Origin of the sequence: Pseudoalteromonas sp. OANN1 (assembly GCF_024124685.1) — a bacterium.
GTDB classification, from domain to species: Bacteria; Pseudomonadota; Gammaproteobacteria; order Enterobacterales; family Alteromonadaceae; genus Pseudoalteromonas; species Pseudoalteromonas piscicida.
Genome location: NZ_JAMXSE010000010.1, coordinates 57,672 through 115,342, shown reverse-complemented (window position 1 = coordinate 115,342; position 57,671 = coordinate 57,672). Strand labels below are relative to the sequence as shown.

The 57,671-nt window shown below is 43.0% G+C and carries 41 protein-coding genes (2 of these 41 cut by a window edge); 19 read left to right on the top strand and 22 right to left on the bottom strand.

Annotated features, from left to right (window positions below; all coding sequences use genetic code 11):
• The 4 genes from NH462_RS10815 to aroQ all read right to left on the bottom strand — a co-directional run.
• A protein-coding gene (locus tag NH462_RS10815) for a PepSY-associated TM helix domain-containing protein (protein ID WP_253105679.1) crosses the window boundary here: on the bottom strand, window positions 1-1,068 show its 5' portion. 522 nt of this gene lie to the left of the window's left edge; the window shows 1,068 of its 1,590 coding nt (coding positions 1-1,068); its start codon is at window positions 1,066-1,068; the stop codon falls past the left edge of the window.
• Between the two features lie 3 nt (window positions 1,069-1,071).
• Window positions 1,072-1,326 (bottom strand): hypothetical protein, encoded by a 255-nt coding sequence (locus NH462_RS10810; protein WP_253105678.1) that lies wholly within the window; start codon window positions 1,324-1,326, stop codon window positions 1,072-1,074.
• A gap of 529 nt (window positions 1,327-1,855) precedes the next feature.
• Window positions 1,856-2,311, bottom strand: coding sequence for an azurin (gene azu, locus NH462_RS10805; RefSeq protein ID WP_010375320.1), 456 nt, complete (start codon window positions 2,309-2,311; stop codon window positions 1,856-1,858).
• 254 nt (window positions 2,312-2,565) lie between these two features.
• On the bottom strand, window positions 2,566-3,771 hold the full coding sequence (aroQ, locus tag NH462_RS10800; RefSeq protein WP_253105677.1) for a gamma subclass chorismate mutase AroQ: 1,206 nt from the start codon (window positions 3,769-3,771) through the stop codon (window positions 2,566-2,568).
• 285 nt (window positions 3,772-4,056) lie between these two features.
• Between aroQ and NH462_RS10795 the strand changes: the two genes are divergently transcribed.
• Entirely contained in the window at window positions 4,057-4,731 is a 675-nt protein-coding gene (locus NH462_RS10795; RefSeq protein WP_253105676.1) for a TorF family putative porin, read from the top strand.
• A 136-nt stretch (window positions 4,732-4,867) separates the two neighbouring features.
• Complete coding sequence (locus NH462_RS10790; RefSeq protein ID WP_019647446.1) at window positions 4,868-5,317, top strand: DUF4920 domain-containing protein; 450 nt, start codon at window positions 4,868-4,870, stop codon at window positions 5,315-5,317.
• On the opposite strand, the gene NH462_RS10785 is transcribed toward NH462_RS10790, so the two are convergent.
• The 4 genes from NH462_RS10785 to NH462_RS10770 all read right to left on the bottom strand — a co-directional run bounded on the left by NH462_RS10785 (window position 5,291) and on the right by NH462_RS10770 (window position 7,644).
• Complete coding sequence (locus NH462_RS10785; RefSeq protein ID WP_253105675.1) at window positions 5,291-5,590, bottom strand: AzlD domain-containing protein; 300 nt, start codon at window positions 5,588-5,590, stop codon at window positions 5,291-5,293. The genes NH462_RS10790 and NH462_RS10785 overlap by 27 nt on opposite strands.
• Complete coding sequence (locus NH462_RS10780; RefSeq protein ID WP_253105674.1) at window positions 5,587-6,270, bottom strand: AzlC family ABC transporter permease; 684 nt, start codon at window positions 6,268-6,270, stop codon at window positions 5,587-5,589. The genes NH462_RS10785 and NH462_RS10780 overlap by 4 nt, the downstream gene beginning before the upstream one ends.
• A gap of 1 nt (window position 6,271) precedes the next feature.
• The gene (locus NH462_RS10775; RefSeq protein ID WP_253105673.1) at window positions 6,272-7,072 is read right to left on the bottom strand and encodes an AraC family transcriptional regulator; all 801 of its coding nucleotides are present in this window, start codon (window positions 7,070-7,072) and stop codon (window positions 6,272-6,274) included.
• A gap of 98 nt (window positions 7,073-7,170) precedes the next feature.
• Window positions 7,171-7,644: a nuclear transport factor 2 family protein gene (locus NH462_RS10770; RefSeq protein ID WP_253105672.1), complete on the bottom strand. Its 474-nt coding sequence runs from the start codon at window positions 7,642-7,644 to the stop codon at window positions 7,171-7,173.
• Between the two features lie 468 nt (window positions 7,645-8,112).
• Here NH462_RS10770 and NH462_RS10765 point away from each other — a divergent pair, with 468 nt between their 5' ends.
• From NH462_RS10765 to NH462_RS10755, 3 genes are all read left to right on the top strand, one after another.
• Window positions 8,113-10,767: a glycoside hydrolase family 16 protein gene (locus NH462_RS10765; protein WP_253105671.1), complete on the top strand. Its 2,655-nt coding sequence runs from the start codon at window positions 8,113-8,115 to the stop codon at window positions 10,765-10,767.
• Between the two features lie 70 nt (window positions 10,768-10,837).
• Window positions 10,838-13,789 carry a TonB-dependent receptor gene (locus NH462_RS10760; protein WP_253105670.1) on the top strand — a complete coding sequence of 984 codons (2,952 nt, stop codon included), beginning with the start codon at window positions 10,838-10,840 and terminating at the stop codon, window positions 13,787-13,789.
• Between the two features lie 321 nt (window positions 13,790-14,110).
• Window positions 14,111-14,689 carry a LysE family translocator gene (locus tag NH462_RS10755; protein WP_253105669.1) on the top strand — a complete coding sequence of 193 codons (579 nt, stop codon included), beginning with the start codon at window positions 14,111-14,113 and terminating at the stop codon, window positions 14,687-14,689.
• Window positions 14,690-14,961: 272 nt separating this feature from the next.
• Here the strand turns inward: NH462_RS10755 and NH462_RS10750 are convergent, their stop codons facing one another.
• The 4 genes from NH462_RS10750 to NH462_RS10735 all read right to left on the bottom strand — a co-directional run bounded on the left by NH462_RS10750 (window position 14,962) and on the right by NH462_RS10735 (window position 20,214).
• Window positions 14,962-15,501, bottom strand: coding sequence for a YqcI/YcgG family protein (locus NH462_RS10750; RefSeq protein ID WP_253105668.1), 540 nt, complete (start codon window positions 15,499-15,501; stop codon window positions 14,962-14,964).
• A gap of 273 nt (window positions 15,502-15,774) precedes the next feature.
• Window positions 15,775-16,179, bottom strand: coding sequence for a DUF1801 domain-containing protein (locus NH462_RS10745; protein ID WP_253105667.1), 405 nt, complete (start codon window positions 16,177-16,179; stop codon window positions 15,775-15,777).
• 240 nt (window positions 16,180-16,419) lie between these two features.
• Entirely contained in the window at window positions 16,420-18,960 is a 2,541-nt protein-coding gene (locus NH462_RS10740) for an exo 1,3/1,4-beta-D-glucan glucohydrolase (RefSeq protein ID WP_253105666.1), read from the bottom strand.
• 3 nt (window positions 18,961-18,963) lie between these two features.
• Window positions 18,964-20,214 (bottom strand): sugar MFS transporter, encoded by a 1,251-nt coding sequence (locus tag NH462_RS10735; protein WP_253105665.1) that lies wholly within the window; start codon window positions 20,212-20,214, stop codon window positions 18,964-18,966.
• Window positions 20,215-20,399: 185 nt separating this feature from the next.
• Between NH462_RS10735 and NH462_RS10730 the strand changes: the two genes are divergently transcribed.
• From NH462_RS10730 to NH462_RS10705, 6 genes are all read left to right on the top strand, one after another.
• Window positions 20,400-21,743 carry a GH1 family beta-glucosidase gene (locus NH462_RS10730; protein WP_253105664.1) on the top strand — a complete coding sequence of 448 codons (1,344 nt, stop codon included), beginning with the start codon at window positions 20,400-20,402 and terminating at the stop codon, window positions 21,741-21,743.
• Window positions 21,744-21,812: 69 nt separating this feature from the next.
• Window positions 21,813-22,820: a LacI family DNA-binding transcriptional regulator gene (locus tag NH462_RS10725; protein WP_010375290.1), complete on the top strand. Its 1,008-nt coding sequence runs from the start codon at window positions 21,813-21,815 to the stop codon at window positions 22,818-22,820.
• 6 nt (window positions 22,821-22,826) lie between these two features.
• Window positions 22,827-24,413, top strand: a complete 1,587-nt coding sequence (locus NH462_RS10720) for a sugar porter family MFS transporter (protein WP_010375286.1) — start codon at window positions 22,827-22,829, stop codon at window positions 24,411-24,413.
• A 114-nt stretch (window positions 24,414-24,527) separates the two neighbouring features.
• Complete coding sequence (locus tag NH462_RS10715) at window positions 24,528-26,276, top strand: hemopexin repeat-containing protein (RefSeq protein WP_253105663.1); 1,749 nt, start codon at window positions 24,528-24,530, stop codon at window positions 26,274-26,276.
• Window positions 26,277-26,559: 283 nt separating this feature from the next.
• A complete protein-coding gene (gene ltaE / locus NH462_RS10710) occupies window positions 26,560-27,570 on the top strand; it encodes a low-specificity L-threonine aldolase (protein WP_253105662.1) in 1,011 nt (336 codons plus the stop codon).
• Window positions 27,571-27,657: 87 nt separating this feature from the next.
• On the top strand, window positions 27,658-28,164 hold the full coding sequence (locus NH462_RS10705) for a hypothetical protein (RefSeq protein WP_010375277.1): 507 nt from the start codon (window positions 27,658-27,660) through the stop codon (window positions 28,162-28,164).
• A 61-nt stretch (window positions 28,165-28,225) separates the two neighbouring features.
• Here the strand turns inward: NH462_RS10705 and NH462_RS10700 are convergent, their stop codons facing one another.
• From NH462_RS10700 to NH462_RS10690, 3 genes are all read right to left on the bottom strand, one after another.
• Window positions 28,226-30,388 carry a TonB-dependent siderophore receptor gene (locus tag NH462_RS10700; RefSeq protein ID WP_253105661.1) on the bottom strand — a complete coding sequence of 721 codons (2,163 nt, stop codon included), beginning with the start codon at window positions 30,386-30,388 and terminating at the stop codon, window positions 28,226-28,228.
• A gap of 105 nt (window positions 30,389-30,493) precedes the next feature.
• Window positions 30,494-30,655 carry a DUF2256 domain-containing protein gene (locus tag NH462_RS10695; protein WP_082086233.1) on the bottom strand — a complete coding sequence of 54 codons (162 nt, stop codon included), beginning with the start codon at window positions 30,653-30,655 and terminating at the stop codon, window positions 30,494-30,496.
• Between the two features lie 316 nt (window positions 30,656-30,971).
• Window positions 30,972-33,239, bottom strand: coding sequence for an aminotransferase class V-fold PLP-dependent enzyme (locus NH462_RS10690; RefSeq protein ID WP_253105660.1), 2,268 nt, complete (start codon window positions 33,237-33,239; stop codon window positions 30,972-30,974).
• Window positions 33,240-33,494: 255 nt separating this feature from the next.
• Between NH462_RS10690 and NH462_RS10685 the strand changes: the two genes are divergently transcribed.
• Together NH462_RS10685 and NH462_RS10680 are read left to right on the top strand one after the other, a co-directional pair.
• On the top strand, window positions 33,495-34,397 hold the full coding sequence (locus NH462_RS10685) for a sulfite exporter TauE/SafE family protein (RefSeq protein WP_010375269.1): 903 nt from the start codon (window positions 33,495-33,497) through the stop codon (window positions 34,395-34,397).
• Between the two features lie 535 nt (window positions 34,398-34,932).
• Window positions 34,933-37,344 (top strand): TonB-dependent receptor, encoded by a 2,412-nt coding sequence (locus tag NH462_RS10680; protein WP_010375263.1) that lies wholly within the window; start codon window positions 34,933-34,935, stop codon window positions 37,342-37,344.
• An 84-nt stretch (window positions 37,345-37,428) separates the two neighbouring features.
• Here NH462_RS10680 and NH462_RS10675 read toward each other — a convergent pair whose 3' ends face one another.
• The 4 genes from NH462_RS10675 to NH462_RS10660 form a co-directional block, all read right to left on the bottom strand.
• A complete protein-coding gene (locus NH462_RS10675; RefSeq protein ID WP_253105659.1) occupies window positions 37,429-38,304 on the bottom strand; it encodes an AraC family transcriptional regulator in 876 nt (291 codons plus the stop codon).
• 121 nt (window positions 38,305-38,425) lie between these two features.
• Window positions 38,426-39,628 (bottom strand): response regulator, encoded by a 1,203-nt coding sequence (locus NH462_RS10670; protein ID WP_253105658.1) that lies wholly within the window; start codon window positions 39,626-39,628, stop codon window positions 38,426-38,428.
• Window positions 39,629-39,674: 46 nt separating this feature from the next.
• Window positions 39,675-40,880 carry an EAL domain-containing response regulator gene (locus NH462_RS10665; RefSeq protein WP_010375255.1) on the bottom strand — a complete coding sequence of 402 codons (1,206 nt, stop codon included), beginning with the start codon at window positions 40,878-40,880 and terminating at the stop codon, window positions 39,675-39,677.
• A gap of 28 nt (window positions 40,881-40,908) precedes the next feature.
• Window positions 40,909-45,603: an ATP-binding protein gene (locus NH462_RS10660; RefSeq protein WP_253105657.1), complete on the bottom strand. Its 4,695-nt coding sequence runs from the start codon at window positions 45,601-45,603 to the stop codon at window positions 40,909-40,911.
• 70 nt (window positions 45,604-45,673) lie between these two features.
• On the opposite strand from NH462_RS10660, the gene NH462_RS10655 reads away from it, so the two are divergent.
• The 3 genes from NH462_RS10655 to NH462_RS10645 all read left to right on the top strand — a co-directional run bounded on the left by NH462_RS10655 (window position 45,674) and on the right by NH462_RS10645 (window position 50,507).
• On the top strand, window positions 45,674-46,159 hold the full coding sequence (locus NH462_RS10655) for a GAF domain-containing protein (protein WP_010375249.1): 486 nt from the start codon (window positions 45,674-45,676) through the stop codon (window positions 46,157-46,159).
• 556 nt (window positions 46,160-46,715) lie between these two features.
• Window positions 46,716-47,606 (top strand): cation diffusion facilitator family transporter, encoded by an 891-nt coding sequence (locus NH462_RS10650; protein WP_010375246.1) that lies wholly within the window; start codon window positions 46,716-46,718, stop codon window positions 47,604-47,606.
• Between the two features lie 117 nt (window positions 47,607-47,723).
• Complete coding sequence (locus tag NH462_RS10645; protein ID WP_253105656.1) at window positions 47,724-50,507, top strand: ATP-binding protein; 2,784 nt, start codon at window positions 47,724-47,726, stop codon at window positions 50,505-50,507.
• A gap of 28 nt (window positions 50,508-50,535) precedes the next feature.
• On the opposite strand, the gene NH462_RS10640 is transcribed toward NH462_RS10645, so the two are convergent.
• A complete protein-coding gene (locus NH462_RS10640) occupies window positions 50,536-55,023 on the bottom strand; it encodes an EAL domain-containing protein (protein ID WP_253105655.1) in 4,488 nt (1,495 codons plus the stop codon).
• 481 nt (window positions 55,024-55,504) lie between these two features.
• Here NH462_RS10640 and NH462_RS10635 point away from each other — a divergent pair, with 481 nt between their 5' ends.
• Window positions 55,505-55,699 carry a (2Fe-2S)-binding protein gene (locus tag NH462_RS10635; protein ID WP_010607506.1) on the top strand — a complete coding sequence of 65 codons (195 nt, stop codon included), beginning with the start codon at window positions 55,505-55,507 and terminating at the stop codon, window positions 55,697-55,699.
• A gap of 32 nt (window positions 55,700-55,731) precedes the next feature.
• On the opposite strand, the gene bfr (NH462_RS10630) is transcribed toward NH462_RS10635, so the two are convergent.
• Both bfr (NH462_RS10630) and bfr (NH462_RS10625) read right to left on the bottom strand, forming a co-directional pair.
• Window positions 55,732-56,196 carry a bacterioferritin gene (gene bfr / locus NH462_RS10630; RefSeq protein WP_010375235.1) on the bottom strand — a complete coding sequence of 155 codons (465 nt, stop codon included), beginning with the start codon at window positions 56,194-56,196 and terminating at the stop codon, window positions 55,732-55,734.
• A gap of 17 nt (window positions 56,197-56,213) precedes the next feature.
• On the bottom strand, window positions 56,214-56,681 hold the full coding sequence (gene bfr, locus NH462_RS10625; protein WP_010607507.1) for a bacterioferritin: 468 nt from the start codon (window positions 56,679-56,681) through the stop codon (window positions 56,214-56,216).
• 272 nt (window positions 56,682-56,953) lie between these two features.
• Between bfr (NH462_RS10625) and NH462_RS10620 the strand changes: the two genes are divergently transcribed.
• A complete protein-coding gene (locus NH462_RS10620; RefSeq protein WP_130127299.1) occupies window positions 56,954-57,280 on the top strand; it encodes a DUF2946 family protein in 327 nt (108 codons plus the stop codon).
• A 383-nt stretch (window positions 57,281-57,663) separates the two neighbouring features.
• A protein-coding gene (locus NH462_RS10615; protein WP_253105654.1) for an efflux RND transporter periplasmic adaptor subunit crosses the window boundary here: on the top strand, window positions 57,664-57,671 show its 5' portion. Its footprint extends 1,102 nt past the window's final position; only the first 8 of its 1,110 coding nucleotides appear in the window; it begins with the start codon at window positions 57,664-57,666; the stop codon falls past the right edge of the window.

Here is a 57,671-nt window from a genome sequence, read left to right as displayed (position 1 = left end):
AAGACTCAAAAATGCCAGCCGCATGCCATATCCAGCAAAATCTCCAAAGTGGAGACTCGCGATGGTAGAGAGCCCTGCGCGAACAGCGTTGTCGTAGTTGTTTTCAGTGAGATAAATTTGTGATTGGTCGTTTAGTGTGTATTGTACTTCTTTGTAATTTGAAAAAGCATCGTTACTTTTCGCGGTAAAACTCACTACTGCGTTTTTGTCGCCAAAGTGGGTGATTTCCACCGTTGTGAGCGATACATCCCCTAACGTATCTAGTGCCTTTACTCTTAGTTGATCGACGCCGCGCATTGGTTGTGGTTGCTCCAGTGCTTCGATATTTGGTTCATTAAATCCAGCGGCTTGGAGCAGAGCGGTTTGATTGCCACCGTAAAGTAATACGGCGTATGAAATCTGATAAATGATAACGAGATTAAATACTAATCCCGTGAAGGCATACATTAAGTGAAAAGGTAGGCCCATCGTGCCAATTAGATTATGAGCATCTAGCCATTTATCTTTTTTACCTTCGGCGCGATATTGGAAAAAGTTTTTGGCTATTTTGCGCCAGTGAATGATGATCCCGCTTAGTACAGCAACGAAGAAAAATAGGGTGATGATCCCAACAAAATAGAGTCCGGCGCGGCCAAGTCCTAAATCATAGTGCAACTCATAGAGAAAACTGGCAAATTCAAATCTGTCGGCATCAGCGAGGACTTCTCCCGTCTGTGGTGATAGCAGAAGGTGCTGGTCTTGATGATCTTCGCCCGTGATCGGCTCGTCTAAATGGGTTGCAAAGTAAACTTCAATAAAAGGGTTATGTGGCGTAGGCTCGCGCATAAAAAAGCCATGGTGTGTATCGACATCGTATTGCTGCGCAATTGATGTGATCGCTTTGTCGTAGGAAATAGCGCTAAGTGGCTCGTTAGACTGGGCGGCTAGGGAGGCACGTTCCCAGCCCGTGATGTTGTCTCTGAATAGACTCAAAGATCCCGCAATAAACACAATGAATAGTACCGTTGAAATAATGATCCCAATCCATGCATGTGCTTCGGTCAATGATTTTAGTGTTTGATTTTTCATTGTTTATCTTATTAACAGTAATGCTGTGTTTAGTAGCATAGAGGGAATAAAGATAGCAAACAAAGGTTTGCACGCGGCTTTAGCGCTTGAAAGTGCATAGCTCCAAACTAAGATCCCAGCCCATATCGGAAATGCCAGCACCAGACCTATCATCAGCTTTGTGGACTCTGAAAATGGCAGGAGCAAGTTGAGGTTTAGCACCAAAGAAATAGACAGTAACAGGCCTAAGAAAAACCCAACTAACGTTTTAGGCCACATAACTTAGTCCTCCAAAAAATAGAGATAGCAAAAAGATAAGTGTTGAGCATAGATAGAGGCGCTTTACTGAGTATCCACTTATTAGAGTCACCGACACCAAAGAAAACATAATTAAAACGAGACTGGCTAACATTGCAGAAATAATTGGGTACTGCAGAGTTAATATAATTACCCCAGACAAAACAAGGGCTACAGCCATACTGTATGCTATGGGTTTATGTATCGAAGAGGCCAAAAATCGTTGCTTAGGACTTGCTAAGTAGAGCAACACGGCGGCAAACCAAAACGGTATAATTGAGAAAAAGCTCATGATGGTGATAATCATTATTGTTTGCAATTGATTGTAATGATTATAGGTATGTTGTTCAAGGGGTAAGTAATAATTGCAGTGAGAGAGATAGCCTAACTGGAGTGGGGCGGCAGAATGCTTGAAAAAACCGCTTGTTCATCAAGGTATAAAGCTCCCCGAGTGGTAACTGTAAGAGCGGGTTTTTGAAAAGGCTCAGTATAAACTCCGCTCCGAAAATGGCTAACTAAGTGTAAAGGTGCCTTGCATAATGGCGAAATGGCCCGGGAAGGAGCAGAAGAACTTGTAGCTGTCACCTTGCTTTAACTGCTCAGTAGAGAAGGTCACTGTGGTTTGCTCGCCACCGCCAATCACCTTTGATACGGCTAAAACGCGGCTGTCGTTTGGCTTTACATAGCTATTATTTGCACCTGCCGACATGCCATCGGTTGCAACGGCTTGAACATCTGCAGCTTTGCTCAACACCCAGTTGTGACCCATGGTAGTGGCTGGCAGCTTGCCCGTATGCTTTAACGTGACTGAAATTTCTTTACAGCTAGATGGCGCGCTGAGTGATTTTTTAGAAAACTGCATCATGTCGTTGGCTTCGATGCTGAGCTCACATTCATTTGCTGATGCGGCATGAGAGAAGAGAAAGGCACCTAGACTAAGTAATGTGATGGAAAGAGAGGTCTTCATATCAACTCCTTAATTAAAAATCATTCTCATTATTGTCTTTGCCAAGATGAATGTAAATGGATGCAGATCAATAAAACGGGTCTTTGCGTGAAGTGACTGAAATTAAAGAGTGAAAAGCAAAATGAAAATTTAACAGGCCCATATGTTTCGGCCATCAATGCAAGGAAAAACCGCTGATGTCATTGGTGTAGCCCTAATCAGGCAAGACATCAGCTAATCCGACTTGTTGCTATCGCAACAAGTCGCTAATTTGTTTATGAAGCAGTGATAGTGCAGTTATCCACCCTACGCACCTTTTGCAGTGCTGAAAAGAGTCTAGTTTTGTCGTTTGCAAAGAGCTGTTCGGTGTTTATTATTTGGTTAAATAAGCCTGCCAGTTCATCTGTGAGGTTACCGTGCTTGGCAAGATGCTGGGTCAGTGTTTCAAGAATGGCTGCACCAAGCTGATTTAATGTGCTTCTTAGCTGAACCAAATTGGCGTCTTCGTTTGGTACGCCCTCAGCCAGCCATTGTGCCCGGTATCTGTATTGAATAGCCTTTGCTGCATCCATTTGTGCTTGGAAAAACGTCTCTACGCTTGCACTATCCAGACATTGCTGGCGGGCTTGCTCTAGCGCTTTTGAAAGCACAGTGGCTTCACGGGATAAGTCTTCAATTGGCCTGTGTTGTTGTGCTTTAAACAGTGCTACAGGCTGCATCTGAGCAAGGCGTTGGTTGATATGTGAGAATAACACCTCTGCAGAGTCTGTTCGCGTTTTGACCAATGTATTCGCCTTTTCAACGATCTGTGCCAGCGCGGCGCGAGCTTCATCTTCGCTTATCGGCTGAGACCGTTTTTCCACTTTCATCAGACCAAACAGCGTATGGTTATCCGCGTTATCCTGAACGCTTACTTCGCGTAGTGCCAGCTCTGGGTAAACCACTTTGAGTGCGCAGCTACCTACGGCAACGGTGTTTTGATCAAATTGTCCATTTGCAAGTAAGCGAGCCGCTTCGTTGGTGCCTTTGGGCACGGGCTTGGTTTGTACCTGATGAGCATTGAGCCAATGACCAATTTGGTTCAGAGCTGCTGGGTGGGATGCTACATGCGTAATTTTAGCTGTCTTGTTCAATCCAAAAACACACATTTCGATGGGCATATACACAGCGGCACTCAGCTCAGTTACCTTGTAGTTACGCATCGCATTGACAATGGCTGGGACCAGTTGTCCTTCAATAGTGGAGTTGGCCAGCGCGCTAAAGGCCCAGCTCTGCGCTTGTGCGGCATTGGCATAAGTATGCTCAGGGGTGCCCGAGTAAAAGCGCTCATAGTCCTGCGACTGGCGGTTGGCGAGTAGGTCAAGTGCGGCATGATTAAAACTCCCCGGCCCTGCTTGTATATAAACAGACGCGGCTTGAGTTGTCAGCGTAAATAGCAGTGTGGGTAACGCCAGTAAGCGAAATATAAATGACAATTTCAAGGGCTTTTCCAAAGGTTCTACAGGCAAAAAACGCATCCTAACAGAACCATTAGGTGCTGTCCTGCAAGCGGAGTGATTTATTGATAACTCACAGCGCACTTTATGTACCTGCTTACTCGCCTTTTAGCATCAATGAGTACTTTTTTATTACCGCCAGCCAGATGCTTATGAAACGGAAAAACAATCATGCCAAGCACGTTAAAAAGTGGATGAAACTGTGTCAGTGACAGGGTGGGAACTGCGGTCTATGCTTGAAATGACTGCAATTAAAGGGTGATTTCAAAGATGAAAAAATACTGGCTGCTGCCATTGTTGGTTACTCCACTATTCGTCAACGCGGCGACATCTTCTACTGTAACATTGGCTTCCGATTATTTATTTAATGGCGTGAGTCAAACTAAGGAAGACGAAGCGCTTCAAGTCAGTTTAGATTGGTTTGGAAAAAGTGGCTGGTATGCTGGAGGCTGGGTGTCTCAAGTAGATTTTGGCGATGGCACGGATTTAGAAGGAGATCTGTATGGTGGCTACAAATTTACGCTAACTGAAAAATTAAAGCTTGATGTTGGTCTCTCGCAATATACCTATCATGGTGATGATGTGAGTTCTGATTATAACTATGCAGAAGCCTATGCAAAGTTTAATTACGGCCAGACAAATTTAGACTTTTGGTATGCATGGGATTACTTTGGAACAGGGGCTGCTCACGGGATAGTGATGCTCACGCATAGTATCCCAATCACAGATCGGTGGTCTCTGACGCTCGGAGTTGATCATTCAATGAGCTTTGATAGTGATAAATACGAATGGGAGTCGGGTGATGATGACTATACCCACTGGCATCTAACTGGAACTTACTCGATTAGTACTTGGTCTTTTTCATTGGGCTATGAAAGCAATGATATTGATTCCTATGCAGATTCTACATTTGTGGCGTCAATTTCAAAAACATTTAATTTATAAATTTACCTTTTATTAACTTTTGTGTTGATTTTAGTTGCGAATTGTACTTTTATATAGCTATATGATTGATGCTCCATAACTTTTTATAGGAGTAAGCAATTGATGAGGTAATAGTGATAAAAGCTATGGAGTCGCAATGATGAAGGATACGATAAAACTAACAGCACTCTCTTTGGCGGTATTTTCTCGGTTTAGCTTTTCAAGCCCGCTAGAATTTGCCGGTGGTGCAGACATGTCTAAGTTAGTCGAGGCAGAGCACATATTGCCAAATCTCAATGACTACACAACAAACCTTGTGACCGTAAAAGGGGTGGTCACTCATGTTTGCAGAAAATTAGGTTGCTGGATGACGCTACGAGTAGCAAATGGCCTAGATGTAAATATCGAAGTTGAGCAAGGCGATATGGTATTTCCACTTGCTGCGATTGGCCGTGAAGCCCATGTGACAGGGCGCTTCGAAGCGCTAAACCAGCGCGCATTGGTTTGCGTGAGTAAAGCAGACAATGAAACGGCGCTCATGCGTTTGGGGTTTAATCCAACGGCCGTAACCATTTCGCATTTAGTACAGCAAGTAAAACACAGCTAGGCTCCCAAATGTGGTGACATAGAGGTTTTTAAAGCGAAACGCCAGTATTACCGCGACCGTTGCGGCGACCAAATAGGGGTTGCTTGGCGTAATGGCAAGGTTCTTGTCTTGAATAAATACAATAGGTACCCAAATGGCAGTCAGTACGCAAGGGGCGCTAAAACTTAAAAAGCGTTGTAGTTTAGGGCCGATAGTAAAAGGCAGTTGTTTTGCCAAAAATAAATACCGAGTTGCAAACGTGACACAAGCCATGGCTAAAATAGCGGTGATCATACATGCTCCTTTTTACTTTGTAGCACATATCCCACCGACATTCCGAGCAGTGCTGAGGCGATTAAACCAAATTCAAAATGGACCAGTTTGAACACTAAGATAGTTACGGCCGACGTTAAACAAGCGCATAACACGGGTAATGTGTTAATACTCGGGACCACGAGAGCAATAAATATTGCCGCAATCGCGAAGTCTAAGCCAAGATTGGTCAAGTCAGGTAAAAACTGACCTGCGACAATACCTATGAGCGTCCACAGATTCCATGCAACATAAAAGCTACCACCTGCGATGAGCGCATACACGAGCCGAAGTTTGCCTTGGTAGGCTCGGTGGTGATGGGAAAACGCAAACAATTCGTCAGTGAGAAAAAACGCAATGGGGCCACGCCATTTAAGGGGCTTATCTATCATTTTATTGCGGATAGCAAGGCCGTAGAGTAAATGTCTCGCGCTAATAATAAAGGTAGTCGCAAGCAAGGTGATAAGCGCTGTGTCTTTGGCAATAAGCTCTATTGCCACTAACTGCGCCGAGCCTGCAAAAACTAATAACGACATTAACTGTGCTTCGAGCGGCGTAAAGCCATTTTGCACGGCAAGGGAGCCACACAATATTCCCCAAGGAAGTACGGCGAGATTTAATGGCAACATATCCCAAAAGCCTTTGCATACTGCGACTTTCATATTAACAAGCCTTGCTATATTGACTGGGTGTGATCCCCATATTCTTTTTAAAATGACGGTTGAAGTGGCTTTGATCATAAAAGCCGACGCTTAATGCTGCATGGGAAACACTTTTGCCACTGCGCAGCAATGCCTTGGCATGATTAAGCCGGTGTTGTATTTGAAAGGCATGGGGAGTGAGGCCTGTGTGGGCCTTAAACACCCGAATAAAGTAAAAGGGACTCATGCCGACAAGGCTCGCTAAGGAGTCGAGTGATACATCTTCAAATAAATTATCCAAAAGAAAATGGCGTGCTGTGGTAATTCGTTGCTTAACCGAAGGGGTTTTTGTATCGAATGTGACTTTGCCTTGCTTATTGCTTAAATAAGATAGCAGAGTAATAAGTTGAGACTGCTTTTCAAGCACGCTGGTATCACATTCTAAGATGTTAAAAGTGGTGTTCATGAGTGCCGCAAGTACTCGGTCGTGTACCACTGCATCATGGAAAAAAGGAGCCATAGCCTTACCATCACCAAGAAACTGATTGAATAGTTCAGGCGTTGGGTAGAGTGAACGGTACGAAGACTTATCTTTTGACGCCTTTCTACAGTCGTGCACTTGCTCTGCATTTATCAAAATGACACTATGCTGACTAGCTAAGTGTTCACCGCCGCTGCGGTAGAATCGCTGTGCACCACTATCCACTATGGCAAGCGTATAGCCGCTGTGGCTATGTCTACCAAAGTCTTCCTGCTTATCAATGTTGTGTAGTACTTCTAGGCCACCGAGCTCACGATGAAAACTAAACTTTGAGTGTTGCATAATTCTCTCCCCCATTGATGAAAAGCGTATCTGTCTTCACTCAATAAGTCTTGTACAAAATTGCACAATGCCACAAACAATAACCGGGTCAATAACGCCTAATGCCAAGTCTCTTTTTTGATCACGTTAACAAGGCGGTGATTGATTAAGCATCGGCCATCGATTACTTTAAGCTCGTCTTCATACACGCCGTTAAATACGGTGATTGGGGCATCTGATTGAGATTTTGGCTGCTGATAAAGAACAAAATAGCTTTTAGCACTAAACTTATTTGCCGCGATCGGTTGAATATCGGCACTGGTTATCATGTGCATACTCTTTGTTGTTTTTATGGCTTGTTGCTGCCTTATTGTTATTTCTTCAGCACCAGTAATATTGATATTGAGTGCTGGGATACTAAATGTTGCATCCTGTGTAAAAACACTTTGGTATTCTTGTGCTGAACCCGAATCTCGATATTTTATGTAATTGTGCAGTGTCGTCTCACAGAGGCGCTGGTCACTGCTTGGGTTGGTGGTCGTGCAACCACTCATAACACCTGCCGCTGCAACTAAGAGGAAATATGATTTCATAAAGTGACCCTAATTTTTTGTTCTCAGCCTGAGGCTCAATAATCTCAGTGAGTTTAACGGTATTGTCAACCAAGCGAAAGCGCATGATTTATCCTGACGTAACGATTGCGTAAACACGTAAAGCCCCTTTACAGCTTTTTCTGCTGCGGTTTTATTAGGTGCAACTGATCTGTTTAGTCTGTATTTATAGCATGCAGATTTTCACCTTATGACAATTTAATATTGACGAATAAATTAACTTAGTTTACTTTTGTGAAAGCGCTTACATTTTGCGTGTGTTTTTTTAACTTCATTTGTAAGCGCTTACATTTGTTGCTGGGAACGCGCTGGGTATTCTTACAGCGTATAGCTAAATAACCTGTTCTGAGAAACGATGAGTTAATCGACTGCTTATCTAAGCCTCAGGTTAAATAATAAAGTTCTTAGTATTCAACCATTTGACAACGACGTTTTGCATCGGGGTAACTGATGAAAATTGCAGCAAGAAAATTAACAAGGCTATGTACCGCAATCTCTGTGGCTATCATAGCGGGATGTGGCGGAAGCGCCGAGACAGAAACTAATTATAAATCCGTTGATACCACAACGCCGGTTTCAGACTGGACGCTAGTGTGGAGCGATGAATTTGATAGCGATGCGATAGACACATCTAAGTGGACGCACGAGGTAAATTGCGACGGCGGTGGCAACAATGAAAAACAGTGTTACACCGACAGTGAACAGAACGCGTTTATTGCCGATGGCATGCTGAATATTGTCGCTACCCCTGCGCAAGCAGGCGCACAACTGCCGTATACCTCGGCAAGATTGAACACCAAATATAAAGCTGGTTTTAAGTATGGCAGATTCGAAATGCGGGCCAAGCTACCAAGCGGGCAAGGCAGCTGGCCGGCGTTTTGGATGTTGCCTACGGATGAGATTTACGGTGGCTGGCCCAAGTCTGGTGAAATAGACATCATGGAAGCGGTAAACCTCAAGGTCGCTAATGAAGACGGGTCGGTTGAATCTAACGTGCATGGCACGCTTCATTACGGCCGTGATTGGCCTAATAATGTTCACACCGGTAAAGCATACGCCTTACCTGATGGTGTAAATCCAGCCGATGACTTCCATACCTATGCTGTGGAGTGGCAAGAGGGTGAGATCCGTTGGTACGTTGATGGTTATCTCTATGCCACGCAACGTCAATCGGAGGTTCGTTACAACTCAAAGCAAGAAGCGGTTGGTTTAAAACACCGTGGATGGTTTGCTGAATACTACGAGCAAGGCTCTGGTGAGCTGGTTACTCATTGGGATAGTGCGCCTTTTGATCAGCAGTTTCACCTTATCTTAAACCTTGCCGTTGGCGGTGATTGGCCAGAAAACGTTAATAATAAAGGTATCGACTCGGACGCCTTTGTGAACGGACAATCGTTTGTGGTTGACTATGTCAGAGTGTATGAATGCGGCTCTAATCCTGAAACGGGCAAAGGATGTGAAACGGTGCGCCCAGGCTACGACGACCTTGAGGATGCGTTAGTCGAAGGCGAAGCACCTATTCCGTCGCCACCTTCTTCGGGTATCGCTAAAAACCTAACCATCTTTGATGATAATTTTAACGCTAACTGGCCTGCTTGGGATTGTTGTGGTGGCTCTATGCCTGCATTGGTTGCAGACGAAAGCCGTGGCAATGTTGTTGAGTTTGTAGTCGGTGAGACGCCAACCGTAAATGGCTTTACCAGCCGTGCCGAATTTATCACAGATCCAAGCGGTAAAGCCTCGCCATTTGATGCAACGAGTATGCTAGAAGCGGGCTATATTCGGTTCGATATGCAAGTGACACAAATGCCTTCAGACCCAAGCGCTGCATGGAAATTTAAAGTTGAAAGCCAAGGTGCTTCTAGCGCTGCTGAACTCGATCTTTTTGCAAGCGTTGAAGGACAATCACCAGCCGCAGGCTCGTGGCAAACTTATACCTTCCCACTACAGCAGTTGGCTGATGCGGGACTTGATGTGTCAGCCATTGATGTAGTGATGATCTTCCCAGCATGGGGAGCCGGAAATGGTGCTATCTATCGTGTTGATAAGGTTGAGATTGCACAGGATACAAACTTACCTTCGTTGACCTTATTTGAAAATGCTATTAACGCTGAGTGGCCGCTTTGGGATTGTTGTGGTGGCTCGACACCGACTGAAGTCTCTGACGATGCAACGCATGGTATTGTTGCTGAATTTACGATTGGTGACACACCAACGGTAATGGGGTTCTCGTCTCGAACAGAAGTGGGCGGAGCTGGAAAGCCGTTTGATGCAACTGCAATTTTAGCAGGTGGCGTAGTACAGTTTGAGATGAAAGTCATGAGCTTACCGTCAACGCCTGATGCCCCTTGGCTACTTAAAATTGAGTCTGACAATGCCGCGAGTGCGGTTGAGCTACCACTATCTGAATCACAAGAAGGTGTAGCACCACAGGCCGGTGAATGGCAAACCTATACTTTCTCAATTGAAGCTTTGGCTCAGGCAGGACTTGACCCAAGTGCAATTGATGTGGTGATGATTTTCCCAGCCTGGGGCTCAGGTAGCGGTGCGGTTTATCGTGTTGATAACGCAAAAATCTTTCATCCTGACGGTGGTAAGGCGAGTGGCGGTCTAAGCTTATTTAAAGATCAAGCTGCTGAGCAGTGGTCAATTTGGGATTGTTGTGGTGGCTCTACACCCACAATCGAAGTCGACGAAGATGCAGCCCATGGTCAAGTTGCGCAATTTGTTATTGGTGCAACCCCAACCGTGATGGGGTTTTTAGCGGATGATGATGTCTATTATGATGCTTCCCATTTACTAGAAACTGGCGTAGTTAAGTTTGATATGAAGGTGACTTCAACACCAGCAAATATCGACGCTCAATGGCTATTTAAAATTGAGTCAAATGATGCCAGTGCAGCGGTAGAGCTTGCTCTTAACCAAAGCGCTGAAGGTAAAGCTCCAGAAGTTGGCAAATGGCAAACGTATACGTTTCCACTTCAAGCTTTGTACGATGCTGGACTCGATATTAGTGCCATTGATGTCTTGATGGTATTCCCCAGCTGGGGAATGGGCGAAGGCGCCGTTTACCGCATAGACAATGTTGAAATCGTCAGTCAATAAGCCAGTGTGGATCGCCAATAGTGTTTTGAACTCGGTGATCCAGCAGCAAGAATAGAATCGCAGGGCAGTCATGAATAACAAACAATTCAATAAAAGTAAGCTTGCCGCTAAGTTGTCGCTAGCAATAGCGATGAATGCGGGAATGGTCAGCATAGCTCAAGCAGAAGAGCAACAAACAGCCGAAAAAGTCGAAGTGATCGAAGTGAAAGGGATCCGCGGAAGTTTGATCCGTTCAATGGATTTAAAGCGCTCCGCATCGGGGGTTATGGATGCCATTTCTGCAGAGGAAATGGGGAAATTTCCAGATACCAATCTAGCCGAGTCTTTACAACGGATCACTGGTGTTTCGGTCAGCCGTGCCAACGGCGAAGGCAGCCAAATTACCGTACGTGGCTTTGGGCCTGATTTTAACTTGGTGACATTAAATGGTCGCCAAATGCCGGGCACAGGTAATACTCGTTCGTATAACTTGGAAAACCTAGCCGCAGAAGGCGTGAGTGCGCTTGAGGTATATAAAACCGGACGTGCTGATGTACCCAGTGGCGGTTTAGGGGCTTTAGTCAACATTGTCACGGCTAAACCTCTACAACGCCCAGGGCAGCACTTTAGTGCTACAGCAAAGGCGATTGTTGATACCTCTAACGAAGCGGGAGATGATGTTACACCTGAGGTTTCCGCGGTTTACAGTAATACCTTTGCCGATGAAACCTTTGGTTTTGGGTTTTCCTTCTCCCATCAGCAACGTGACTTTCAAAAGCAGCAAGCCAACATTCAAGGCTGGCAGGCCAATGTTGATCTACCTGATTTAGACCCGTCTAAAATCATTGATGGCCGTGCTGAAGATGCCGAGGGTAATAAAGTCGGAAATTACTTTTTTCCAAAAGACATGAACTACGGCATTGAAGATCTAGAGCGAGAAAGAACAAACGGTCAAGTTACCTTTCAATATGCACCAACCAACGGTTTCATTGCTACCTTAGATTATACGGCAAGCCTTGCCGTAACTGGCTCTAATACGGTGGGGTGGGGTATTTGGAATGAGTTTGGCGGTAACATTAACGCCTATGAGTTAGATGCTAATGGCACCGCGGTTTATGCCGATATTGGCGGTAATGATGCGTCGTTCACTGCAAATAGAAATACGACGGAAGTTGAGGCGCGTTCACTTGGCTTAAATCTGGACTGGCAAATTAATGATAATTGGCATGTAGAGCTTGATTATCACGACTCAAAAAACGAAACCGATAACGGCGCAGATAAAGGCTTGGGTAGTGATGGTCAAATCATCTTAGGCTCAGATCAGTTGCACACTAAGATTTATGATTATCGGCAGGGCGAAGTGCCGCATGCAAATGTGCTTTGGAAAAATGGCACGAACGAACTCATGGCAAGTGAAATTGATTCTAACTTTAGCCAATTTATCCATTCTCCCGGAGAGGCGACAGTCGAGCAGTTACAACTTGACGCCACTTGGTTTAACGACAGTTTTGATATTGACCTAGTCAGTGTGCAGTTTGGTGCAGCTCGCACTGAACAGTCAACTGGGGGATATGAAGCGTGGAGTGGTCTACGAGGAGGACCGGGTTTTAACCCTTCGTTTAAAGAAATTTTCCCAGATAGCATGTTTACGCGCCATGAAACTGGCGATTTGCTAGATCAATTTGCAGGTGGTGGCAGTGACTTACAGCCTGGGTATTACTATACCTATGACTTTGATGAAGCTATTGCAAGGCAGCTTGCGTATCTTACAGAAGATGTGATCGGTGCCGACTACTACTCGGCGGACGCCTATTTTGATGGCATAGACAGCCAAAGTAGAGTTGATGAAACCACTGACAGCATCTACTTGCAATCCAAATGGGAGTTTGAATTTTCTGACTACTTTGTGCAGATCAACGCAGGCCTGCGTTATGAACAAACGGATGTGACAAGTGTGGTGCGTCAGCGTGTGGAAACGCAAGTGAATTGGGACAGTCCATCTGAATGGATTATGCAATACGCTGCGGGTGGTGATGACAACTTCTTAACGCAGGAAGGGGATTACGACATTCTATTGCCGATGATCGATGTGCGTTTTGATATCACCGAAGATTTAATTGCACGAGCGTCTTGGGGCAAAACAATGTCGCGTGCGCCGCTTAGTAATCTTGCGGGTGGCAGAAGTTTGTCAGGCAGCCCAAAACCGGGAGCGAGAACTGGCTCTCGAGGCAATACAAATCTATTACCGTTTGAGTCGACAAACCTAGATTTTTCACTTGAATATTATTACAACGAAGGAAGTTACGCGTCACTTGGCTACTTCAAAAAAGAGGTCGATAACTTTATTCAAACCACAATCACGCAAACCACCATTGAAGGTCTTTACGATATTTACAATGGTCCAAGGTATAAACAAGCGATTGCAGATATTGAAGCCCGTGGAGAGCAGGCAACCAGTGATGCCATTTTTGCGCAAATGCTCGCCAATGGTCACGGTAATGCCGAGGGTAAAATTGAACCAAGCAGTGACGATCCTTTGATGGTATGGAACATCAGCCAGCCACAAAATACCGATAGCAAATCGGTTGATGGTTTTGAAGTGGCGGTACAGCACTTATTTGGTGAAACGGGATTTGGCCTTGGTGTAAACGCAACTTTTGTTGATGGCGATGTTGAGTTCGATAGTGAAAGCCTAGTGCAGCAAGCACCGCTGACGGGGTTAAGTGACTCGGCTAACTTCCAAGCATTTTACGAAAAAGACGGGTTATCGGTGAAGTTAACCTACGCATGGCGTGACGCTTATCTGATCGGGGTAGGCCAAGCGCAAGGCTCGGCAGATGCACCACCGCAATATGCCAAGTCTTACGGTCAATGGGACGTGAGTGTGAATTACGATATTGATGAGCAGTTTACGGTGTTCTTTGAAGGTATTAACTTAAACAATGAAACCGAGCAAGGATATGGTCGTTATGAAGAGCAATTCTTATTTGCTCGTCAATACGGTCCGAGATACTCGGTTGGTGTGAGGTATACTTTTGAGTGATCCCTTGCGCATCCGTTCACTAATACCAATTTCACTTAATTAAGCAAATTGATATAAAAATGCAGACCGATGAGTCTGCATTTTTTTGGCCCTAATTCAGTAGGTGCCACTTCATGTCGCGCTCTCCAAGAAATATTGCATAGGGTAACGATGAGGCTGAGTTCGAAGAAAAGTATCAGTGATAAATTCAGTATGCCACTCCCACCTATCGCATATTACTTTGTAAATTCATGATTTAGTGTGATGATGCAGTGAGTGTGAATCGGACATGTTTGCGGGGTTGATGTTTTGGACAATTATTTGCTGTTTGTAGGTGTCGCTTTGGCGACAATTTTATTACCAGGGCCTGCGGTGATGCTGACTATCAATAACTCAATTCAAAGAGGCTTTGCCAAGTCTTTAGCTGGTATTTGTGGTGTCGCGCTCGGGATTTTGATTGTCGCCGCGGTATCGGCATCAAGTTTAGGTGTGATTTTAGCCAATTCGGTGTTGGCATTTACGGTCGTTAAATTTATTGGCGCTGCATATCTTTTCTATTTAGGCTACAAAATGTGGCGAACTAAAGGTGAAAGTAAAATAGGCAAGTCTATTGCTGCAAGTACGATGAAAAAGTGCTTTTTAGAAGGCTTTTTTGTTTCGATCACCAATCCTAAGGCTGTTATTTTCTTTATGTCTATCTTTCCGCAATTTATCAATGTGGAAAATGCCTTTATGCCGCAATTTATGTTGCTGGTTTTCACCTTTAGCCTGCTGGTGTTTATGGTACATATTTCTTATGCGGTGTTTTCTGGCCTTGCTAAGACTAAATTGTCGTCACCGAAGAGTATGACAATGATTAACAAAGTGAGCGGTGGCGTGTTTTTTGGGTTTGGCGCCGGTTTAGTTGCCGCCGGTAAGTAGTTTGAGTGGCTTAAAAATGTAAGCATACTCCCTTTTCCCGCGAGTAGTTAAAGGGAGCAAAGCTTGAATTCGGCATTGCTTAGCTCCGCACTGCAGCAGGCTTACTCGCCTTAGTGCGACTGGTTGGGCTACTTAGATTTGAATAAGCGCTTGAAGCACTCATTAAGCCAAAACAACCCAAAGTTGTTAATATGCCAATGACGACGTAAATAATAAAATCGATTACCATGATGTTGCTCATATCTAGTTCCTCTCCGTTGGTACAATGTGCATTAAATTCTGTGGGTTTCTACGTGTGATTCGACGACACGGAAACTCTGTGGGACCTCAAACTGAGGCATTAAGTTAAAAACAATCGCTGGGTACTTAAACTTTCTGTTTCTCGATGCGCTTGTAGGGCTTAAACAAGTGATATAAAGCGGCTCGCCATCCAAATTAAAATGAAAATTATTGCTGCAATCTGACGATTGAGAATGCGGCCCTCTAGGAGTGCTCTGCGAAACTAGGTTTTGCAATTCCTGCAGTTTACGCCAAACAGACTTATTAAAGTCGCTGTCATCTAAGTGTTGGCTCTGCTCAAAAATCGCCACAAACGCGGCACTTTTCATGCTGTCAAAATCTACCTTTTCGACAAAAGAATAGAGACTGGTTATCAAACTAAAGTTGTTGTGTCTTGAGGTGAGATCGCCAAAACCTAAAACCTCAACATGGTTAAACGCTAATTCGGCTCTATTACCACCACAAATGCATGGAAATTGCTGCTTGTTCACGAAATCAATAAAACTTTCTTGCAGCTCGGGTTGTGGTGTCATGTTTTATGCTCCTAATGTTGTTATTTGCGCTAGTTGGTTTTGGTGGTTTCCAATGCTGAATGGCGAAATGCATCTACACTGATTATCTATCATTAAGTAAGCAAGGCTTGAACCACAAATTAATAAATTTAACTCATTGAATTTTATTGGTTTTTGTTTTTTGTATTTTAAAGGGGTAATTTTTTCACGTTTTATTCAGGTAAGAAGTACACGGTTGTAAAAATTGGTAACGGTGGGTTTTTCGCTTCGGGCAAGGTTTACCTAGATTGGTTGTTACTGCTCGAGTAAAGGTAAGTTTTTGAGGTTTTTATAGTCCATTGCAATGGCAATACAACGGTAAAGTTGTGCTGTTGGCATGTCTTCTTCTAGTTTAAGGACAATCGCTCGGTTTCCTTCAAATTGTAACTCGTCGGAAAATAGTACTCTAAATGTATCAACTAGCTTCGTTTGGCAGTGAAAATAAAGGTGATAGTTAGTAGGCGTTCTGGCTTTCCAAGCCATACGAAAAGGGCTACCCGATTTAACACTAAAGCTTAACTCTCCCCACTTTATTGCCTCAATCACCGCGCCAAAGTTTTGCTCACTGGCAACCTGCATAACGAGACTACGCAGTGACCTGATTTTTGCTTGCGCAGCAGGTGGGTAGGTACTAATCACTTGTTCGGCTATGTTTGACACTCTGGCTCTTCCTTGGTGTTAGCTCATAAAGTAGAGTATTAAATTGAGCAGGTGAGGGCAAGTGTGCTCTTGGTGTGACTTTTTAAATCGCTTGTTTGTGCCCTGTAAAAAGAATAAACGCGCGCATCAGACAATTGGCTTATCTTAGATCTCTTAAATTCTAGTCCACATTAAAGTGGCTTCATTAGACACTAAAAAACGATGTGAACACGGCCTAGTGACCACATCGTGTTAAGGAGACTAATTGCAGCTTAGTGTTGGTGATGCTTCTGAAGAGATCTGTATCTCAGACAGTGTTACCTCCAGTATCCCGGCGGTTGAAAGCTCGAAAGGGACAACGGTTTTAGTGAAGTCCATGCCTTGGGCTGTAAAGCAATTGAGGTCAATGCTTAGTGATTGCCACTTGGCTAAAGGGATCGTTTGAAGTTGCTTAGCAATATCGATTTTTGCGGTGCATGAGCCGTTTGCATCCGCTTCGCCTTCACAACTCATCGCTACCCAAACCGGTTTATCTGGCGCAGCATCAACTTGTACTTTAAAGGTAAGGGCGCTGTCGGTTGGAATACTTGGGCTGATGTCTTCCCTAAAATAGCTTTCACTGGCGAGTCTAAAGCCGCTGCGTCGACTACCGTCAAAAAGTAGCTCAATGGCATCTTCTTGTACTTCTCTGTCCGTTGTGCGGTAGCTAATACCACCAAGCGTATGGGTGTTGGCATTTATCAGTTGATTTTCGCCACTGCTGTATAAATGACCTTGCCAAGGTTTATTGATCGACCTTACCAGTAAGTCTACACCGCTGGCGAGATTTGCCTGAGTTTGTATTTGCTCTGGTAAATTATCTGCGAGTACATTTTGGTCTGAATAACGTAAGCCAAAACCATAAGGTAAAAGTGGGTCGTAATTTTTATCCTGGTAATTTACGATTTGTGTCGGCGTTTTTGGCCAAGAGTAACTAAGCTTGCCAGTAAAATCATACTTAACTTGGCCGTTTTTGTCGGCGAGTAATACGTCGCTGATACCAATTCCTTCAGACCCCGGTAACCATGCCGCCACAAATGCATCTGATGCGTTGAGTTCAGGGTTTACCCACATTGGGCGACCACTGATGAACACCGCCACCGTAGGAATTCCTGCTTGTTTAAAGCGTTTGAGTAATGCAAGATCAGATTTATCAGACGGCTTGTATTCAAGTGTTGCTCTATCACCGTGGCCTTCTGCATAGGGATCTTCGCCAAATACCACAATAGCAACGTCAGGCTTATCTTCGAAATCACCGCTAGTACTTAATGTGACGGTGCCACCAGCCGCTTCTGCTTGCTGCTTTATACCATCATAAATAGAAGTACCGCCCGGGAAGTCGGCATTGGTGTTGTTGGTACCTTGCCAAGTAATACTCCAACCGCCGGATTGTTTGCCGATATTGTCGGCACCATCGCCTGCTAACAAAAAATGTTGGTTTGGTTGAAGTGGTAATAGCTGATCTTTGTTTTTGAGTAAAACCAGTGACTCACGTACGGCTTGGCGCGCGACTTTACGGTGCGACTCTGCGCCAATGATTTCTGAGTTGCCAGCCAATGGACGATTTGCAGGACTTGGTTTTTCAAAAAGTCCCGCACGGAGTTTAACTCTTAAAATACGGCTTACTGCATCATCAATGCGAGACTGCGCGATAACGCCGCTTTTTGCTTGCGCTAGCGTATTGTTGTACAAGGCTTTCCAGTCGTTCGGGGCCATGACAATATCAATGCCGGCATTGATGGCCTCTGCGCAGCTGTCGTTCGTACAACCTTCTATTTGGCCGTGACCATTCCAGTCGCTCACCACAAAACCATCAAAATTCATTCGCTCTTTGAGCACTTGGGTAAGCAAATAATGGCTGCCATGCACCTTTTCGCCATGCCAACTGTTAAACGATGCCATCACCGATTGTGCTCCGGCTTCAAGTCCACCTACGTAGCCTTGAGCGTGAAGTGCAATTAATGCTTTTTCAGAGGCGATATTGTCGCCTTGGTCGTCGCCATCAACCGTACCACCATCGCCAACAAAATGCTTTACTGTGCTGATCACGCGGTTCTTACCAAGAAAGTCCGCCTTAGGGTCGCCCTGTAAGCCTTTAACAATAGCGCTGGAATACGCTTTTACGATGTCGGGGTGCTCAGAGTACCCTTCATAGGTGCGTCCCCAGCGATCATCACGTACCACCGCGACCGTAGGGGCAAAGATCCAATCAATTCCGGTGGCTAACACTTCTTTTGCGGTAATGTGGGCGATTTTCTCGATGAGATCTGGATTATTTGCCGCGCCAAGGCCAATGTTATGTGGAAATAGCGTAGCGCCAATGACGTTATTGTGGCCATGAACCGCATCCGTTCCCCACATGGTAGGAATTGTGCTGCCATCTAGGCTATCGTCAATCGATGCCTGATAAAGCGCTTCGGCAAGTTTGACCCAATCTGCAGGCGTTGCATGTTTGTTGTTGTAAGGAAATGCGCCGCCGCCATTGAGATATGAGCCGAATCCGTACTCTCGCATTTCTGCGACGGTAATATTTCGAATCTCAGGCTGGATCATCTGCGCAATTTTTTGCTCCAGGGTCATCTTAGCGAGTATCGACCGAATTCTTTCTTCGAGATTGTTATCGGTTTTGATAGCAGGAGTCAGCGCTGGCCAGTTTTCCACTTGGCGAGCTGCATCAACACTGGTTTTATTTGGGCTTTCGCTACATCCTGTTAAGGTTGCGATAGCCATTGCAAGACTTAGCATGGTTATTTTCGTTTTCATGTCTTAATTACTCTTGAAACGCTGAGGAGTTGCGCCTTTTAATCCAAAGTAGGCGATGTAGATATAGCATAAAGCAGGCAGTAAGAATGACAGCTGCAGATTGATTCCGTCTGCTAGCATCCCTTGAAATAGCGGGATTACTGCACCGCCGACAATAGCAAGACAGAGAATACCAGAGCCTTGTGCCGTTTGCTTTCCAAGCCCATTCAACGATAAGCTAAAGATAGTCGGGAACATCACGGAGTTACAAAGCCCGACCGCCAAAATGCTCCAAAGGGCGAGCTGACCGCTGCTAAATACTGCGATAAGGACTAATGCAAATGCACAGGCTGCATTAAAGGCAAGCACGGTTCGACCCGATATTTTCTGCATTACTAACGCGCCAATAAAGCGTCCGACCATGGCTCCACCCCAATAATATGCGATGAGCTTTGCGGCTTGGGCTTCGGTCATGTTGCCAATGTCCGGTTGATGTAAGAAGCTAACGAGCGTTGATCCAATCGCTACTTCAGCCCCAACATAAACGAAAATACCGATTGCACCAAGCACCAAATGTCTATGCTGCCATGCCTTGATTTCACCTGTGGTGACTTCTTCAGTAGTACTACTTAGCTGGGGAAGTTTAATAAAGGCAAAGACCAAAGCCAATGACGCGAGCATGGCTGCCAACATCAAGTAAGGTAATTGGGTGGCACTGGCATTGCCAACTTCAACCGTGCTTCCCTCACTGAAGATGAGCATAGCGCCAAAAAATGGGGCGACAGTCGTACCGAGGGAGTTAAAGGCTTGGGTCATGGTGAGTCGTGCAGGGGCGGTTTCAGGGGAGCCTAGTACACTAACAAAAGGGTTGGCTGCAACTTGTAGCACTGTGATCCCTGCCGCTAGTACAAATAGCGCGAATAAAAACACGCCGTAGATACCACTTTCAGCCGCTGGGTAAAAAAGCACACAACCAACGCCTGCGGTAAGTAATCCAGTTACAATGCCTTTTTGATAGCCGATTTTTCCAACCAATTTGCCAGCTGGCACCGAAACAACAAAATAGGCGCTAAAAAAGCAAAATTGGATCAGCATAGCTTGAGTGTAATTAAGCTCAAACGCGCCTTTGAGGTATGGAATTAAAATATCATTCAAGCAAGTGATGAAACCCCACATAAAAAATAGTGAGGTGAGGGCCCCCAAAGCAAATCGGTACTGACCAGTATGGCCCGTGGCGATTGCTGCTGAAACCTGTGGTTGAGACGGTACGCTCACGACAAACTCCTAGTTGATTTTTTTTGGTAAAGCGCTTACATTTAAAAAAATGAAAGCGCTTACATTTTTAATGATGATTGCAGAAAGCGAACACGAATTCAAATAAAAAATGTTTTTGTCTTGCACTGTGACTAACACAACACGCTCGTACCTTGGCGTGAACACATAACTTGGAACGATTAACCATGAATAAAATTATCCTGCCAACACACTCGGCCATGTTGAAGGCAGACTATATTTTCGGCGTTGCGACTTCGTCATTTCAAATCGAAGGTGAGCGGCGTGGGCGTTGTGAGTCAATTTGGGATAGGTTTTGTGAACATGATGGCGCGATAAAGGATAGTAGTAACGGTGATATTGCCTGTGAGCATATATCCAGGTGGCAGCAAGATGTTGAGCTCATAACCAGTTTGGGGGTTGACGCCTATCGCCTTTCTATTTCTTGGCCACGAGTAATGAATGATGATGGTACGGTTAACTATGCTGGACTTTCATTTTACCAACAATTGGTCGATGGGTTGGTTGCTAAAGGCTTAAAAGTGTTTGTCACGCTCTATCACTGGGATTTGCCACAAGCGCTTGAGAATAAGGGTGGTTGGCTGAATCGAGAAACGGCTGTGGCGTTTGCACGGTATACCGAGGTGGTATGTAAAGCACTAGGCGATAAAGTGTATGCGTACACCACGTTAAATGAACCATTTTGTAGTGCACATTTGGGGTATGAATTAGGTATTCATGCACCGGGTTTGCGCTCCCAAGCGGCGGGACGACAAGCAGCTCATCACCTGCTTCTTGCTCATGGTTTAGCGATGCAAGTGTTAAGAGCGCATTGCCCAAATAGCCTCCATGGAGTCGTGTTGAATTTTGCCAATGCGGATCCTGTGTCTACAGCGCATTGTGACGTGGAAGCGGCAAAAATCGCGGATGATTACTGTAATCACTGGTATATCAAGCCTATTCTTGAAGGGCAGTACCCAGATTTACTTGCCCAGCTCCCAAGGGACGTACAACCAGATATCCTAGCTGGAGATTTAGAGATTATTGCTGCGCCCATTGATTATCTTGGCGTGAACTATTATACCCGAAATATTTATCAATCTGATGGTAATGGATGGTATGAACAAGTTGAGCCTAGTGCAGAAACGCTCACTACAATGGGCTGGGAAGTCGTGCCAGACTCTTTTTGTGCATTGCTTCGGGAGTTACATGCTGAATACCAGTTGCCACCACTTTATATCACAGAAAATGGTGCAGCCTTTGACGATAAAATGGAAAATGGCGAAGTATTAGACGTGCAAAGGCTGGCGTACTTCCAATCTCATCTGCTCGCAGTTAATCAAGCAATGGAGCAGGGCGTTGATATTCGTGGCTACTTTGCATGGAGTTTAATGGATAATTTCGAATGGGCAGAGGGGTATACGCAACGCTTTGGTATTGTGCACGTTGATTATCATACTCAGCAAAGAACCTTAAAGGCGAGTGCAAAAGCCTACCAAACGATGCTGTTTGAGCGTAAATCAAGTGTCTAAAACTATGCGCATTTTTAGCCAAAATTGGTATAGTGCGCAGATACAACTGATGGAATAAAAGTAATAGATATGGCAACGATTTACGAAGTCTCAAAAGCTGCAGGGGTATCATTAGCCACGGTGTCACGGGTGATGAATGGCAATGCAAAGGTGAGTGACAAAACCAAAGAGAAGGTGCTCGCGGCAATGTCAGAGTTAGGTTATAAACCTAACGCCATCGCGCAATCTTTGGCTTCTAACCGCAGTAACAGTGTGGGGCTTATGGTATCTGAGCTACACGGTTCTTTCTTTGGTGACATGATGAGCACCATAGAGAGTACGCTGAGAACGGCGGGTAAACATGCCATTATTGCTGCGGGTCACAGTGATGAAGAAAAAGAGCAACAAGCCATCGAATTTTTATTGGATAGGCGCTGCGATGCCTTAATTGTGCATGCAGAAGCAGTCAGTGATGAATATCTCATTGAGCTTGCGGGACGAGATGTAGAACTGGTGCTAGTGAACCGCCACATTCCAGAGTTGGCAGAGCGCTGTTTTTATACTGACAACGAACTGGGTGGATACTTAGCGACTGAGGCGCTATTGCAGCGCGGACATCGAGATATCGCGTATATCAGTGGACCGTTATTTAAGCTTGACGCCAAAGCGCGTTTGGCTGGTCATCAAAAAGCCTTAGCTGAATACAATGTGTCATTCGATCCTAAGCTCTCATTTGAAGGCGGTTATCATGAAATCGATGGCATCGCAGGATTTAATCATTTAATGCAAACAGGGCAGCGCTTTAGTGCCTTGGTTTGCGCAAACGATGAGATGGCATCAGGTGCGATGACTGCGGCCAGAGAAGCAGGACTTGATGTCCCATCAGCGCTTTCCGTTGTAGGCTTTGACGATGTGTTATTTACCAAATATCTTTATCCAAAACTTACCACCATAGATAACCCTATTCGTAAAATGGGCAATGCGGCCGCGCGTTGGGTACTTAAGCATGTGTATAAAGAGAAGCACCAACCCGATGTGGAAAATCTCTACCCACCAACCTTAATCTTGCGCGATTCTATCGCCGTAAAAGCAGAGTAATAAGCGATGACCAGCCTGTCGATATCCAATGCATTAAAGTACACCTTAATTGTATCGTTAGGCGGGTTTATTTTTGGCTTTGATGCGTCGGTGATTTCGGGTGCAATTGGGTTTATTAGCGAGGCCTTTAAGCTCACCCCATGGCAGCAAGGGATAGTCGTGAGTGCGCCTACCTTAGGAGGGTTGGTCGCAACTCTTATTGCAGGGCCGGTGGCCGATGCCATTGGCCGTAAGCAAACATTACTGATGACCGCGTGTTTGTATTTTGTCTCCGCGATTGGCTCGGCTTTTGCGACTTCGTTTGAAGCATTGGTGATTGCGCGTTTTATTGGCGGTATGGCATTTTGTTCCTTGATGGTGGCGCCTATGTATATTGCTGAGATCAGCTTAGCGGATCAGCGCGGGCGTTTGGTATCGGTTAACCAGCTCAATATCGTCGTTGGCCTATTTATCTCTTATTTCACTAATTATTTCTTACTTCAGCTCAGCCATAGCGATGCAATGTGGGTGTCTAGTTGGCAAATAGACAGTCAAACATGGCGTTGGATGCTTGGTGTTGAAGCTCTGCCAGCACTGGCTTGGGTTTTGTTGTTACTGTTATTACCGCGAAGCCCTCGATGGTTATTGATGAAGGATCAGCAGCTAGAGGCTAAACGTACATTGACGCGATTATTTGGTAGCAACAATGCACAACAGCAACTTGATGCTATTCAAGCCGCGTTACCTAAACTGCAACTGAGTAGTTTGTCGCTTGCACGCAAAATGGGCAGTTTGTTTAGTAAGCGACTTCGTGTCCCTTTGATGGTAGGCATTGTGCTTGCCGTCGCGCAGCAAGTCACCGGGATCAATGTGGTGTTTTTTTATGCTCCGACCATTTTTGAGCAAAGCGGTATTGGTACTGACGCTGCATTTATGCAAGCGATTTGGATTGGTCTGATCAATGTGGTTTTTACCATCGTTGCGCTACTGACCATAGATAAACTCGGACGGCGGCCATTGTTGCTCATTGGGTTAACTGGTATTTGCTTTAGTATGGCGCTGTGTAGTTGGGGCTTTAAACAAGCAACTTATCAGCTAAATACAGCGCATATTGCTGAAATTAAAACTGAAGTAGACGATTTTCCTGTGCATGCTTTAGCACCAATATTAGGCCAGACTTTCACCTCCGATGTTGCATTTAATGACGCAATCAAGCAGCGTTTAACTGCAGATGAGTACCGGCAATACAAGTCCGTGATTTTCGCTCACAGTATTAATATGCCAGCAAAACTGGTTCTGCTTGGGATTTCCCTTTTTGTGGCGTCGTTCGCGATGTCGCTGGGGCCAGTCATGTGGGTAATGTTTTCGGAGATATTTCCAAATGCAATTCGAGCCGTTGCGATTTCTGTTGTCGGTGTGATTAATAATGCTGCCAGTTTTACTGTACAACTAGTGTTTCCGTGGGAGCTTGAATATTTAGGGGCAAGCACCACCTTTTTATTGTACAGCCTGTTTTCATTGCTTTCGTTTGCGCTGGTATTTTTGTTTGTAGAAGAAACCAAAGGTAAGAGCTTGGAGCAGCTAAGCGAAAGTTTAGAAGCAAGAGCAGGTTAGCAAAACCCGCGATAAAATATTTTTCCATGTAACTTTTTTGTAAACGATTTTTCATGTTTGGGATTTATTATCTTCCTTGGACTAGTCCAGAAATTCACATTTAAAGGAAAGATAATGAAATTACCCGTGCTTAGTAGTGCATTACTTGCACTTTCATTTACCGCAAGTGTAGATGCACTTGAAAACAAAGTATTGCTCATTGGTATCGATGGCCTGCAATACGAAAAAATTGCTGCCAATAATACGCCGAATTTTGATCGCCTATATCTAACTCAAGCTTACACTGGCGGGATCGCAAAAACACAAACACAGCAAAAAACCAAAAGTGGCCCAGGTTGGGCGACAATTTTAACTGGGGTTTGGGTGAATAAGCATCAAGTGCCGAGCAACGACTCAGGTCTAGCAAACAAAGCCTATCCCAGCCTTTATCGTTACATCGCAGAACATGATGCTAACGCCAATATCTCAAGTTTTAGTACTTGGGGACCCATTCATACGCAATTCTTCAGTGACGATGTCGCCCTGATGGACAGGAGATCGGAGGGAGGTAGCGACGACGATAATTTAAATAAAGCGCTGGCAACATTAAATAACGGCTCACCTGATTTTGTCTTTTTACATTTAGATGAACCGGACGCCGTGGGTCACAGCTTATGCTTTGGTTCTGCCTACAATAAATCGGTAGAAGATGCGGACAAGCGACTGGGTAAACTGCTCGACGCGGTTGAAGCAAGAGAGCAAAACGGTGAGAACTGGTTGGTGATGGTCACCACCGATCATGGCCGTACACCGGTTGTCGGCTGTCATCACGGTGAGCAAACCGAGCCTGAGAAAACCATCTTTATCGCCACCAACAAAGTGCTGAATAAAGAATTTAGCTCAAAAGACGTTAATCCTGCTAATACCGACTTTTCTGGTTTATATGGCTATCCAGCACAAACAGCGATTGTACCGACGATTTTATCTTACATGGGCATTGAAACAAATGTGCAAGCGGGTTTTGAAAGCACGCCGATGTACGGTGACTTAGGAATTCGTAAACTCAATTATGCCAATAAACTATTTACGTGGCTAAATGGTGCGAATGCGCAAACGCGTGTTTATCGAAATAGCCAATTGGTTGAAACATTGCCTGCTGGTGTTACACAGTGGCAAGATCCGCAGCCCGAATCTGGCATCAATAACTATAGCTTTGAGCAACAGGGTGTGTATGTTGGCTATCGAGTTACCGAGCTGAAACTCAGTGCTGCGCATCAGTGGCACAATACTAAGAGCTACTTTTTCTCTGAAGACGCGCGCTACTGGCGTTACGATACGGTGTTAGATAAAACAGATGATGGCTATCCGGTATCGGTGACTAATGGCAACTGGCCGGGACTTGGCGATTATGCACAACAAATTCGAGCGAGTTTTTATAAAGACAGTGATACGGTGTACTACTTCCTATCGGATAGTCAATACCTGAGCTATGACGTACAGAGCGATAAGGTACGAGCAGGTTACCCTCAAGCAATTGATAACAATACTTGGCCAGGGCTTGCTGCCTACGCAAATAAAATAACCGCAACTCTTCGTTGGACGTCAGATAAGGTGTATTTCTTCCTAGATGATGGTCAATACTTACGCTATGACTTGGGAGATGACCGAGTGGACAGTGGGTATCCCAAGGCTATCAACGATAATACTTGGCCGGGACTTGGTGCCTACGCGACAAAGATAAGTGCAGCATTAAAGTGGAACGACACGCGTGCTTATTTCTTCTTAACTGACGGTCGCTATTTAAGATATAGCATTACTTTTGACAAAGTGGATGCGGGTTATCCTAAAGCCATTGATAATGGCACTTGGCCCGGGTTGCAGTAAACCCTGCAAAAGTATCGGATCTTGAAGGGAGTGAACAACTCCCTTTTTCATCTTGTTTTATACTTCAATGCGCGTTTTTCAGTTATACCAGTTGTATTAAGTAAATGATCTATCTTGAAGCGGGGAAATAGCTTTAGTAGCAAGGCAAAAATTTTGATATTTAGTTGTTCTAAATGAGAAATTTTTAACGAAGCTAATATGCTATTTCACCCTTCAAATTGATTAGAGAATTAATTCAATTGGTATTATGCTGTGTGCTCCTCTTTTGACAAGGATAATATTGATGGATTTTAGATCTGATACGGTTACGCAACCGACCCCCGCCATGAAACAAAGCATGTTTGATGCACCGCTTGGTGACGATGTTTATGGTGATGATCCAACAGTAAATGCACTTGAACAGTTTGCGGCTGAGCGTCATGGTTTTGAGGCTGCGCTATTTACCAGCTCAGGTACGCAAGCAAATCTGCTTGCACTGATGAGCCACTGTGAAAGAGGGGATGAATATCTTTGCGGCCAACAAGCGCACAATTATAAATTTGAGGCGGGTGGTGCGGCTGTGCTTGGGTCTATTCAACCGCAGCCACTAGAAAACGAGGCCGATGGCAGTATTTGCTTAGAAAGAATTAAACAAGCAATTAAACCTGATGATTTTCATTTTGCGAAAACTAAGCTGCTTAGTTTAGAAAACACCATTGGTGGCAAGGTATTAAGTCTAGAATATATCGCACAAGCCAGAGCGCTGTGTGATGAGCGTGGCTTAAAACTTCACCTTGACGGTGCAAGAGTCTATAACGCTGCAGTCGCGTTAAAGGTTGATATCACAGAAATCGTAAAGCATTTTGATTCATTTACTATTTGCTTATCTAAAGGACTTGGTGCGCCGGTTGGCTCTTTATTGCTTGGTGATAAGGCGTTGATAGACAAAGCGAGAAGGCTTAGAAAAATGCTTGGTGGCGGTATGCGTCAGGCGGGTATGCTCGCGGCGGCTGGTCTTTATGCTTTGCAACATAATGTAGAGCGTCTCGAGGAAGATCATCAAAACGCGCAATATTTAGCTGAAAAACTTGAGCAACTGCCTGGGTTTAAGCCATGCAAGCACTTGGTACAGACAAATATTATCTTCGCTGAAGTGGAAGCTGGCATTGATCTTTTTGCGGCAGCAAAGCAGTTAAAGGTTAAGGGCATTAATATCACTCCAGGATATCAAGGCATGCGATTTGTGACGCATATGGGGGTGAGCCGCGCCGATGTGGATAAGCTAATAACAGAACTCACTAATTTGTTGATGTGATAGATGTTACACGTCTTTACATCGAGTGTATTTCATTTGGGAACGATTACTGCTAGTTTTGTGCGAAAGTTAAACAAGGAAAATTTAATGTTCTCTTCGTTGATAAAGGCCACTTTTGGTATTTCTGCTTTGCTAATCAGCACCGCAAGTGTTGCCAATTCGGTCGATTTTTCTGCTGGTACTGGCTATCCATTTTTTGGTCAAATTGAACTGTCTCTTCCACAGGCCGATAGTAATAGTCGATGGTATGGAAATTATCTTATTGGTCTGGACGATGGGTTTTCTGTAGGCTATGAGAAAGCGGTGTCTGACAATAACAAACATGCGATAGGCGTGGTGTTAGGGGCTTTGGGAGCAAGAGATGCGGGCCCCGTATGTGAAGACGATGATAATATTACATGTGGTATTTTTGAGCCAATTATCGACCTCTTTGATAGTGAAACGACAAATGGTATCGGTGTAAGTTATAGCTACTATTTTACCAGTATCAATCAACCAGGTTGGCGGGTTAAATTGGTTGCAGGTTATGGTGAAAGTGATAGACATAACGTTGATCGCGCTGATGGCAGTTTAATTTTTAGCTATCAGTTTTAAGTCATCGCCCTATTACCATTGGTCTCGGTTCTAGGGCGATTTAGTTCTTATAATTTAATCGTTAAAACTTATACTTTACGTTAGCACTAATAGTTCTACGCTGTCCGTAGAAACAGTCTCCACGGAACAAACAGCTGGTAATAACCGTTTTATCGCTGACATTATCAACTTGCAAACTGAATTGATATTGTTCAATGTCATAGCCAATCATCATATCAACAAGCGTAAAGTTGTCGGTCACTAATTGCTGATGTAGTGTTTGTCCGTTTAGTTCAACTGTACGACTGCCATCGTAGGTTTCTCCCACATGTCTGATACCGGCACCAAATTTAAGCCCAGGAAGCCATTCGTCCGCGCGGTATGTCGCCCAAATTGAAGCTAAGTGCTTTGGTGTTGCTGAGAGCTGAGCATCATCTGTGATTAACGTAACCAAGTCCTGCGCTACATAGAGTTCTGTAGGTGACAGCGGAGAAACGTCTTGTTCCGTATCTGAATAAGAATATGCCGCATAAATATCAAGGTGCTGCCATTCAAGCTGGGCTTCAAGCTCGAATCCTTTTACCGCGATTTCACCGTCTTGTACTTCAAATTCGGGGGACACTTTTCGTATTTGATTTTTGTCTTTGATTTCAAATATAGATGCCGTGATAAGGTGTTCAGTACCTGTTGGCTGATATTTCAAGCCAAGTTCAACTTGCTCGCCCTCAAGCGGTTTATATGCGCCACCTTGTGGTTTTTGTCCAAATACAGCCTTAAATGATTCAGAATAGCTAGCATAGGGTGCTATGCCATTCTCAAACTGGTAAAGCACACCAATCCTACCTGTTGTGGCATTCTGACTATTCTTGATTGCACCTGCTGTTTGCACTTGATTTGAAACGTCATCATAGCGAAGTGCCGCATTGAGTACCCAGCTGTTTATTTCTGCAGTAACTTGTGCATAAGCACCAAGCTGCTTGTTATTTAGCGTATTTTCAGGGTTATCGACAACCGCAGTTGGTAACTCAGTGCTTTGTCCATACACTGGGTTATATAAGTCTAATGGTGCTGCAACGCCGCGGCCGCGATCAGAGTCAGTATCTGCATTTTGGTAATCAACACCTGAAACCATAGTGAGTTTAACCACATCCAGTTCCAAATATTTATGGAATTGAAGATCCATCGTCACACTACGTGCACTTGAATCGGTGAGGCTGGCGATACGCTTAACAGTGCGTTTGTCGGCTTCAAATTTTGGTGGCCAAGAATAAATGGTACGGTACTCGGATGAACTATCGCTGTAGCGACCGGAGAACTTAATATGTGTGTCTAAATCAAAGCTGTGCTCAACAATAGCGGTGATTGCTTGTTGCTCAGTATCATATTTATCCCAGCCTGGCTCGCTGACGAAACGCTCACTGGGAATTTGGCCATATTTTGCTGGTAGAATAGTGCCTTCATGCGGGAAGAATTGCGTTGAAGAGCCTGATTCATTTCTCTGAAGATTGGTAAGTAGGGTAATTTTAGTTTCATCTGAAGCAAGCCAGCTAAAGCTTGGTGCAAGCATCAGGGTGTTGTCATCAACATAATCGGTCTGCGTGCCGCTGTCTCGATACATGGCAACAGCACGTGCTTGATACTCTTGCAGCTCACCAAATGTGGTGTTGTAATCAAGTGCTAGTTGCTTACGGTCGTAGTTACCCACTTGTGCCCAGATCTCACCTTCAGTGTCTGCTTTTGGCAATTTTGATACTGCGTTGACGATACCACCTGTAGACCCTTGTCCGTAAAGTACTGATGAAGGGCCTTTTAAAATCTCGACGCTTTCAAGCGCATAAGGGTTAGTACGCGTGTTGTTGTAATTGCCAAACAGTTTTTGCAGGCCGTCAACATAGAGTAAGGGGTCGACGCCACGAATTTTAGACCAGTCGCCTCGAGTATCAACGCCATATGGCCCATTATAAACACCCGCAACATACCCAATCGCATCTTGCAGCGTTTCTGCACCTAAATCAGAAATACGTTGCGCTGTTAATACAGAAACTGAAACTGGCGTTTTGACGATAGGAATTGCTGTTTTTGACGCAGTAGCACTAACGTATGAAATCAGACCTCTTGGGCTAACTTCGATGATTTCAATGTCGTCTTTATCTTGTTTGGTTTGCTCTTGTGCAATTGCGGAGCAAGACAACGCCAGTGCAACACTGGCAATAAGGCTTGGATATTTGTATTTAAATGAGCGCATGATTAATCCCTATGATCTAAGTTTGCGCAAATGATATTGTAGATGAGAGTGATTATCAATATTATTGTTCTGTAATTTGCAAATATTACAAAGCTTTATTCTAGACTACGTATTGATGTGCCTTATATTTGAGCGGCGCTCGGCAGCACAGCGCTTTGAGCAGTACTTAACGTTTTCCCAATCTCTTTGCCATTTTTTCCGCCAATAAAACGGACGTTTGCAAATAGGGCATACTTTATAAGGTAGATTTGGTTTTTTATGAGCCATGTAAGGGTTATACCAATTAGTCTTAATACTTGCTCAATTTGACGGAGCAAATCTGACGCTAACTGCGTTAAAAATTTCTCATTTAGAACAACTAAATAGCAAAATTTTCGCCTTGCCTACACGGATGTAGGTACCTTGGCGATAGCAGGACGCGGTAGCGGGGTTATCGACAAGACTTTCTCGCCTCAAAATAGAGCACTTAATTAAGCCAATTGGTATTAGTCATTTTTAGTAGTCATACGGTAATGATGAAAAACGAGATCAAAAAAGCCCCATAGCAAGCGCTGTAGGGGCTTTAGAAAGGAAACGGTAAAGGTTATGCAGATGGAATGAGTGCATACCCTCCTTTTAAATGTCCGATATTATGAAAGCCAAGTCTCGCCAGCGCTTGTGCGGCAGCTTGTGAACGGCTGCCGCTGCGACACACCAACACCAACTCTTTCGACTTGTCTTGACTATGTTTGCAAATAAAGTCAGTAAGGCGGGTGAGGGGCACATTTTGATCAAATGCTCTGTCGTGGTTTAGGGCATATTCATGCGGTTCTCGTATATCAATTAACAGCACACTTTCGTTGTTTGCGATGTGGGCATTGAGCTCTTTTGTGGTGTACTCGTGCAATTCAAATTGGTTTTTAGTACAAACCGTTGCGCCACACATGATCTCGCTGCCAGCCTCATCAACAATGTTTTTGTCTATTTGTGCCTTTTTCTCGACAAATATATCAACAGCAATGTCATGTTGAAGCACACTATTTAATAGCAAATTACGATTACACTCTGCTGCTAGGGTGGTTGCAAACTCATTGTTGTAGTCGTGGCTTGGACATAACAAAGTATCGGATTCGATAAGTTGAGCAAGTAACTGAATGCTGTGCATCATCGCTTTTGATGAGCTGGTGGAGAAGTTGGTTCTACCTAGCGCCCCCATTAGGATTAGATCACCACAAAAAACGTATCTAATGGTGTACTCACCTTGCTGTTGCTCCAATAGCATAAAGGTGACGCTATCTTCCGTATGTCCAGGGGTGGCTAGTTTTGCAAGACGGTAGTGACCAATGGCTAGCGCTTCGAGTGACTGGCCTTTAAATTCAATTTGTGTAGTTTGAGTAGGCCAGCCTAAATGGTCGCATGTTTGTTTTGGTAAAGTCAGTGCGGTTCGACTCGATTCGTGATCTGCGTGACCATGTGTATCAAGCGCAGCGAGCAGTGTTAGCTGCTGGCATTCCAATATCGTATTAAGACGCTCTACCAGCTCAGGAAGTGGATCGATAATAATCGCCGTTTTTGACTGCTTATCAGCAAACAGCCAACAGCATGCACCACCCACTTTGAATTGTACTAGACCGTCAAGCGCTTCTTTATTGTTAACGCCATTCGCCGCTTGCATGAGACAGCTGTGACCGAGTGCCTGAGCACAATGGAGAATGCGCTCACACGCCGCGTCTATTTCAGTTTGGGTTGTGGCAGGACCAAAAGACAGTCGAATAGCCGACTCGCTTTGCCATGCAGGGAGTCCCATGGCATCTAGCACAAAACTGCGCGTTACCTTTGAACTGCACGCTGAGCCCGAGCTGACACGGATGTTTGCTGCGTCGAACAAATCCATGATTTCTTTTGAGCTAAATCCCGGAATTGCAAAGTTTAGTGTAGTTGGAACGCTATTACTGAATTGATTATTAAATACAATTGTCGGGAACGCATCTTTAAGCGTTTGTGTCAGTTGATTTCGAAAATTGTGTAGTTTATCTACGCTTGCAAATTGGCTGTCATTTTCTTTTAGCAGTTCGTCAAAAATCACACTCAGTGCGGCAAGGCCTGGCAAGTTTTCTGTTCCTGAGCGTAAACCGCTCTCTTGACCGCCTCCTGCAATAAATGGCGTAAACGGTGCGGTTTCTCGAATATAAACAAAACCGATGCCTTTTGGTGCATAGAGCTTATGGCCGCTAAAAGGTGCGTAGTCAATTGTTGTTCTTGCTAGGTTTAAGCTGCGTTTGCCCAGCGCCTGCACACAGTCAACCATCCAAAAAATATCTGAATTATGCTTTCTTATTACTTCTTCTAATTTGTTCAGGTCTTGATATACACCAGTTTCATTATTAACAGCCATAGTGCAAATCATTAGCGCATTAGGCACTTCATTTGCGATAAACGCTAAATCCAGATTACCTGCACCATCAACTGGAATAGCTTTGACATCGGCATTAATTTCTAAAATTTGATTCCAATGTTTGAGTGATTCAGGCACCGCTTTGTGTTCAGTTGCCCCGTAAAGTAGCGTATATTTTTTATTTGGCTGTATCTTCTTTTTTGCTTCACAAAGGGCTGATAGTATGCCGGTCTGGATGCCCTCGGTTGCGCCACTGGTGAAGATCACTCGACCATGACCAGAACCTAAAACAGCACGTGCTTTTTGACGAGTGTGCTCCATCAGTTGCTTCGCTTGAAGGCCTGTAATATGGCTGCTGCTGGGGTTGCCAAACATGGTTTTCATGGTAACCAATGCTGCGTCTGCTGCTTGCTCTAATACAGGGGTTGTTGCATTAGCATCTAGATATATTTGAGGTAACACCGTTTCTACTGTCATGACTGAGCCTTTGGGTATAAGCAAATTACCGATATAACAAAAAGTAATAAGTAATTATTTATAGTTATAATAAGGGAGATAGGCGTACGTTTCAACTATTGAGGATGTGTTTCTTGCAGACTAGATAGAGTGATGTTTAATGTAAAATTAATTTGAAAAAAATGTATTCATCATGTTTAATTGCGTTCGCTCAAAGGCAAGGCGAGCAAGGTAACCGAAATGGTAAGGAAAGGCTCTTAGAGTAATGGATGAATGATGTTGCAACGAATAACAAAACCGACAATGTGGCCGTTATTTTTTACACTGGGTGTGTACGCTACGTTGATCTGGGTACAAGGCTTTTATCAGGCGCTTGGCCAAATTATCAGTGAATCCCATATTGCGCTTACCATGGCGTTGGGATCGTTTGTGGCAGGTGGAACGGCATTAGGTGGTGGCGCTGTTGCATTTCCTGTGATGACTAAATTATTAGACATAGATCCTGCTACTGCCAAGGTATTTTCTCTGGCGATACAAAGCTTTGGTATGACCGCGGCGACCATTACCATTTTCTGTCGCCGAATTCCGGTATATAAAAATGTTATTTTAATGGCGTTGCCAATGGCTGCGCTTGGTGTAACGCTCAGCCTATTATATATCGCACCTCTAGCACCTAGGCTCCTCGTTAAGTCTATTTTTAGTTTTTTGTTGCTCTGCTTTGCACTAACACTGATTTTAAGGTGGTGGCGTAAGGCACATCATCAACCTAGCAGTGAGTTTATCCAACCTAAAATGCTACGCTTTATGGTTGTAGCATTAATTGGAGGTATAGCGAGTGGATTGGTAGGGTCGGGTGCAGATATCGCACTCTTTGCCTTGTTGGTGATTGCTTATAATGCAGATGTGAAAAAGGCGACTGCAACCTCTGTCGTGGTGATGACGTTTACCTCATTGATTGGAAGTAGCATCAATGCGTGGCATCTCAATACGATCACCAGTGAAATAAATGGCTATTTGCTAGCGGCAATACCGATTGTGGTCGTTGGTGCTCCCTTAGGCGCTTATGTTTGTTCAAAAGTAAAAGTAGGGCATTTGGTCAGTTTTCTTTTAGTCTTGATTGGGCTTGAAGTGAGCTTTACCTGTTATGAGTTATATCCGACGCTGCTAGGATTGTTTTAATCTAGGGCCTGTTTATCTTTCAAGTTTGTTTTTGCAGCAGTTTGATTGGTATTTATACAAGGCAGAGCCTGTGTAGCTATAGTTGTTCTATGTGAGTCAGGCGATAACACAGTAGAAATGCCAATCAAGCGCTGCCCTTTGGGTTCACCTGAGTGCGTTTTGTTCATTGTTGCTCAACTTTTGCCTAGATTACTAGGCGGCAAGTCGAGCGTCGCGACCAAAATACACTCAGGAGAACAAAAATCAAACAGCAAAGGTCAACAGGCCCTAATGCGGTTTGCAAAATTGGGTAAGCCGCGCAGCGAGGAAATAACGAAGTTAGATTACGCTCGCTAAATAAAAATATCCATCCGTTACACTTTATTATCATCTTTGCGTGTATTGCAAAAAACATTACAAATTTAAAATGTAAATGATAGTTGTTATCATTACCATTGTTTTGCTAAACTTCGCTCCCTCTCTGATAAATTATTTTCTGAAATAGGTATTCGTGGCTATTTCAAAAAGATCCAATTGCGTAGTTTGGAGTTAAAAAATGCAATACTCTCGCTCTTCTGTTCTTTCCGCCTCATGTGTTGCGGTTAAGCTAGCTTTACTAGGTACAAGCACAGCGGCTTTTGCTTCTGAAGACATAGAAAAAATCAGTGTCTACGGCAAACACAATAAAATTATTTTGCAATCTGGAACTGCAACTAAGTCTAATATGGATCTTATGCAGACCCCCGCAGCGGTTGTTGTTGTTGACAAAGAGCTACTAGATTCGCAAAGCGCAGCGACTTTACAAGAAGCACTACGCAACGTAAGTGGTTTATCTCAGGCAGGTAATAACTACGGCATTGGTGATTCGCTAATGGTTCGTGGCCTAGGCGTAAACTATACCTATGATGGTATGTATGGTGGTGCTGACTTAGGTAACAGCTTTAACCCAACACGCTCCTTAACCAACATCGAAAGTATTGAAGTGTTAAAAGGTCCTGCTACAGGCCTTTATGGTATTGGTGCAGCTGGTGGTGTAGTTAACTTAGTCGAGAAAAAGCCACAATTTGAACAAGCGCTTGCAATTAACGGTAAAGTGGGCGCATGGAATACTTATGGCTTGGGCGTTGATTTTACAGATGCAATTACTGACAAGCTTGCCTACCGTGTTGTTGCAAACCATGAGCGTAGCGACGGCTATCGAGATCTAGAATCTAATAGAGACGAAATCTATGCAAGCTTACGTTTCGACCCAAGCAGTGAGCACTCATTTTTACTTTCAACGGCTTATATTGATGATTCGCAACAAGTAGATTCAATTGGCGATCCTGTACGCATTATTAACTGGGATAGCATTACTGGGCAACCAGGACTGGTTACAGCTGATCGCTTGCCAAATGACCCACAATATGATGCTGAGAAAGGTAAGTGGTTAGGTGTACAACTGAATGATGAACAGCGCGCGCAACTTGCTGAGTCAATCCGTATTGGCGATGGCTTAAAGCCTTTCAATCTTGGCGATGGGAATCTTATTTCTCCTTTATCTCGTCCTAATGAAGGTGAAGAGTTACGGATAAAGCTTCGTCACGATTGGTACTTAAATCGCAGCTCAAAGCTAACCCAGCAGATATTATGGCGTAGTTACGATTCGGATTTTGTTCGCCAAACAGGTGCTTATAATTATGTTTATTGGGAGCGCAATGGTGTGATCAATGCAAACCCAAGAGCCCCGCTTGTGATTGATGATGTGCTATATCCTTATGCGGCTCGCCGTCAAGAGTATCGCCGTCAAGTTGCCAGCGAAAAAACGTGGCAGTACTTTGCTGATTTACAGTTAACTTGGGATATGGGTTCTTTGAGCGGTGAGCACCTAGTTAGCGTTAACTATGAAAATCGTGATATGCGCTTAAAAAGTTGGTCTGCATATGATGCAGATGGTAAAGGCTCAATTCCATATATCTTAGATATTCGCGAGCCAAACTGGCCGACAGGCGAATTTGAGGATTATAACCCATCGCTACGCAGTAACTACGATAAAACACTTACGGCGTATGGCATTAGTGCACAAGAAGTGGTGTATATCACTGATGCACTAACTGCTCGTGCTGGCCTTGCATATACTAGCGTTGAACAAAAATATCAGCATTTGGGCACTGAGCGTTCACCTGAAGAGAGTGAAGAGCTGGACACGGATGATGCTGGTATGACGTATAATATTGGTTTGAATTATCAAGTGACCTCTCAGCTTTCTGCTTTTGTAAATATGGCAAAAGGTCGTACTGCATACAGTGTACTGGGTAGCCTAGAAAATGAAGCTGATGCGAACCGTAAAAACAGACCTGACTCGGAATCTGAAACGTTAGATATTGGTGTGCGTTTTACTGCGTTTGACGAAGATTTATTGGGGTCATTAGTGTGGTTTGAAACTAAACGCACAAACCTAATGTATAACAACCCTGAGTATAACGAGCAGCCTGGTGAAGACTACAATGTGAGTGTTCCACGCTATTTCTTCGATGATGAAGACGAGTCAAAAGGTGTAGAACTTGACTTAAATTTAGCATTGAACGACCAGATTAGTGTGAATATGAACGCAACCTATCAAGATGCTGTTGAGATCCGTTTGAATGAGCGCTCAGGTCAAATGAAAGGCGTGCCGAAAAAGTTTGCCAGCACGTGGATTAAATATACTCAACCCGTGGATTGGTTTGAGGGGGCGTTAGAGTACAGTCTTGGCATTAACTATGAGAGTGAACGAACAATTAACTCTGTTTCTTTCGGTCTGCCTACGGCAACCATTGATGGTTATACCCGCTGGGATGCTGCGATTAAGTTCGATGCTGAACAGTTCGATATTCAGCTAAACCTTGAAAACCTAACTGATGAGCGCTATTACAGTAAAGCATTGTTCTTAGGCGGTACGCCTGGCAACGAGCGTAATGCTAAGTTGAGCTTTAACTATAGGTTCTAAGGTTCACAAAGAACAAGGAGGGAAGTCCCTCCTTTTCTTAGTCACGTTTAGATCAGTTAATCCCTGAACAGGATAAAAAATCAGTTATTTAATGTAACAAGTGATACGAGTGAGAAGCTCGTGTGGTGGTGTATCTCTGACATCATTTAAGTACTCTTCGATAACAGGCACATCGGCAGGTTCAAACTCACTGTTTGGTAACCATTGTCCAAACAGATACTCGTAAGGCGTTTCAAGAGAAGCATAGTCACCTTGGTAAAGTAGGCTAGCTGTTTTGCCCGATGGAATGGCGAATTCACAAAGCTCATCAGGGAGGGATGCCGTTGTCTTTGGCACCAAAATTGTTGCCATTGATTTCAGTTTGCTTTCCTCTACGGTTTTTGGGTCGTCAAAATACACCCCAAAGAAACGCGTATCTTCACCTAATAAGCCTTGTTGTTGCGCCAGTACGTTTAACTTCTCAAATGCTTGACCGATTTGCATGTAATCGCCACGGTGCTCAAGTCCGATTAACATCATTTGCTCATTACTGCCTATTTCTACATTAAACATATTCGAATCCTCATCTACCTTAATGATATAAAATTCGGCCGCACAGCCTTTTGCCTTGGCCTGTTCATGTTGGCGAAATAGGCTAGGTGGTTGCTTATATCGTTGAGAAAATGCTCGGCTAAACGCTTCTATACTTGCGTAGCCGGTTTGCTCAGCCACCTTTGCAATGGAGTCTTGGGTGCGAATTAACATACCTGCTGCAACATGTAGTCGCATTCTTCTCACGGTTGCATTGATGGTTTCCCCTGCGATTGAGCGATAAACACGGTGAAAGTGATAAGTCGACATATGGCATTGATCAGCAAGCGTGATCACATCAAGTTCGCGATTAATATTGTTATAGATGTAATCAATAACAGTATTTAAGCGAGTAGTGTAATGGCTCAGGGTCGTTGCTTTTTTAGTCATCGTTCACTTCGTTGTTGGTTTATGCGGCCAATTACAACTCCGAAACTTACGTCAGAGCTGATATGGCTTATCATGGCAGAACTCGATTTGATAATGTTTGCTGATTTGTACTTTACGCAACTTATTGGTTTTCCGTAAGTGCTTTTTCCACGGCTTTTAAAATAGATGATTTGGTAGACGGTTTGGTGATGTACCCTGTGAGCCCCAAAGACGCCCACTTTCTGATTATATCTTTGTTTTTATTGCTAGTTAGCGCAATGATAGGAAGTTTTTTACAATGTGGAATATTGCGAATATTTTTGGTTGTATTGTAGCCATCAAGCTCTGGCATAAATAAATCCATAAATACCATGGTGAATTTATGCTTTCTCAATGTTTTTATAGCGCCTAACCCACTGGTTTCACAGTCTACTTTATACCCCTCATCACGTAGGATCTTGGCTATCATTTCACGGTAGATTTCGTTGTCTTCCACCACCATTATTTTTATTTCTTCTTGTTTGGTTTCAAGCGCTTTTGGCTCACTGACATCGACTTCACCCGTATCACCTACTGGCAATACATTTTGCGCTAATTGCGCGCACTTAGAGTTGTCTTTTTCGCTCAGCAATGCAGTAAGCTCAGCGATAGAGAATTGTTTGTCTTTTAATCGCTTCGTTAATTCATGAACACTCTCGGCAAGCTGATGTTCTAATTCATCCAACAGTGGTGATAAATGTTTTTGTTTTAGTTCATTTAGTAAGTCATCTTGAACTTTATTAATCCCTTTTTCATTGTCGAGATTACGTCTTACCGTTTGTAGCGTCTCATCCGCTTTTTGATGGTACAAGGCTGCATCATCAATCAATTGCTTTAGTTTGTCATCTATGCGACCAAAATGTTCCTCTCTGATTTTGGCAACTTCAGATGTGCCTTCTGTGCGAACTAAGGCATTATGTAGGATCATACGAAATCGGTAGTTCTCATACATAGGTTTGTAGACAAAGTAATCGGTAAAAATACCTTTCATACAACACCGAAAGGCCACGCCAGACTCTTTGTTTTCACACAACAAAATGTTCTCATGAGCATAATTAAGCAAGCCGTGCTTGGCAAGCAAGCTATAGATTTCGACACTTTTTGCGACCGTTTTTCGAGCAATAACGATGACAACAGGTGGAGACTCAGTTAGCACCTCTGCTACTTCTTTATGACTAGTGAGAGTACGGTATTCATTGACTTGAGAAGCAACAATATCGACAACGCCAGTCATTTCAGCTGGATCGTCACAAATAATAATCACTTTTGGATGTCGTTGTGCGTGTTCAACGTCTTTTTTATGCATAGATTCCCTCTGACTATGAGAGTACAACACAGCCCATTAATTTTAATTATTTACTAGAATGAGACTTTTGCAATGCGGATTCTGAGACAGTTTGCAAAAACTCTGATGGCGTACACGGTGGATAGTAATAATAGCCTTGAACTGATTCTACTTCGTAGCTCTGTACAACGACGAGATCTTCAACCTCTTCGACACCCTCAGCGACGACCTCTAGTCCAAGTTGGTGAGCCATCTCACAGGTGCTCGCGATAATGACGCGTTTGTTGGGTTGCGTTGAACAGCCATCAACAAAGCATCTATCGATTTTGAGTTCATCAAACGGCAATTCGTTAAGTTGCTTAATCGAAGAATATCCAGTACCAAAATCGTCAATAGACAGCTTAAAGCCTTTAAGTTTTAAACGCAGCAACACATCAAGCGCGCGCTTGATGTTTTCCAACAAGTGACTTTCAGTTAGCTCTAAAGTGATTTGAGAGGTGGGTGTGCAATACTCTTCGCAAATGGACTCGAGTTTTTCTGGGAGTTTTATGTCTTCAAGCTCTTTTACGCTCAAATTAATACTGAATTGAAGCGCTTTAAGAATATCTCGATTATAGCTAAGCAAGGACAAAGTCTGTTTTAACAAACTATATGAAAGCAAATGAATAAGATTATGTTCTTCCATTGTCGCGATAAACTGTGAAGGTGGCACTGTGCCATCGGTATTATGATGCCACCTTGCAAGTACTTCTGCGCCAATAATTGCACCGGATGGACTGGCGACTTTTGGTTGGAAATAAGCACAAAACTCTTCTCGCAATAGCCCCTCATAGATCTCATCTTTACTATAGTTTTGTAGTGCGTGTTGGGACTTAGTGGATGTATTTTGAGACTGGAGCTGACTGTAAAGTTCTTTTAGTTTGGTTGCAGAGAGTGGCTTTTCTAAACTAGATATAATGGTGAGGCCATGAAGCTCAGCCAGTGCTGCAGTATTTTTGATGAATAGACCCTTTTCGCCACTTAGTAATGCGATAGGTGCTTGGATGCTTAGTTCGGCAAATTTTCGCAATATCTCTACACCATCCATTTGCGGCATGTTGATATCAAGCAAAATGAGGGAAGCTTGATGGAGCTCTTGACTTCCTAATGCAGACAGGCCGCTGTTAAACCCTTTAAAAGTGCATGGTGTCTGGTTAGAAATCAACAATTGCAATTGCGTAAGAATAAGCTCGCTATCATCAATCGCAATAATAAGGTGCTTTTCATTTATCATACATACTAGGCCTGAGTTTTAGCACGTGTTACGTTAGATCTTCCACATTAAGTATAGAAGCGATTTCAGCTTGTGCATTATCAAAAAGCATCAAACATTGATTCAATAAATTTTCAATTTTTATGTGCTTACCTTCACTTGCTGCATGCTCAAGTTCTGCCATTTTTTCAGAGAGTTGTGTTGCGCCGACTGCTTTTGCCGAGGTTTTCCCTTGATGTGCAATATTCTTGACACTTTCAGGATGTTCTAGGTCTACCCCTTGTAACAGTTTTTTTGTGTCGTCAACAAAGCTTCTTAAGAAAATACTCTGTAGCTCTTTATCTGTACCTACATATTCACTGAGTATCACCAAATCGATATGTCTGGTTGGCGCATCTAGTTCCTCTATCAGTGAGGGAGGATTCTCCGCTTCTTGGCTGTTTGTTGGAATGTTGCTTGAGAACCATTTTTTTAGCTTTTTGTTTAATTTTTGCAAGACAATGGGCTTTGCAATGTAATCGTCCATCCCGGCGTTAAAACAAATATCTTTCTCACCGTCTAACGCATTAGCCGTTGCTGCAATGATAGGAATGTGCTCTAGATTGCGTTCACGTTCATGCTCGCGACGCTGTTTTGTGAATTCATAGCCATCCATCACTGGCATATGGCAATCTGAAATAATAAGCGAAAAGTGATACTGTTCGAGTAGCTGCAAGGCAACTTTACCATTGTCGGCGATAATGCATTGATAGCCTAGCAGTGCCAGCTGTCTTTTGAATAAATCCTGATTATAAACATTGTCCTCAACGACTAAGATAAGCTTGTTAAGTGCTTGGGCATCACTAATTGTAGGCAATGTCTTAAATTTAGTATCGCTGTCGTCATTTGTTGATTCACTGTCGATTAGCCCTTCTAAGGTGGCGATGTGTGAAACGACTTTATACGCATAATAAGGATATAGTGCGAGGTTTGAGACGTTGATATTATTTGCATGCGGAAGCTTATCCTGATTATTGTCTAGCAAAATATACTTGCACTCGCTTTCCGCGATGAAAACTTCTTTTCCTTCTGTAGTGAGTTGTTGGAAGGCTTCTGCAGTGATAACGAGATAATCAAATTGTTGACTATCAATTAGTTGCGCATTAAACAGTTCTCGAGGGAATATTTCACATTGGGCTTCATAGATGCGTAGTTGATTTTGGAGGTCCTTTTCAAATTTGTCCTCGTCGCCCACTACGGCAATTTTTAGTCTGTCTAAGGTTAAGCTTATAGCGCTGGTTTGTTTTGGCACTTCACAGTATGGCAGAGTAACAATAAAGTTGCTGCCAAAGCCCTCTAGGCTTCTACAGTCAATTTCCCCCTCCATCATGGCAACAAGTTTGTGGGTAATGGAAAGGCCCAGTCCGGTACCGCCATATTGGCGTTGAATACTGCTATCTGCTTGAACAAATGGCTTAAAAAGGTTTTCTACTTGTTCTTCGGACATACCTTTACCATTGTCTTTCACGCTAATTTCCATATAACCATCATCGGGAGAGCGCCCAATAGTCACTTCTACAAAACCGGAGGCTGTGGCGGTAGTTTTGGTGAATTTTAACGCGTTACCGATTAGATTTAATAAAATTTGGCGCAGTCTAACCGGATCTCCTAATTGCCAATTTGGTAACTGTGGCGAAAGATAAAAGGCAAGCTTGAGCTTTTTAGAGTCCGCTTGATATGCAAGTAGCTCCGCGAGTTCTTTAATAATTTCTTGCCAGCTAAATGGTGTTGATTCAAGTTGCATTTTTCCAGCTTCGATTTTTGAAAAGTCTAATATGTCGTTAATTATTCGAAGTAGCACCAATGCTGAACTTTTTGCGACTTTAGTGAGGTGAGATTGCTCATGATCAAGGTTAGATTGGGCAAGAATATCCAGCATGCCTACCACGCCGTTCATCGGCGTTCTTATCTCATGACTCATTGTTGCTAGGAAACGAGACTTTGCTTCACTTGCTTGCTCTGCTTTTATGCGAGCTTGTTCAAGCTCTGCAGAAAAGTTGATACTTTTAGTGATATCATTCTGGTAGATGAGAGTGTATTTCCCTGAATCTGTGGTGATGTTTTTCACTAACACGTTGAACCAGTGCAGGATATCTTCACTGACATACTGGCACGTTGTTAGTGCTTGATATTGTTCTTTGTCTTTTGCCTCTTCTAACATGGACAGTAATTCGCTATTGTCTGTCATTGGAAGCTGGGTAATAAATGCTATAACGTCAGAGCCTTTGTTGAGAGAGCTTCCCATGAATTGGTATTCGTTGTGATCAGTTCTTTTGATGTGTTCGTTAAACTTATTCAGCATAGCTATATGCTGGTCTTCATCAATTAGCAGGATAAATGCTGGAAATGAATCAATGGCCTCTTGAAGCAGCTTTTCTGTCGACTTTTGGACTTTGAGTAAATGCTGCGCTGACATTCTTTCTACATCAGCTTCATGCATTTTTTCTAGGGCCTCTTTTCTCGCGGCGACGAGTTCCTTTTGTATTCTCTTTTGGCGATTGCTTTCATTAACTTGATTCGTTACATCTTTTACAACCCCGACAACAAACTGCGAATTTTCACTTGAGTAGTATTTTAAATTGAGAATGACATTTAGATATCTAGTTGAAGACTCGTCTCTTATTGTCAATTGAAGTTCACTAGATTGATCGTGAGTTAAGGAACGTAAGTTTGATTGCAACTTTTTCCTATTGTCACTATCGAGCAATTTTATAATTGGTTTTAAATTATGGTGCTCAAGTTCAGGAGATAAGTTAAATAAAGCTCTAAACCCTTCAGAGGTATGACCATAAAATTGGCCAGCCGATATTTCAAAACTGCCGATAGCGGCAAGCTTTTCAGATGAGTTCAATAAGGTTTGACGCTTTTGAATCGCGTCTTTTGCAGCTTGCCTGTCTAATTTGGCTTTTTGTTGGGCGCGATAGCTAACTGCTAAACCAAATAAGCAAAATGCACTTAATGACAACACCTGCCAGATAAACTTAATTTCTATAGTGTAGAAGAGATCTTGATTAAATGCGTCACGTGAATACGCATAAGTACCTACTTGAAGCTCCTGATCCCAGATTTTTGCACTTAGAAAATCGGCTTGATCAATATTATTAGTAAGCAGTAATTGGCTTAGTGGAGTGTGCGTGCCGCTAATTTTAATCGCTTCGACTTCCTGCTCAGTGTAGTAACCCGATGCGTTTTCTAGACGAGTATCAAGGCTGAGTTCTAGACTGCCAAGTAACACATCCAGTTGCGCTTCGTACCAATATAGTGTTTTCGTCAGCCCCTTATCGGACAGCCCAAGACCCGTCATAATCAATATACGATGACCATCATTACCCTTTATAATTTGTGTAACTATTCCTCCACGGTGCAAGCTTTCTTGATATTGAGAATAAAATGACGTGATCTGGCTTTTGTCTACATACTGAGTATTATTTAGATTATTAACGGCTAGTGTCTGTAACTGAGAAGGTATAACGAGACTTGCATCGGTGCTAATACTCGCATATCTAAGTTTTTCGATATGTGGCTTGTACCATAGCGTTTTAAGGTGGTTTATACGCTCCAATGATTGGTTATTTAGCTGCCTAAGTGTTTGCACTTCAGAGAGGTACAATAGCTGCTTTTGGCTTGCAAAATGTTCCACAAATAGCACGGCAAGTACTGACGAAAATATTACAATGAGCTGTGCAGTTTGTGTTCTAAGCGGTGCCGTTTTATATATTTTTAATTCGGTAAACGCTTTAATCAATAGGCAAATTAAAATGATATAAAGCAGTGCAATAGTTAAAGAGATAATGAGTGAGGTTTGAGCTCGCTCTTGTGACTTTTGCATGGATGCAGAAGCTGACTCTTTCATATATTTAAGTAGATTCAGACTGCCACTAGCGAGCAGGTTCAAATAGGCAGTACTGTTATCCCACCACACATAGTGTGGTAAGTTGGCTTCAGCTCCACGGCTAAAGCGGTTTAAGGCTGAGGTGACATAGTCATACTCTCTAGACGCCGTAGCAGCATTGTATAGCTGTACGGTATTTTGATTATCTTTGAGGCTGTCCATCAGTGTGACATGAGTGGCGTAGTATTGTAGCGCACTTCTCATTGCACTTAATCTAGTGGCCTCTTCATCTGCCGTTAGGTATCGGCTGATCTTCGCTCTGAGTCTGCCCCCTAACTCTATTGCTCTGATAAGTGTGTGAATATTCTGATATTGTGTTTTGTCATCATTGCTACCAAAATTATGGATGAAGGACTGCTCAGTTTGTATGGTTCGGACTGTATCGATTAAGTGATTTATCAAAATTGTGTAGCGAAGAAATAGTTGCTCGTGATTGATATTTGCTTGTCTATTGAGCTTTCTCAGTGTTTGTATATCGTCTTTTATGGTCAATTGAAACTGATCGAAGTTATTAATGCTCGTGAGTTTTTCAGCTGTGAGTCTTGTTATTTTTTCGTCTGTTTCCTGATAATATGCCAGTAGCCGCGCGTCGTGTTCTTCCTCGGACTTAAATCCCGTGGACATGCCGCGTTCACGTTGCAGACTAAAGATCACTTCAATTGCTTTATCTAGGGCGGAAAGGTTGTTGTAGTATAAAGTCAGACTCTGGTGAACCACACGATTTTTATTAAACTCGTTAATTTCGAGGTAAAAACCACTTAAGCAGACTAGGGAAAAAAAGGTTAGGGAGATTATTTTAAAATACTTGCTCACATTTGCCACCTGCGTTATCTCACAAAACAAACTATAGTAGAAATATAAACACTGTCTAATTAAGTAGATTATGAAAATCCCTGAGTTACCTGAAAACGAACATGCCAGATTACATGCGCTTAGGGAGCTTGCGATACTCGATACAAAACCAACACTTGAATTGGACCGAATTACTCAATTTACAGCCCATGTTTTTGATGCTCCAATTGCATTGGTGAGTCTTGTTGACAAGGACAGACAGTGGTTTAAATCCCGCTTTGGATTAGATGCTGAGCAAACGTCTCGCGACGTTTCATTTTGCGGCCATGCAATATTAGAAGACACGGTATTCGTAGTTTCCGATACGCTCGAAGATCCTCGCTTTATGGATAACCCTTTGGTGTTAAATGCCCCACATATTCGATTTTATGCTGGTGCGCCTATCATATTGTCCAGCGGCTTTCGTATTGGAACCGTGTGTGTTATCGACTTAGAGCCCCGAGAGTTGAGTGAAGCTGACTGTGAAATACTAAGGCAAATTGCAAACGACGTTGTGACTCAACTGGAGAAAATCTAATTGTACTTTTGCGTAAGTAAAAGCGATAAAGTTGCGCAAGTAAAAGCGATAAAGTTGCGCAAGTAAAAGCGATAAAGGCTAAAATTTTCCATAAAGTCGGCCGTTATAGTCGCAAATATTAGTGCATTTAGCTCGTGGAAACGTTACAATTGAGACTGTATATCATTGCCATTTAGGACAATGTTTAAACGATAACTAACCTGAGGTTTGGATAAGGAATGAGGTAACTCATTGCTTCTAAAGTAACATTAAATTACTTCTTTATCTAGCCAGAGAGTTTTGGTGATAACTAGGCGAATTTGCGCACTAATAGCTGGCTATTGGAAGTGAATTCAACGCAGTTAGCGCTAAAACTGGCTGCTAGAAAGGCATTAATTATCCTAAGCTCAGGTTAACTACGTATATTTCTAGATCTATTTCTGTATTTTTGAATCACGGCTTTTTCCTACACGGTATAAAAGATAAGATAAGGTGAGGTGCATTTAGTCAAATGGCTCCATCTTATGTTGTGGTTGTACGTAGCATCTTATATTTAATTAGGTACACGACTCATTTCATGACAGATATCACTACGCATCAAGCTTCTCGCCGGAGACTACTGATTGCGCTCGCAATCACTTGCTCTTTTATGATCATTCAAGTTATTGGTGCTTATTACGCTAATTCTCTCGCTGTGTTAGCTGATGCTGGACACTTGTTTGTGCACAATAGTTCTTTATTTATCGCGTTGATAGCGTCAAGTGTGGCAGTTTATCTTGCTAAAACATATAACGATGGTTACAAGCGTGCTGAATATACCGGTGGACTTATCAATGGCATTCTCTACCTTTCAATTGCGGTAATTATCTTGCTCGAAGGGAGTGAGCGATTGTCTCATCATGCGGGCGGTCATGACCTAGAGGTGAATAGCTATTTAATGTCTATGATTGCTGCAATTGGGTTTTTGTTTCATGGGGCCTCCGCTTGGGTGCTGTACAAAGGCCGTAAAGACAGTATTAACGTCTATGCTGTTTTCTTGCACTCATTTTTTGATTTACTGTCCACCATATCGACATTTATCGCAGGTGTGATTATACACCTCACAGGCTGGGAGGTGGTTGATATTCTCTCGAGCATGCTGATTTCTGTCTTTGTATTGTTCACAGGAATTAAGGTGATAATTGCTTGTCTTAAAGGACTTGCTACACCCCCAGAAGTTTTACCTACGGTTCAAGAGGTTGAGAGAACGATTGTGTCTACGGAGCATGTTGAAAGCGCCCATAATATTACGGTTAGCAAAATTGATGGGGCGGTTGTCGTTGGTGCACATGTGGTATTAAAGCATCACTGTACTATCGAATCTCATGATTCAGCGTGTCGCGTGGAAGTGGAAGAAGCGTTGAAAAAGTCCTTTAATGTGCTGAGTAGTGTGCTACAAATAGAGAGCCATGACTGCCCTCATCATTAGGGAAAATAAACCCAATGTGTGATATATTTTTTAGTTATTTGTTGCACTACCTTGGCAGGTTTTAAAATATTTTTTATTGTTATACATAGGCAGTATCAAAAACCGGTGGTGTAACATTTGAATCAAAAGCAAGCGCTCATCATAACTTTAGTCTTAGGTGTACTTGGCGGGCTGGCCAATCTGTTGCCAATTTGGTTTTTGGATAGTTCTGAATTCCTTTTTGGCCAGCTGTTTGTATTATTTATCCTGCTGCTATGCGGATGGCGCTATGCCATCATCGCTGTGATTATAGGTGCCGGTTTTATTTGGTATCGATGGGAGCATGCTTGGCCTTCTGTGGTTTTTTTCTTCGAAGTGTTGTGGCTTCACTTTGTCTGCGTCCGTTTCGCCAAGCCATTTTTTGTTCGGGGTATCGTTTATTGGATTTTGTTGGGGTTACCTGCATTATTTATTTTTGGCTATTTTGCCCTCGAACTGCCGTTACTCGTTATATTCACTGCACTGGCTAAGTACCTAATCAACGCTGGTATTTGCCTCGCTGTGGTCGACTTGCTGAGCTTTTTCTTTACTCGCAGCAAGTGGCAAGGGATGCCGCTCAATCAAATTCTGAATTCTACCGTCAACCTTGTTATCGTTTTAGTTGTATTAATGACAACCGTCGTGCTGACAAACAATTACTATAAAAGAATTGAAGCAGAGATAAAAACACAGCTTGAAGAAGCCTCCGGTTCTATAGTCGCTCAAATTGATGACTACCTTGATGCATACCGTCGCGCGATGGTGATATCCGCAACGGATGTATCCTTAGGGATTGATGCTGATTATGTTATTGAGCGGTTGCTAAAAACTCATGCTAATTTTAGAACCGCAATTGTTGCGGACAAAGATGCTAATGTTACCCACCTTTATCCGCAGCATTTTGCTGAGACGATGAAGGGAACAAACGCCAATGTGTCAGATAGAGACTATTTTATTAAAGCACCTGAACACCCTGAAGGATTTGTGTCGGGCATATTCCAAGGGCGTGGCTTTGATGAAGCGCCAATCGTGGCAATTTCAGCGCCAATCTTTATCGCTGAAGAGTTTAAAGGAATAGTGGAAGGGTCTTTAATATTTGGCTCATTTGAACGCTTTATTCCAAAAATTCTTGCTGAAGATGCTAATTTGATTGTGTTGGATAAACACAAAAGGGTTGTCTATAGCTCGTTAAAGACCGAATTTAAAACCCTAGATATGCCAAGTGATGTGGTGTTGCAAGTCCTATTTGATAAGGAATCCTCAACTTTTGAAGACTCGACTGAGCAGATTTTATTTAAACAAACTGCGGTATCTAAGCAATATGAATGGTCAGTTATCACTATGCTCGATCGTAAATATCTTAACCTAGTTGCTGCAGAAGCTTGGTCAGATGCATTGGGACTTGCGCTTGCGATTATTGTATTGAGTTCTATTTTTGTCCGTCAGCTCACTCGATTGTTGGTGCGTCCAATTGTGGCGCTCAGTCATGATATTCGTGCTTACGAACCTTCAACTTTAATCGAAAATTCGGCGAATGCAGATAGTAGCTTTTTAGAAATAATTGAGTTGCAGCAGCAGTTCAATCAGCTGGCTTTTAAGCTAACACTGAGTTTTACAAAACAAAACCAAGCTAGCCTAGAAAACGAAAGACTTAACCGTAAGCTTACCGACTTCAATCGTGAGTTAGAGCAACAAGTTGCTGAGAAAACGGAAGAGCTAACCAAAGCCGTAGAAGCCGCTAACGCTGCTAATCATTCCAAAAGCCGGTTCCTCGCCAATATGAGTCATGAAATTAGAACGCCGTTAAATGGAATTATCGGTATGTCGGATAGCTTGATCAGAGAGCAAAGTCTTAGCAATGAGATGGCAGACCAAATAACAATTATACGGCAGTCGGCAAAGAACCTGATGCTTATCCTCAATGATATTTTGGATTATTCTAAAATTGAGGCGGGGGCTTTGAAAATAGAACGCCGGGCAGTGAATTTACAAGAAATGCTCGACAGTCTGGTCAGCATTTTCAAAATTTCTAACGTCAGATATGGTGTTGAGTTTAAGTACGAGAAGGGGGCTGAACTCCCTACATACCTTGAGTTAGATGAACTACGCGTGTCACAAGTGGTAAATAATTTACTCAGCAATGCTGGAAAGTTTACCAACAAAGGCCACATAACACTTTCCGTCCATTATGAGAGTGGGATGTTAAAGTTTACTGTTGCTGACACTGGAATTGGCATTTCAAAAGCGCAACAGGAAACGTTGTTCCATGAGTTTACTCAGGCAGACCTTTCAACCACAAGAAAGTTTGGTGGTACCGGACTTGGCTTAGCTATTTCTAAAAAACTAGTCGAAGCGATGCATGGCGAGATAAGCATTCACAGTGAACTTGGGCTCGGTAGTAAATTCTATGTAGATATTCCAGCTTCAAAAGGGCAGGGGGTTAAGAGAGAGCAACAAGAAGTAGGGGCTCCTGATTTTAATGGCCTCGATGTTCTATTGGTAGAAGACAATAAAATTAACCAAGTGGTTGTTGGTAAGTTGCTAGAGAAAACGCACTGCTTGTTAGATAAAGTGGACGACGGAGTCGAAGCTTTAGTTGCGATGAAGGCGAAAAACTATGCCTTGGTTTTAATGGATTGCCAAATGCCGAATATGGACGGCTTTGCTTGTACCAAAGCAATCAGAAACGAGCCAAATATATACGGCAATCCACATATTATTGCGATAACAGCGAACGCCTACGAAGAAGATAAACAAAAATGTATCCAGGCAGGCATGGATGATTTTATTGCTAAACCCATTGATATTAACGAACTTTATCAAAAGCTTAGTGAATGGCAGCGCTCAGAACTGCCTGATAGTGAAACGCAGGATAAGGGCTAACGCTTAGGCTAGCCCACTCAACCCGCGATCAAGCTCGTGAGCGTTCATGCTGTTCGTAAAATGCGAGCAAATCGTCAATCGCCATAGGCTTTGCGAAGTGGTAGCCTTGCATATATTCACAGCCTACGTCTCTTAGATAATTAAGCTGAGATTCTGTCTCGACACCTTCTGCAATACACTTCATGTTTAAGCTTTGCGCCAATAAATAAATGGTTCTAATGATAGATTTATTCGCGGGTTTTGCGCTCATATTGCGTACAAACCCTTGGTCAATCTTTATAATATCAAGAGGGAACTCATTCAGATACGTGAGTGAAGAAAAGCCAGTGCCGAAGTCGTCGAGTAGCAATATAAAATCAGCCCGCTTCATTTCGTTGATAGTTGCTCGTGCCTTAACCATATCAGACATAAAAATTGACTCGGTGATTTCAAGTCTTAAGCAACGATTAGTAAGACCATGCGCTTTTAAAATCTCAGTGAACTGGTGTGCGATATCTGAGCGTAAAATATGTACCGCGCTTAAATTAAGAGATAAATAAAAGTCTGGTTCTTGTGTAAACAATGGACGCAATTCTATTAAGGCTCTGATAAGCGCTTGCTCAGTCAAGGTTTCGATCAAGCCGCTTTCTTCAGCGATTGGAATAAAATCGCATGGAGGAATTAGTATGTCATTATTGCGCCAACGCATGAGTAACTCAACGCCTGCAAGCTGCCCCGTTGTGGTATTGATGATAGGCTGATAGTGATTGAAAAACTCACCGTCTTTAACTGCCGTTTTCATTGCGGTTTCTAACCGAAGCTTTTTACTGATCTCTTCATTCATTGTCTCAGTAAAGAACTTGAATGCATTTCTTCCCGATTGCTTTGCATGGATCATGGCGATATCCGCGTTACGGATTAAGGATTCTGAGTCCGGTGCATCAAACGGGTAAACTGCAACGCCAATACTGGCAGATACACTCATGGTGATCCCATCAATTTCGATACGTTCGGGTATGTGCTTCACTAAGCGGGAGACTACCTCGCTCACATATTCGATGCTAGGGAAGGACTTAATTAGCACAAGAAACTCATCGCCACTCTGCCTTGCTAAGATACAATTATTGTTAATTTGCTCTTTGATCCGCTTAGTTATCGCGACCAGTAGTTTATCGCCAATATGATGTCCATAGGCATCATTAATTGGTTTAAATTTATCTAAGTCAATAAAGAGTAGGGCACAGCTTTGCTGTGTGTTGTTTGCGTTAAACAGCGCAAATTCAATGTGCTGTAGCATTAAGCTGCGATTCGGCAGCTCCGTCAAAGCGTCGAAATTGGCGAGATATCTAAGTTCATTCTCGGCTTTTTTCTGCTCAGTCAAATCGGTAACAACGACCACGAAGTATTGGAGATTCACATTGTCCTTGGAAACCGCGCTAATGCTTAGTTGAACTGGATGCACTTTATCCCAGCCGTCTGTAACTTGAACTTCCTGTCTTAGATATTGATTTGGTCCAAGAGATTTTAAATTTGCAATTAAACCGTGGAACTTCTTTTGCCCGATGGCATTAACAAAACGCTCAGTCGTTAAGTCGTTTAACGCTTCGTTTTCCTGCAGTTGAAATGCTCTACAGAAGCTACTATTGACCGAAATGGGCTGTAAGTTAGGGTCTAAGATCACAATCCAATCGTTCACTTGGCTGAAGGCCTCACCCAGCATATTTGCGCGCATCTGGTTCGCTTTTTGCGTGGTTACATTGGTATAAATACCGTGTAGTTCAGTGGCTTTGCCTTGTGCGTCAAACTCTGCGACTTGGCCAAAGTCGTGAAACCAGTGCCAATTATTGTCAGTGCAGCGCAGTCGATAAGATAGAGAAAGCTGCTCTTTGGTCGGGTTAGAAATAAATTTCTTCCAAGCACGCTCGACAACTTCTCTATCATCCGGATGAATGGCGTTATAGTGTTCTTGCAACGTCATAGTATCACTCTCAAAGCCAAGCGCTTCGGCGCGCTGCTGTGTGATTTGGCGTGCAACGACATCTGCTGACCAAACGCCGCTTTTGGTTGATTTCAACGCCAGCTTCGTTTGCCTTCCTGCATGCGTAACGGCTTTAAGTGCAGTTTCAAGCTGACGTTGTTTCTGTTTGTGCTTAATAACGACGAGCGATATTAGCGCGAATGCACTTAGACTGTATAAGATTAATGCAACAGGCGAGCGCCATGGAGAGTGAGCAACATGAAAGCGCAAGTTGAGTGCATTGCTCAGGTCATCACCGTCAAGCGAATGCGGTGCAACGATTAACTGATAATCACCAGGGAGTAATTGATTTAGAAATACTTTGTTTCGTTTTAAGCTTGAAAACGTAAGTGCACTTGGACCATGCAAAGAAGCTTGGTATTGAATATGATGATTGGCATTGAAGTCAAAATCAGAAAACAGTAGCTCAATGCCCATGTCATCAAACTTAAAATCAAATGCTTGCAATATTGCATCAGGTGCTAAGTAGGTTTGATCCCTGCTTAAAATATCCATTTGAGTGACCAGTAGTGGGCGGCGCTTAACCGCGCCATCTGAAAACTGTTCCGGATCGAAAGTGATAGAGCCGTTGACTGTACCGAACATCAGCTTGCCAGATTCAAGTGCTGCTGCTGCCCCTCCGTTAAACTCAAGCGTCGGCAGGCCTTGATTCGTTCCAAAGGTTTCCAATACTTTATTTATTGGATCAAATTTAAACATGCCGCGTTGACTGCTGGCCCAAATCATTCCATCTCTATCTAACTGGAGATTGTAGATAGCTTTACTCATCAAACCTTGTTCAGTCGTTAGCTTGTATTCTTCGGCGTAAGTATCTTTATTGATCCCGACTAGACCTTCGGTTGAGGTCGCCAACCATAGTGTTCCAGCTCTATCTACTACCCAACTATTAACGGCGGAGACCAAGTGCTTATCCGATTTGTTGTAAATTGTTGTTAGGGTATCTGTTGACTCATTATATTTGACCAAACTGATGTCCGTACTTATCCAATATTCATCGTTAGTCGTATCCAAAGGCGGTAGGATCAAAAAGCTCTGTGCCGCTGCCAGCTGCTTTGACAGTCCTTCTAATGCCCGCACTGTACTAGTGGCAGCATCATATTCATAAAACCCGTTGCTATTGATAAATGGAAACTTACTTTCTGAGTACTTAGCGATACCCCAGCTATATGGTTCAAGTTTGTCACCATTTTCAAGCGTAATTGGGTTTAGCTGTTTGGTGTCGGTGTTAAATAGTGCGGTCTCTTGAGTTGTTTGTATAAGAAATGTATTTTTGTCGAAATATGAAGAATTAAAAATAGAGAATACAGCATCTGCTCCGTACAGCGCTTTTGGGTCTCTATTTTGCAGGTAACTGGATTTCAATTGCTGGGTGCTCAAATCAAACTCATTAATGCCGTTATCCGTACCGAGGAGTACCGTGTTATTGTTGGTAGGGTGAATCGACCAGATATTGTTATTGGCAAACCTGTCTTGGGTGTTTATAAATGTTGTAAAGCGCAGCGAGCTTGAAGGCCATAAATATGCACCATCATTATACGTGCCCATCCATAGGTTATTGTTTCTATCTGCGTAAAGGTTAGTGATACTGGGGTTGGTGAGACGATATTGCCCCTCGGTTAAGGAAAGCACCTTTGAACTGGTTTTTTTTCTTCTATCAATAAGCAACAATCCATGTTCGGTAGCAATAAACTCGCCATAGGGAGTGATTTGATGTCCCCAAATATTTTTCTCAGGAACAAGCTCATAGCTTTTTGAAGCAACAAGTGTTTGATTACTGACTGGAATTACAAATAAGCCTTCTACAGTACCAACGAGTAACCCCAACGATGGGTCGCGTTTGAGTAATTTAACATCATGACTGAGTTCTGACTTTGAATCTGTGTAATTTATTTGCTCTACATTGCCGGTCGCAAGAGAATAGGTGAATAGACCTTCCGTTGTACCAATAATCACAAAATTACCGATAACGTTTATGGCGCGAATGTAGCTACTTGGTGCGAAGTGAGTGAGTAATTCTGACTTTAACGTATCGCGATCTAATGTGTAGAGGTCACTTTCAATGGAGAAGATGATATTTTCTCGATGAGCAATGGCTGTAGCGATGGGTTTTGGAGCTGCGTTGTTGTCTTGACGTTTACCGTCGTAGATTTGTTGAACTGTGTAGTCATCAACATTCAGTAAAAACGCACCGCTGATACCAGTAGAGATCAGTAACTCGTCATTCGAGATATTGAATAACCCAACTATTTCTTGCTCATCAAGACCCTGAGAGGCTGCAATACTAACGATTTGATTGCCGTCATAGCGGTTTAAGCCTTGAAGAGTACCGATCCAAATAAAGCCATGTTTATCTTGTGTGATGGCGGTGATTGCTGATTGACTTAACCCCTCCTCAACAGAGAAACGAGAAGTATATTGACCGAAGTTATGGGCGTGGCTAGGCGCGACTATGCAACACAAAGATAATAATATAAAAAAACACAATAGCGCTTGCTTCATTAAAAGACCTTTCTCTATCCAATCTCATTTAGTCCTTTAACAACATGTTACCAAATCAAACTAAGCTGATCCGCGCTAATAAAACTGTTAGCGGTGACGCGAAGTCTAGCGGAAATGCTAGATTGAAATCAACTTAAACCTTGGTTTTTATGCAATATATTTAACAATTTATACATGTTTAAGGTTTGTCATTTGTAGCAAACAAAACAATCTTCTTGGGTGAAAGTGCACCCAAACTCTCATGTTTAAAGTGAAACTCATCTGGTTAAGTTAAGCGTAGCAGTTTTACTGGATTTTTCTTAATTTTATAGAAATAAACGTCGGCTTGAGTACGACGTTTTACGAAGTGTGAATAACGAAGTCTTTGCTGCAGCTTACAAAGAAAAATAATTCGCATTTATAGCTAAGGTATGTGTTGATAATTGTTATCGTTTAGATTAAACTTGTTTTCAGTTAATGAGTTTGAGATTGGTTTTCATTTATGTACGTGTGCATTTGCCATGGTGTTACAGATAAAAAGATTGCAGAGACGATAGACGATGGTGCTCGTTCAATGCGTGATCTTAGCCAGACATTATCTGTTGGTAAGCAGTGTGGAAAGTGCTGTAACTGTGCGAAGAAAATTCTAAATGAAAAGCTGATTGCGATTGTTGATGTCACTGATCAGGTTGCGTAACAGTACATTATCACGCAACCTCAATTAAATACTTATAGTTGAGACTGTAAGTAGTTTTCTATTCCCATCACCTTAATTAGATGTTGCTGAGTTTCAAGCCAGTCAATTTGCTCTTCTTGCTCGTTTTGGATTTTATCTAACGCTTCACGGCTGATGTAATCTTGCTTTTCTTCACACAATTTAATTGCTGCTTGGAGGTCGACCAAAGACGCTTGCTCAAATGCCATATTGCAATCAATCATCTCAGCGCTGTTTTCACCAATTTTTAAACGACCTAAATCTTGTAAGTTAGGAAGGCCTTCCAAGAACAAAATTCGCTCGATAAGGCGGTCAGCGTTTTTCATTTTTTGTATTGAGACTTTATAATCCGCTTTGTCTAACTGGCTAAAACCGAAGTCTTTAAACATACGTGCGTGCAAAAAGTATTGGTTGATACCTACCAACTCATTGGCCAAAACTTTATTAAGCGCTACGATTACTTCTCTATCACCTTTCATTTGTCGAGTCCTTAATATTAAAGCTGAGATTGGATATAATTCGGAGCACCGATAAGATCAATCAGGCGAATTTGCTGCTCTAGCCAGTAAACATGATCTTCTTCTGTATCAAACAACAGCTTTTCAAGCGTTTCTCGAGATTGGTAATCTTGCTCTTCTTCACAGATTTTGATTGCTTCTTTAACGCATTCGACAACTTCAAGCTCTAGTTTTAGGTCGTTTTCCATCATGGACTTAACATCTTGGCCGATGAGTAGATCACGACGTTTTGTCATGTTAGGTACTCCTTCCAAGAAAAGAATGCGTTTGATCAACCAATCTGCATGCGTCGTTTCTTCTTCACGTTCGTGCTCAAGGCGTTGGTATAGTTTGCTCAAACCCCAATCTTCGTACATACGTGAATGGATGAAATATTGATCGATAGCTGCAAGCTCATTGGCTAATAGCTTATTGAATGCGTCGATGACTTTTTGTTTACCTTGCATGCTGTTACCTCAAACTGTGAATATGCGGCTAGTCTAACGGATTTATGTGATGTGTCAATGAAAAATCTTTATAAAACATAGTGTTATATATTGATTATAATTCGCATTTAAGTTGATGTTTTGGCCTAACAATGCAAATTATTGTTATTTCATTTTGAGTAGGATCAGTAATGACAGGAAAAAATAAGACTTAAAGCTTAGCGCTACTATTGACAGGACAAGTGCAGGTGGTAAATTGACATCGATCTTTTGTGTTAAAGAGAAGTGTAGATTTGAATAAGCTAATCCTGATTTTTGTGATGCTTCTACTTGCGGTGCAATCCGTAAGTGTATTTGCGTCTGAATCTAGCTTCCATCAAATCGAAGTGTCTCACCTCCAACATACTCACGACCATGCTGAAGATGTGCAAGCAGACTCCAGCGGACATCATACAAAAGATTGCCACCACTGTGGTCATTGCAGTGGGACGCATTTGAATTTAGTGATTTTAAAATCTTTACTCCCCTTTGAAATGCGACCAAATAGCGAAATTTATCCTCAATCAGATACCAAAGTGCGCGCTTTTGTAGAGCAAGCACATCGTCCACCGATCGCTTAAGTAGCGGTTATCATTGAAGGTGTGATCTCAATTTAACTTAACTAACCTGAGTTTAGGTTGATGAGTAAATTGATAAATCCAACTTAGCGCAAATTCGTGCTTGTGAGTAAACAACTAGGCCTGTTTTCCATGCTTATGTGTCCTGCTTTCAGTGGTACTGCCTACTCCGTTTATACCAATTGTATTAAGTCAATGAGCTACGTTAACACTAATTGGTATTACTCCTTCTTAGCTGATGGCGTTGATTACAGATAAATCACGTCTGCTTGAGAAGCGCATTCTTGTTTACGAATTGGCACTGTAAAAGCACTGCTTGGTGCAATTCGTTAAACAAGCTAACGGTTTTGAACGTCAACTTACGTTCTTGAGTAAAAGAGTATCGAATGACAAA

Bases quoted from the DNA above. Each gene is read 5' to 3' on its own strand.
- NH462_RS10715 (WP_253105663.1), top strand. From the start codon at position 24,528: ATGAAATTACCCGTGCTTAGTAGTGCATTACTTGCACTTTCATTTACC.
- NH462_RS10760 (WP_253105670.1), top strand. From the start codon at position 10,838: ATGAATAACAAACAATTCAATAAAAGTAAGCTTGCCGCTAAGTTGTCG.
- azu (WP_010375320.1), bottom strand. From the start codon at position 2,311: ATGAAGACCTCTCTTTCCATCACATTACTTAGTCTAGGTGCCTTTCTC.
- NH462_RS10640 (WP_253105655.1), bottom strand. From the start codon at position 55,023: ATGAAGCAAGCGCTATTGTGTTTTTTTATATTATTATCTTTGTGTTGC.
- NH462_RS10670 (WP_253105658.1), bottom strand. From the start codon at position 39,628: ATGCATAAAAAAGACGTTGAACACGCACAACGACATCCAAAAGTGATT.
- NH462_RS10725 (WP_010375290.1), top strand. From the start codon at position 21,813: ATGGCAACGATTTACGAAGTCTCAAAAGCTGCAGGGGTATCATTAGCC.
- NH462_RS10780 (WP_253105674.1), bottom strand. From the start codon at position 6,270: ATGAAAGTCGCAGTATGCAAAGGCTTTTGGGATATGTTGCCATTAAAT.
- NH462_RS10695 (WP_082086233.1), bottom strand. From the start codon at position 30,655: ATGGCTCATAAAAAACCAAATCTACCTTATAAAGTATGCCCTATTTGC.
- NH462_RS10775 (WP_253105673.1), bottom strand. From the start codon at position 7,072: ATGCAACACTCAAAGTTTAGTTTTCATCGTGAGCTCGGTGGCCTAGAA.
- bfr (WP_010607507.1), bottom strand. From the start codon at position 56,681: ATGCAAGGTAAACAAAAAGTCATCGACGCATTCAATAAGCTATTAGCC.
- NH462_RS10650 (WP_010375246.1), top strand. From the start codon at position 46,716: ATGACAGATATCACTACGCATCAAGCTTCTCGCCGGAGACTACTGATT.
- NH462_RS10740 (WP_253105666.1), bottom strand. From the start codon at position 18,960: ATGAAAACGAAAATAACCATGCTAAGTCTTGCAATGGCTATCGCAACC.
- NH462_RS10675 (WP_253105659.1), bottom strand. From the start codon at position 38,304: ATGACTAAAAAAGCAACGACCCTGAGCCATTACACTACTCGCTTAAAT.
- NH462_RS10685 (WP_010375269.1), top strand. From the start codon at position 33,495: ATGTTGCAACGAATAACAAAACCGACAATGTGGCCGTTATTTTTTACA.
- NH462_RS10690 (WP_253105660.1), bottom strand. From the start codon at position 33,239: ATGACAGTAGAAACGGTGTTACCTCAAATATATCTAGATGCTAATGCA.
- NH462_RS10790 (WP_019647446.1), top strand. From the start codon at position 4,868: ATGATGAAGGATACGATAAAACTAACAGCACTCTCTTTGGCGGTATTT.
- NH462_RS10785 (WP_253105675.1), bottom strand. From the start codon at position 5,590: ATGATCACCGCTATTTTAGCCATGGCTTGTGTCACGTTTGCAACTCGG.
- ltaE (WP_253105662.1), top strand. From the start codon at position 26,560: ATGGATTTTAGATCTGATACGGTTACGCAACCGACCCCCGCCATGAAA.
- NH462_RS10730 (WP_253105664.1), top strand. From the start codon at position 20,400: ATGAATAAAATTATCCTGCCAACACACTCGGCCATGTTGAAGGCAGAC.
- NH462_RS10720 (WP_010375286.1), top strand. From the start codon at position 22,827: ATGACCAGCCTGTCGATATCCAATGCATTAAAGTACACCTTAATTGTA.
- NH462_RS10635 (WP_010607506.1), top strand. From the start codon at position 55,505: ATGTACGTGTGCATTTGCCATGGTGTTACAGATAAAAAGATTGCAGAG.
- bfr (WP_010375235.1), bottom strand. From the start codon at position 56,196: ATGAAAGGTGATAGAGAAGTAATCGTAGCGCTTAATAAAGTTTTGGCC.
- NH462_RS10750 (WP_253105668.1), bottom strand. From the start codon at position 15,501: ATGACACCACAACCCGAGCTGCAAGAAAGTTTTATTGATTTCGTGAAC.
- NH462_RS10810 (WP_253105678.1), bottom strand. From the start codon at position 1,326: ATGTGGCCTAAAACGTTAGTTGGGTTTTTCTTAGGCCTGTTACTGTCT.
- NH462_RS10770 (WP_253105672.1), bottom strand. From the start codon at position 7,644: ATGAAATCATATTTCCTCTTAGTTGCAGCGGCAGGTGTTATGAGTGGT.
- NH462_RS10665 (WP_010375255.1), bottom strand. From the start codon at position 40,880: ATGATAAATGAAAAGCACCTTATTATTGCGATTGATGATAGCGAGCTT.
- NH462_RS10765 (WP_253105671.1), top strand. From the start codon at position 8,113: ATGAAAATTGCAGCAAGAAAATTAACAAGGCTATGTACCGCAATCTCT.
- NH462_RS10700 (WP_253105661.1), bottom strand. From the start codon at position 30,388: ATGCGCTCATTTAAATACAAATATCCAAGCCTTATTGCCAGTGTTGCA.
- NH462_RS10795 (WP_253105676.1), top strand. From the start codon at position 4,057: ATGAAAAAATACTGGCTGCTGCCATTGTTGGTTACTCCACTATTCGTC.
- NH462_RS10680 (WP_010375263.1), top strand. From the start codon at position 34,933: ATGCAATACTCTCGCTCTTCTGTTCTTTCCGCCTCATGTGTTGCGGTT.
- NH462_RS10705 (WP_010375277.1), top strand. From the start codon at position 27,658: ATGTTCTCTTCGTTGATAAAGGCCACTTTTGGTATTTCTGCTTTGCTA.
- NH462_RS10655 (WP_010375249.1), top strand. From the start codon at position 45,674: ATGAAAATCCCTGAGTTACCTGAAAACGAACATGCCAGATTACATGCG.